This window comes from Micromonospora sp. H33 (genome assembly GCF_052068455.1).
Lineage (GTDB): Bacteria > Actinomycetota > Actinomycetes > Mycobacteriales > Micromonosporaceae > Micromonospora.
The window spans coordinates 112073-168411 of the sequence record NZ_JBQHDE010000013.1; the positions used below are offsets into that span (position 1 = coordinate 112073).

Here is a 56339-nt window from a genome sequence, read left to right on the forward strand (position 1 = left end):
ACCACGTTCGCCCTGGTGCCCCGCCGGGAACGCGTCATCGCCGCGAAGCTGGCCGCGGTTGTCGTGGCGGCACTCGCGTCGATCGTGACCAGCCTGGCCACCGCCGCGCTCGGTACGGCCATCGCGGGGGCGACCGGTGGCGCCGGCACCTGGCGGATCGAGGCTTCCCTGATCCTGCACGCCGTCGTCCTCCAGGTCGCCGGCGTGCTGATGGGTGCCGGCTTCGGCCTGCTGCTGCTCAACACGCCGCTGGCGATCGTGACCTACCTGCTGCTGCCGACGCTCTGGTCGGTGCTCGGCGGGCTGATCCGGCCGCTGCGCGAACCGGCGGGCTGGCTGGACACGGCCCGCACGATGGAACCGCTGTTCACCCCCGACGTCACCGCCGGGCAGTGGGGCCGGTTGGCGGTGTCGCTGCTGGTGTGGATGGTCGTACCCCTGGCGGCCGGCCTGGTGCGGACCCTGCGGCGCGAGGCGGCGTGACCGTGGACGGTCTCGACGGTCCCACCGTCGTCGCCGGCGGCCGGGCGGAGCTGGTGCTGTTCTGGGCTGGCTTCCCGCTGGTCGGGGCGGCGGCGGGCGGGGCGCTCGCCGCCACCTCCGACTGGCTCGCGGGGCAGTCCTGGGTACCGGTCCAGGGACTGTTCGAGCTGGCCGCCCGGCTGCCCGACGCGTACGCGACGGCCGGCGGCGTGGTGCTCGGGACGCTCGCCGGGCTGGTGATGGCGGGCATCGCCACCGCGGAGCGGCTCGCCGTCGCCGTCGACCGGGAACGGGTCCGGCTGCACCGGCCCGGTGGGCCCGCGCGGGAGGTGGCCCGGCGGGACACCCGTGCCGTGTTCGTCGACGGGAAGGCGCTGGTGCTGCTCGGCCCGGACGAGGGGGAGCTGGCGCGGGAACGGTCCGACCTGCCGGCCGGGCGGCTCGAGGAGGCGTTCCGGTTCCACGGCTGGCCGTGGACGGACGCGGATCCGCACCGGGACGCGTACCGGCGGTGGGTGCCGGGGCTGCCCGGCCTGCCGGCGGAGGCGGACGCGCTGCTGCGGGCCCGGCAGCGGGCGCTCGACGCCAGCCGGGACGGCGAGGCCCGCGAGCTGCGGGGCGACCTGGCCCGCTCCGGGGTGGTCGTCCGCGACGACGGACGCCGGCAGTACTGGCGGCTCACCCGGTCGGCGCCGGAGCAAGGACGCGACTTCTCCTGAGCCCGACCGTCACGGCCGGTAGCGTTGCGGTTACACCGGGCACAGGGGGCGCGGATGACCGAGGAGCAGCCGTACCGGGTGGTGGCCCGGCACTCCGCCTTCGAACTGCGCCGCTACCCGGCACACCTCGCGGCGGAGATGCTCGTCGAGGGGGAGTTCGACGGGGTCGCCCGGGAGGCGCTCCCGCCGCTGGCCGCGTACCTGTCCGGGGCCGACCGGTCCCGGCCCCGGCCGGGCATTGCGAGGGTGCGGGAGGCGGCGCCGAAGGCCATCCCGAGGACCGCACCGGTCGTGCAGGAGGAGAGCGACCGGCCGGGCTGCTGGCTGGTGCGGTTGGTGATGCCGGCCGACGTCACGCCCGCCACCCTGCCCGAGCCGGCCGATCCGCGGGTGCGGACCCGGGAGATCCCCGAACAGCTCGCCGCCGCCGTCCGGTTCTCCGGGCGGGGGACGGCCACGGAGTTCGACCGCCGGGCCACCGCACTGGGCCGGGCGGTCACCGCCGCCGGCCTTCAACCGGCCGGCGCCATCCGGTACGCCCGATACGACCCACCGTGGCGGCCGTGGTTCCTGCGCCGCAACGAGGTGGTGCTACCGGTCGCCGAATGAGGACCGGCGCCCGGCCGATTCGCGCGGCCCACGCCGGGGTAACGACGCCACACGCCACGGGTTGGGAGAAGGGGGACGACGATGACCTCCACAGGACGCGTCACCGGTAGCGGAATGTTCCGTCGCAAGCCGGTCGAGGAGATCGCCGACACCAGCGAGGAGCAGCTGTCGCGGTCGCTTGGACTCTGGCAGCTCACCGCGATCGGTGTGGGCGGCATCATCGGCGCGGGCATCTTCGCCCTGGCCGGTGCGGTGGCGAACGAGACGGCCGGGCCAGCCGTGCTGATCTCGTTTCTGGTCGCCGGCCTGGCCAGCGCGGCGGCCGCCCTCTCGTACGCCGAGTTCGCCGGCATGATCCCGAAGGCCGGCTCGGCCTACACCTATGGGTACGTGGTGCTCGGCGAGGCGGTGGGCTGGTTCATCGGCTGGGACCTGCTGCTGGAGTACACGGCGATCGTCGCCGTGGTGGCGATCGGTATCTCCGGTTACTTCGCGTTCCTCGTCGGCGAACTGGGTGTGGAACTGCCCGCCTGGATGCTCGGCGCGCCGGGCACCGGCGAGGGGCACGTGGTCGACCTGTTCGCCATGATCCTCTGCCTGCTCATCGCGTTCCTGCTCAACCAGGGCATCAAGACCGCCGCCCGGTTCGAGACGTTCGTCGTCGGGTTGAAGGTCGCGGTGGTGCTGCTGGTCATCGTCGTCGGCTTCTTCTACGTCAAGGCCGACAACTACTCGCCGTTCTTCCCGTTCGGGGTCGGCGGGGCGATCACCGGCGCGGCGACGGTGTTCTTCGCCGTCTTCGGGTACGACGCGATGAGCACCGCCGCCGAGGAGTCCCGGGACGCCCGCCGGCACATGCCCAAGGCGATCATCTACTCCCTGGCCATCTCGATGGTCCTGTACGTGCTGGCGACCCTGGTGCTGACCGGCATGCAGAACTACACCCAGATCGACTCGGAGAGCGGCTTCTCCTCCGCGTTCGCCTCGGTCGGCCTCGACGGCGTGGCCAGCATCATCGCGGTCGGCGCGATCATCGGAATCCTGACCGTGATGTTCACCTTCATGCTCGGCGTCACCCGGGTGTGGTATTCGATGAGCCGGGACGGCCTGCTGCCGGCCTGGTTCGCCAAGCTGCACCCGGTCCGCCGGGTGCCGAGCCGGGTCACCTGGATCGTCGGCATCGGGTCGGCGCTGCTCGCCGGCGTCCTGCCGATCCGGGAGGCCGCCGAGCTGACCAACATCGGGATCCTGCTCGCCTTCGTGGTGGTCTGCATCGCGGTGATCGTGCTGCGCTACCGCCGCCCGGACGCCGCGCGGACCTTCCGGCTCCCGGGCATGCCGGTGGTGCCGGCGCTGGGCGCGATCTTCTCGGTCTGGCTGATCACCTTCCTGGCTCCGGAGACGTGGCTGCGGTTCGCGGTGTGGTTCGTGCTCGGCGCCCTGATCTACGCCTTCTACGGCTACCGCCGCTCGAAGCTCGGCGGCCGAGACGAGTCGTCCGGATCCACCGGCCCCCGTGGACCGGCCCGGTAGGGCGGTGGCCCGCCGAGTGCGGGAGTCCACGCGAGCGGCGCCGGAGTTAGGCTGCGTCGCGAGCGGAGGGAGGCGGGTGGATGACGCGTTGGGTCGCCCTGCTGCGCGGGATCAACGTCGGCGGTGTCCGCCTCGCGATGGCGGATCTGCGCCGTCTCGTCGCCGACCTCGGTCACCAGGACGTGAAGACCCACCTCCAGAGCGGCAACGTGGTCTTCGGCAGCACCGTCCGCGACGCCGACGTCCTCGCCCGGGGCATCGAGCGGGCGCTCGCCGACGAGCTGGGGCTCACCGTGCCGGTGCTGGTCCGCAGCGGCCGGGAGATGGCGGCGGTGGCCGGCGGCAACCCGTACGCCGACCGGGAGGACGACCCGACGCGGCTGCTGGTGGCCTTCCTCGCCACCGCGCCGGAGACGTCGGCGGTGGCCGGGCTCACCGTGCCGGGCGGCGAGACCGTGGCGTTCACGGTCACCGGCCGGGAGGTGTTCCTGCACTACCCGGACGGCGGCTACGGCCGGTCGAAGTTCACCAACGCGTACCTGGAGAAGAAGCTGGGCGTCGTGGCGACCACGCGGAACTGGCGGTCGGTGCGCGCGCTCGCGGAGCTGACGGCGTAACGGTTCGGCCATGGGCGACGGCCGGCGGCGAACCATGCCGCCCAGGTCACCCGCGACGGTCCTCTTCGACGAGGTCGGGTGAGCCAGGATCACTGGTTGGAGGGCGCACGACGGCGGGTACGCCCTTCCGGTGACCGCGTCACGGGTGTGGAAGCGCTTCCCGGCCCGTGGCGCTCCGCCGACGGGTTAAGGAGCCGCAGTGGCCAGCACAGTTCCGAACATCAGCCTGAACGACGGCAACAGCATCCCGCAGCTCGGCTTCGGGGTGTTCCAGATCGACCCGAAGGACACCGTGCAGGCGGTGCGCGCCGCCCTGGACGTCGGCTACCGGCACATCGACACCGCCGAGATGTACGGCAACGAGGCCGAGGTGGGTCAGGCGGTCCGCGAGTCGGGGCTGGACCGCCGGGAGGTCTTCATCACGAGCAAGCTCAACAACGGCTTCCACCGGCCGGACGACGCGCGGCGGGCGTTCGACTCCACGCTCGAGGCCCTGAAGATGGACTACATCGACCTCTTCCTCATCCACTGGCCGCTGCCCACCCTCTACGACGGCGACTTCGTGTCGGCCTGGAAGACGCTGGAGGAGTTCCGGCGCGACGGCCGGGCCCGCTCGATCGGGGTGTCGAACTTCCAGGTGGCGCACCTGGAACGGCTCGCCGCCGAGACCGGCACGGTGCCGGCGGTGAACCAGATCGAGGTGCACCCGTACTTCGGCAACGAGGAGGTACGCGCGTACGACCGGGGGCGGGACATCCTGACCGAGGCGTGGTCGCCGATCGCGCAGGGGAAGGTGCTCGACGACCCGACCGTCATCGACATCGCCGAGCAGGTGGGCCGGACGCCCGCGCAGGTCGTGCTGCGCTGGCACGTGCAGCGCGGTGACATCGTCTTCCCGAAGTCGGTCACGCCGTCGCGGATCGAGGAGAACTTCCGGATCTTCGACTTCGAGCTGGACGACGCGACGATGGAGCGGATCACCGCGCTCGACAAGGGCGAGGCGGGCCGGCAGGGCCCCGACCCGGACACGTTCGACTACGTCCCCCGCTAACGTAACGCGACGGATGATCACGGCGCTGTCTGGCGGGGCTCGGAAGCAGGGCCCCGTCCGCGTACGAAAGGAACACCTCCGTCGCGATGTTGCGCCGCCGTACCCCTCTGGTCCTGTTGTCGTTGCTGGTCACTCTCGGCCTGGTGGCCTGCGGCACCCCCGAGCCGGCCGCACTCCGGTTGGACGCGCCGTCGATGAAGGCCGCCGTGAAGGCGGCGCCGGGGCCGCGACCGGCGCCGAAGTCCGCCGCCGAGGTACGCCAGCGGGTGCGCCTCGGCATGATGGATCTGTCCGGGTTCCGTCCCGAGACAGCCGAGCACACCGAAGAGAACACCGACGCCTGGTACCTGCGGTCGCTCTGCCGCGACGAGCTGCCGTCCGACCGGCACGCCGTCGGCCAACGGGATCGCCGATGGGTGAAATCCCCGGTCTGGATCCGGCATTACGTGGTCGGCTTTCAGAAGGTGCCCGGCCGTAAGCTGATCGACGAGCTGCGGTCGGTGCTGAAGACGTGCCGCACATACCGGACGCACGACGGGCGAACGTCGACGATCGTGGCCTGGCGGCCGCCGGGGGTGGCGGCCCATCGCGACGTGGTGACGTTCTGCGAACGCCAGAAGACCGACACCGGCATCGTCAACCAGTGCACGATCATGATGGCGCGGGGCCACTACGTGATGGAGGTCGACGCCTCGGACGGCGACGGCGACCTGAAGAAGTCCCAGGCGTTGACGGCGAAGCTTTACCCGCTGACCGCCATGGCGCTGCTCATGGTGAGCTGAGCGTCATCCCGGCACTCGAACTCCAGCGGCCCAGAGCTGCCGGCGGACGGGCCGACCGGCCAGTTGTGGGACTTCCTCGCCGATGGCGACGGCAGCTACGGCCGCGCTGCCCTGGTGGCCCGCCGGCTCCGGCTCATCCTGCTGTGGCAGCATTGTGAGGCACACTCACTATGAGCGGGGGTAACGGTGGCGCAGCGGTGGACGGGCGCGCTCGACCGGATCCTCGAACTGGTCGTGATGCTCAGCGACGACATGACGCGGGCCCTGGCCCGGGACGGGCTCACCTCGTCCCGGGCCACCCTGCTCTGGGAGCTACACCGCAGCGGGCCGGTGACCCAGCGGGACCTGGCCGACGCCCTCCGGGTGAGCGCGCGGACGGTGACCGGCCTGGTCGACGGTCTGGTGGCCGGCGGTTTCGTCACCCGGGAGCCGCACCCGACCGACCGGCGGGCCTTCCTGGTCACCTTCACCGAACACGGCACCCGCACGGTCGAGGCGCTGGAGGAGGGGCAGCGGCAGTTCGCCGAGCTGCTCTTCGGCGACCTCCGGGCCGACCGCCTCGACTGCTTCGTCGCCGGGCTCGACCACGTCCTGGGCCGGCTGCGCGAGCAGGGCCTCTCCCCCGACATCCACGAGGAGGACCACCCGTGACCGCCACGCTGCGGCTGCTCCGCTTCGTCATCCGCTACGAGATCGGCCTGTGGCGCAGCCTCTACCGGTGGGTGTTCCGCCGGCCCGAGAAGCTGCGCCCGGGCGACCAGACGTTCGGGTACGTGGGCGCGGTGACGACCCTGATGTGGATCTTCATCATCCTCTCGGCGGTCGAGATCCCGATCTTCGAGCTGATGCTGCCCTGGGAGACCGTCCGGAAGGTCGTCCTGGGCCTCGGCGTCTACGGCCTGCTCTGGATGTTCGGCCTGCTGGCCAGCAACAAGGTGCACCCGCACGTGGTCGGCGACGACGGCCTGCGGCTGCGCCAGAGCGTCACGCTGGATTTCACGATCCCGTGGGCCTCGATCGAGACCGTCCGGGTCAACCGGCGCTCGATGCCGCCGGAGGGGCAGACCCAGGTGGAACGTGACGGCGACCGGGTCACGGTCAGCCTCGGCATGGCCAGCCAGACCAGCGTCGACGTGCTGCTCCGCGAGCCGATCGACGTGCCGGTGCGCAAGGCCCGCGGCCTCGCCGTCACCGAGCTCCGCTTTCACGCCGACGACCCGGAGGCGCTGGTCGAGGCGGCCCGCGCCCGCCTCGACGCCCACCTCCCCACTAGCTCTCTCTGAGGTCAGCCCGCCAGTCGTTGACGCGGATGGTGTGGCCCGGCGGGTACTCGAAGTCCGTCGCCCCCTGCAGCACGAACCCGGCCCGGCGGCACACCGCGTTGGAGGCCGGGTTGTCGACCGACGGGTAGGCGTGCGCGTGCCGGTGGGTCCGCCGGGCGCGGGCCACGTCGAGCACCGCACGCACCGCGGCCGAGGCCAGCCCTCTCCCCTGGTACGCGGACAGCACCGCCCACCCCATCTCGTAGACCCGCTCGCCGCGCCACTCGCGTTCCCAGTACCCGACGCTGCCCACCTTCTCCCCGTCGGGCAGCACGATCGTGTACATGCAGCCGCCGCCGGTGGCGCCCAACGCCGCGTACCGCGCGTTGCGGGCCACCACCTGCTCGTCTGTCTCCGGCCCTCCGGTGTGCCGCCGGATCTCCGGGGCGTTCAGCTGCCGCAGCAGGTCGAGGTCGTCCGATTGCCAGGGCATGATGCTCATGTCGCTCACGCGTCCAGTGGACCACCCGCCACCGACGGTCCGGTCCGCCAGATCGGATCTGGCGGACCGTCTCGCGCCTTCCCGGTGAGAGGAGGTGGAGTCATGACGCCGCTGCGACTCACCGTGATCATCGGCAGCACCCGCGAGGGGCGGGCCGGCGACGAGGTCGCTCGCTGGTTCGTCGCGCAGGCACGGCGACGGGCGCAGCTCGCGGTGTCCGTCCTCGACCTCGCCGACCACGACTTCCCGGCCGCCTGGCCCGCCGAGGCGACGCCGGCCATGCGGTCCTTCGCCGCCGAGGTGGGCCGCGCGGAGGCGTTCGCCGTGGTCACCCCCGAGTACAACCACAGCTTTCCGGCGTCGTTGAAACAGGCGATCGACTACGCGTACGACGAGTGGCAGGCGAAGCCCGTCGGTTTCGTGTCGTACGGGTGCGGTTCCCTGGGTCTGCACGCGGTCGACCAGCTCCGCACGGTCTTCACCGCGCTGCACGCCATGACCGTCCGGGACGTCGTCGGCGTCGACCTGCTCTGCGGCGGGCCCACCCCGCTCGCCGAGGACCGGCTGTGCCGGGACGCCGCTGTCCTGCTCGACCAGCTCGCCTGGTGGGGCCTGGCGCTGCGCGACGCCCGCGCGGCCCGCCCGTACGTCTCCTGAGTTCCCCGAAGAGAGGTAGAGATCATGAGTACGCGCACCACCGGCCCGGCCGTGGAGGCCGAAGGCCTCCGCAAGGCGTTCGGGTCGACCCGGGCGCTCGACGGCCTCGACCTGCAGGTCCCGGCGGGCACCGTCTACGGCCTGCTCGGCCCGAACGGCGCGGGCAAGACCACCGCCGTCCGAGTGCTGGCGACGCTGCTACGCCCCGACGGCGGGCGGGCCCGCGTCTTCGGCCACGACGTGGTCGACGAGGCCGACGCCGTCCGCTCCCGGGTCAGCCTGACCGGCCAGTACGCGTCCGTCGACGAGGACCTGACCGGCATGGAGAACCTGGTGCTCCTCGGCCGCCTGCTCGGGCTGCGCAAGCCGGCCGCCCGGGAGCGGGCGGAGAGCCTGCTGGCCGCGTTCGGGCTGACCGAGGCCGCGGGTCGGCAGGTGAAGAAGTACTCCGGCGGTATGCGCCGGCGCCTCGACATCGCGGCCAGCATCCTCAACACCCCCGACCTGCTCTTCCTCGACGAGCCGACGACCGGTCTGGACCCGCGCAGCCGCAACCAGGTGTGGGAGATCATCCGGGCGGTCGTGGCGCACGGCACGACAGTGCTGCTGACCACGCAGTACCTGGACGAGGCCGACCAACTCGCCGGCCGCATCGCGGTGGTCGACCACGGCCGGGTGATCGCGGAGGGCACCCCGGGCGAGCTGAAGTCGTCCGTCGGCTCCGGCACCGTCCACCTGCGCCTGCGTGACGCCGGTCAGCGGCCCGAGGCCGAGAAGGTGCTGCACGCCGCGCTCGGTGTTCCGGTGCAACTGGAACCGGACCCGGTCGCGCTGACCGCCCGCGTCGGCGGCGAGGGCTCCGGCCTGGCGGCGAGCGAGCAGGCCGCCCGCGCCCTGGCCGACCTGGCCCGCGCCGGCATCCTCGTCGACGACTTCTCCCTCGGCCAGCCGAGCCTGGACGAGGTCTTCCTGGCCCTGACCGACCACCCCGCGACCGCGAGCGACGAGCACGACGAGCAGTTGGAGGCAGCCCGATGAGCGACACCGCGACCACCACGAACGGGCGTGCCCCGTCCGTCTACGTCCCGTCGGCCGAGGCGCTGGCGACGGTCCTCGCGCCCGGAGCGCGGCCGCCGAGGCCGGGTGCGCTGTCGGCGTCGCTGACGTTCGGCTGGCGGGCGCTGCTGAAGATCAAGCACGTCCCCGAGCAGCTGTTCGACGTGACCGCGTTCCCGATCATCATGGTGCTGATGTTCACGTACCTGTTCGGCGGCGCCCTCGCCGACAGTCCGCGTGACTACCTGCAGTTCTTCCTGCCCGGCATCATGGTGACCAGCGTCGTCATGATCACGATGTACACCGGTCTCGGCCTCAACAACGACATCGAGAAGGGCGTCTTCGACCGCATCCGTACGCTGCCGGTGTGGCGGCCGGCCGCCCTGGTCGGGATGATCTTCGGCGACGTGCTGCGCTACGTCATCGCCGCCGTGGTCATCCTCGGTGTCGGCCTCGTCCTGGGTTTCCGCCCCGACGGCGGCCTGCTCGGCGTGGTCGCGGGGATCGGCCTGCTGGTGGTCTTCTCGTTCGCGTTCTCCTGGGTCTGGACCTTCTTCGGCCTGGTGCTGCGCAGCGAGAAGTCGGTGATGGGGGTCAGCATGATGGTGCTGTTCCCGCTGACCTTCCTCAGCAACGTCTTCGTCGAACCGTCGACCATGCCCGGCTGGCTCCAGGCGTTCGTCAAGGTCAACCCGATCACGCACCTGGTGGCCGCGGTTCGCGGCGTGATGGCCGGCTCGCCGGACGCGACGAACACGATGTGGCTGCTGCTGTGGAGCGTCGGTTTCGTGGTCGTCTTCGGCACCCTGACCATGTACCGCTACAACCGCCGCTGACAGCCCGCGCTGCGGGCCCCGCCACCGTCGTGGCGGCGCCCGCGGCACGCTTCCCGAGATCTTGGAAGGAAACGGCCCCTGGAGGGGCCCCTGGAGGGGCCGAAATCGTCCAAGATCTCCGCTGGACGGCTCTAGAGGCGCCAGGGTGGGGGGTCGGGCGGGAGGTAGCGGCAGGAACCGCCGGTGGAGACCGTGTCGCGGAGGTGAGCGGCGAGTCCTGGATGCCGGTCGTCGAGGCGACGGAGCGTGTCGCGGATGCGGGCGGTGACCGCCTTGCGGGCGCGTTCGGCCTGGTCACCGAGGCGCCGCGTACGCCCCGCCAGGCCGGCCGCCGCCCGCAACTCGTCGAGGAGGGCGGCCCGCTCGGCGTCGAGAGCGGACACCCTGCGGTCGTCACCGCGGGCCGCGGCCCGGTCGATCTCGTCGTCGAGCCGCTCCAGGTGGCGCCGGTAGCGGGCCTTCGCCTCGTCGTCGAGGACCGGATCGGCGCCGAGCCGGTGCGCGGCGACCAGGTCGGGGCCGGCGGCCGGGTCGAGCAGTTCGACCGCGGGGACGTCGACACCGGGGCGGCTCAGCAGCAGGTGCAGGTCCTGGAGCCCCTTGGCGTCCGGCAGGTGCGCCACCACGCCGCCGTACACCAGCCGCCACACGTCGCCGTCCCGGCGGAACTCGTAGACCTCGGACGGCGGGCGGCGGTCCTCCGGCACGGGAGGTGTGGCGCCGGAGGGCGACCACGGCAGACCGGCCATCCAGTCCGGCCCGGTCATGGCCGCCATGGAGCCACATTCCGGCGCGGCCGCCGACGAGCCCGGTTCGGGCGGCGCGCCAGGGGCGCCCGTTGAGCTGAGCGCGGCGGAGGAGCCGGAGCCCGTGGCCACGGCCGGCCCGGTGATCGACGGGCCGGACCCGACGGTGGGCGCCGGTGGCGCGCCGAGGCGGTGGAGCACCTGGGCCATGCCGAGCGCGGCGGCCTCGCGTACCGTCTCGGCGCGCAGTTCGGCGGCGGCGGTCGCGTCGCCGGGGCCGTCACGGCCGGTCAGGGCGCCCACCAGTCCGGCTCGGGCGAGCAGCGACCACGGTCGGGCGCCCATACGGTCGGCGGACCCGCGGGCGGCGGTGAAGCCGGCGACGGCGTCGTCCCACCGCTGCTGCGCCAGGTCGACGTGCGCGAGCCAGTGGTCGACGGGGCCACCGACGTCGCAGCCGAACAGGGCCGCGATCCACTGCCCCCGGTACGGCGCCAGCGCCTCCCGCGCCTCGGCGCAGCGCCGCGCGTCCCCGGTGCGGGCCGCGACCTGCGCGCGCAGGCGCAGCCAGAGCGGTGACACCGGCCGGGGGTACGGGGCACCGGCAGCCTCGATCTCGGTGACGAGGCGGACGGCGGTCGCCATGTCGCCGCGCTCGACGGCGGTGATGCCACGGACCAGCTCCAGGTACGTGTGGTCGGTCGGGTCCAGCCCGTGGAGCAGCGTGTCGATCTCCTCGAACCGGCCCTCAAGCAGCAGCAGCGACCAGCGCAGATGGTGCACCAGGAAGGCGTGGTCGGACTGCTCCCACTCGCCGAACCCGACCAGCTCGCCGAAGAGCGCGTCGGCCCGGGCGAAGTCGCCCCGGAACGCGGCGATGATGCCGCCGTCGATGGCACCGGCCATCCGGTGCCGGTCGATGTCGGACTCACGGCCCGCCGAGACGAACGCGGTATGTTCCTGCGCGTAGCGGGGGTCCCCGAGCTCCAGCAGCGCCACCCAGCGCAGGCTGGTCGCCCACATCTCGGTCTCGCGGTCGCCGGTGCGGCGGGCGACGTCGCGGATCTCGGCCGTGATCGTGGCGCGGTCGGCGGCGCTGCCCAGCCCCCACGTGGTGTCGTGCCGGGCCCAGAGGCTGAAGGTGAGCGCCTCGTCGTCGCGGCCCCGGCGGGCGAGCGTCTCGGTGGCGGTGATCAGATCGGTCACCACCGTGGCCGCCGGCAGGGCCTCGTCGGGCTCGCCGATGAGCCGCCGGTACGCCTCGCGCAGCAGCCCGTCCGTCTCGACCGCGTGCCCGGCGGGGGTCCAGCCGTGCCGGTGGACGGTGAGCGCGGCGCGGGCGAGCAGAGCGGGGTCGTCGATCCCGAGGGCCAGCTCCGCCGCCTCGGCGAGGAGCCGCCGCGCCTCCTCCCGACCGCCGGAGTGGGACAGCAGCTGCCCCAGCTCGGTCAGGATCCGGACTCGTTGGGACCGGTCCTCGACGACCTCCAGGGCCCGGCGGAAGTGGACGGTCGACTCCTCCAGGGCCAGCCGCCCGCCGGCGTCCCGCGCGGCGCTGACGAGCAGCTCGGCGGCCCGGGAGGGGTCGAGCTCCCCGGCGCCGAGCCAGGCATGGCGGGCGAGGTCGGCGGGGATGAGCCGCTCGGTGAGCGCCGGCTCGCGGTCGACGGCGCGGACCACGGCCGCGTGCCGGGTCCGGCGCTCGGCGTCGTCCAGCCCGTCGTAGAGCGTCTCCCGCACCAGGTCGTGGGCGAACGCGAACCGTCCGCCGCCGCGGGCGACCACGAGCCGGGCCGTCACCGCGCGGTCGAGGAGGCGGTCGACCTGGGCCGCCGGGGTGCCCGCACAGGAGGCGAGCACGGACCGGTGGAACTGCCGTCCCAGTACGGCGGCGACGGTGAGCGCCTCGACCACCGCGTCGGGAAGTTGGGCGAGCCGGCGGCGCACGGCCTCGCGGACGCCCGGAGCGATCAGGTCGACCGCTCCGTCGACCCGCCACAGCCGGGCGGTCTGCTCGACGAAGAACGGGTTGCCGCCGGTGCGCCGGTGCACCTCGTCGAGCAGGGCGGCGTCCGGTTCCCGGCCGGCCGTCCGCGTCATCAGCGCGCCGACCTCGTCCCGGCTGAGGCCGGTGAGCGTGACCGTGGTCGCCTTCGTGACCAGCGGCATCAGCAGCGGGCGCAGCGGGTGGTCGGCGGCCTCGACCTCGGCGTCGCGGTACGTGCCGATGAGCAGCAGCCGCTCGAACCACGTGTGCTGGGCGGCGAACGCCAGCAGCCGCATGGAGGCCGGGTCGGCCCAGTGCAGGTCGTCGAGGACGACCACGACCGGCCGGCGCTGCGACACGGTGACCAGTGCGGTCGTGACCGCGTCGTAGAGAGCGAAGGCCTCCTCGTCACCACCGGCCGCGCCGGGCATGGACGGCCCGGTCCCGCTCGCGTCACCTCCGCCCGGCATCCCGGTCGCGCCGGCTCCGCCCGGCGTCTCGCCGAGCAGGGCGGCGAGGCCGGGTTCGGCGGCGGATCGGGCCACCGCCCAGTCGTCGGGCGAGCGGCGGAGCCCGCGGACGACCTGGAGCCAGGGCCAGTAGCCGGGGGCGCTGTCGGAATCCCAGCAGGCGGCGCCGAGCACCAGGGCGCCGCGCTGGCGGGCCTCCTCGGCCAGCGCGGTGACCAGCGTGGTCTTGCCGATGCCCGGCTCTCCGGTCACCAGGACGAGACCGCCGTGGCTGGCGAGGGCCCGGTCGAGTTCGGCGCGCAGCAGGCCCGCGGGGTGTTCCCGCCCGATGATGGCCTCGACGCGCCGCGGCTCCATAACCGTTACCTCTCAGCGTGCTTTGGTGAGCACGTGACGGGTAGTCCCGTCTGGCGGTGGGCCCGTCCCGGTCTGACCCGCGGTCGTGCCGAGAGGGAAGGTCAGCTCCATCTCGATGTGAACGGTATCCGCTCGGTCGAGATCGCCGTCAGCCGCGTACCCGCTTGCGGACCTCCGTCCAGAGCCGGTTGCCAAGCCTGGTCCGCTTGATCCAGCGCAGCCGGGTCGCGATCCGTAACGGCTCGCGTGGTCGCGGTGCGGCAGTCAGGCGGGCGTGGGTAGCGCCGGTGCTAGGCCTGGTGGTGCCCGGTTCGAGCTGCTCGGAGGCGACCGCCAGCCAGGTGAACTGCTGGAGAACCTTGGCGTTCGGCCGACCACCTGCCATTGCCGCTCGCAGCGAATGCTCCACCGCCGGCCGGCGAATGAGTTCGGTGAGTGGGCCGTGCGCGGTGTCGAGCAGGTTAGCGATCGCCATGACCCCATTGCCCTCCCACACCCGGGTGGCGGTGGACGGGCCGGTGGCGACGCTGACGAACGGGACTTCCGCCCACTCCGGCACGAGCCGCCCGAGCAGCCGGTTGTGCAGCAGCCGGTCGCGTTTCTGCGCGGGCGTCAACCCGAAGGTCGCGGCGACGAAGCCTGGTGCCAGGAACGGCGTGACCGTACCGATCGAGTAGGCGGAGGTGCACCACCGGCGCATCCGTTCCACGAGGTAGAGGTAGTCGGCCAGGTGCAGGTCGCTCAGGCCGATACCGCGGGCGTGGTCGAACAGCGCCGCGATCCGGGCCTGCTCGGCGCTGACCACCGCCTTGGCCGCCGCCGCCCTCGGCAGCGCCGAAAACAGCTTGGTCATGCTCGCTTGCTCCGGCGACGGGTCAACGTCGCTGTCCGCCGGCGGATACCAGTAGCCGGTGGCGAGCTCGCCGGCGGCACCGGTGAAGCCCGGCGTCCTGACCTGCTCGGGAAGCATCGGCCGGGCTGCCGGGCGGACCAGAAAGGTGGAGGGGAACTGATGATCGTGCAGCCGCTGGAGTCGCCGGGCGCGTTCTTCCAGGCCGGTGTCGAGAACGCTGGCTGGCGCGCCGGCCAACTGGAGCCGGTGTTCGGGTCGCAGCCCGCGCTTGTCTCGCAGGATCTGCACGAGCTGCCGGGCCACCTCGCCTTCCGCCCGGGTGTCCTCGTTGGTGACGAACCGGGGTATCAGACCGGCGGCGATCAGCGATGCGGCGATGAGCCGCGAGTCCTTCCCGCCGGACAAACCGAGAATGATCTCGTCCCCATAGAGCCGGTGCAGGCTGGAGGCGGTCGTGGTAAGGGCGTCGGCCGCCCGGTCCAGCTGCTCATCGACCGGGCGTCCCTGGCCGGCGAATCCACTCATCACCACGTCGTCGACGGCGTACCGGATTTCGCTGCCGATGGTCCAGCCGCCGCTGTCGCTCCGGCGGCCCGTCACCCGCTCCCCGGGGCGGAGCAGCCGTGTGCCGGCGATCGGGGAACTGTCGCCGCCGAAGTGCCCGCAGAGCGCGTACGATTTCCAGCCGTCAAGGTCCGGCCGCACCTCGCCATGCAGGAACGTGGCCAGCAGGCTGGGGCGGGTGCAGAACGCGGTCACCCCGCCGGCCTCGCCGGTGAACACCCGGCACATCCCGAGCCAGTCCTGCTGCAGGACGAAGTGGTCGGTGTCCTGGAGTGCCAGCAGTCCGAACGGTGGAAGCACGTCGCGGTGCACGTCCTCGCCGGCGAGGAGTCGCCCGGCCAGCGCCGCCGGGCCGCCGGTCCCGTCGAGCCCCACCGGTAGCCCCAGCGAAACCGCGGTGACCGGGTGCACGGTGTCTACCGTCGGCCAGCGATAGGCCCCCGGATCGGCGGGGTGCAGGACGACCACGCCCCAGTCGTCAGAGCCGAACTCGTGTCGGCGGTACGACGCCGGCGCCACCTCGGCCAGTGCACTCTCGAAACGGGCCCGGTGGGCTCGGCGTGTCTCCTCCGGCACGGGGGCCGCAGCGAACCAGGCCAGCATGACGTGCATTCGGCTTCCCCTGAACTCCACGATTGGTGCTTTTCTGTGAGCGGAACGCTAACACCGGATTACCGGCGACGCCGTCCCTGGCTGTCCAACCTGGGTTCATGTGGCAGCCGTGCGCATAGGGTGTGTCTCATTTAGATGGCCGTTGGCCTGGAGTCATGATCTGCTTCCGTGGACGAGGCCATGATCCGTACCTGGCGCCGGATGACCTGTGGGACATCGCAGCCCCGTTGATCCCGCCCGCGCCGGTTCGTCGGCAGGGGTGGCGGTCAGAAGACGTGGTTCGACAGCCTCGACGCGGCCGGCCAGCTCTACCCGCTGGGCGAGGAGTACGACGGCCACGCCAGTCTGGCGATGGACGCCGACGGCAACATCCACATGCCCTTCAACAGCCAGATCAAGCGGATCGGCCCCGGCGCTACCGGCCTGGGCCGGCTGCTGGAGGGCGAGGAGGCGCCGGCCCAGGGCTGACTCGGCCTTCATTGCGCCTGCGTTCGGGTCAGCCACTCTGCGGCGAGGTCGGCGACCTGAGCGGCGCCCCGGTCGCTGAGGTGGATGTGGTCGACGAGCAACTCCCGGCCACCGGCCCGGGCCACCTCGTCCCAGTTACGGCCTAGCACGTAGTGCTGTGTGGCGGCGGAGAGCGCGAGCGGGAAGCTGAAGTCGTACGGCTGCCGGTCGCCGCGCTGCGCCAGCAGGCCGGTCATCCGCTCGTGAACCGGCACGTAGTCCACCCCGGCGCGGATGGCCACCTCCCGGATTGCCGCGTTGTACCCGGACAGGTTGCGGTTGATCTCGCTGTCCAGCTCCTCGCCGAGCGGTGGCAGGGACATCAGCGCGACCCGGGCGGTGGCACCTGCGGTGATCCGCTCGACGATCGCGGCCATGTTGTCCTGGTACCGGTCGACCGGCACGCCGTCGCGGACGTCGTTGGTGCCGACGAGGATCGTGACCGCGGCCGGGCGGCAGGCCATGACGTCGGTGTCGATCCGGCCCAGCAGGTCGGCGCTGGTGTTGCCGTTGACCCCGGCGTTGACGAACTCGTACCCCTGCAACTCCGGCCGGGCGCGCAGCGCACCAACCCAGTCGCCGCCGAGCGTGCCCTGGGTGATGCTGGCACCGGCGGCGACCACGACCGGCCGGTCGCCGCGCTCGTCGCCGCAGGCCTGCGAGGGTGGGTTGGCCGGTGGGCGCAGGAATGCCCGGTATCCGGCGGTGCCGAGGGTGGCGAGCACGCCGGCCAACACCAGGCACACCGAGACGATGATCCGCTTCTTCATGGCGACCTCCTGCCGGTCAATAGCCGACGGCGAGCGCCACCCGGACCGTACCGTCGTCGGCGAGGCAGCGCAGGATCTGGTCGGCGAGGTCGGCGCGGGACAGCTGGTTCCCGCCGGGCACGTTGCGCTCGACCGCGGTCCGGAACTCGCCGGTACGCGGCCCGTTGGTGAGCCTCGGCGGGCGGACGATCGTCCAGTTGAGATCGCTGAGGCTCACCAGCTCCTCCATGAGGCGAACGTCGACCCGGCCGTGGCGGCGGGCCTGCTGCTCGGCGCCTGCCTCAACCGCGCGTTCCTCGGTCACTTCGTCCAGGAGGAACGGCCCAGCGTCGACGAGTTCGCCACGTCGCTGGTCCGCACGCTGCTCACAGGCCTCGCGCCCCCGTCCTGACCGCAGAACCCGAGGAGTTGGCGCAACTCGGACCTCGTCCTTCCCTAACCTTCCCTACCCGCTACACTTAGGGAAGGATGAAGGAAGACTTGTACTCGGTCGAGCAGGTGGCGGAACGGCTCGGCCTGCACGTACGGACGGTGCGCGGCTACATCCGCTCCGGGCGGCTGCGGGCAGTGCGGATCGGCAAGCAGTACCGGATCGCCGCCCGGGACCTGGCGGCGCTGACCGGTGTGGCGGCCGCCGCGCCCGCTCCGGCCGGCCCGGTCGAAGTGTCGAGCATCGTCCGCATCGACGGCGTCGACCGGGCCGCGGCTGACCGGCTCGGCACGCTGCTGCAGGCCGGGGCGGCCACCCGTCACGATCCCGGTCCCCCGCTGCGCCTCCAGACCATGTTCGACGACGAACGGAACCGCATGACCCTCGTGATCCTCGGCGACCCGACCGCCACGGCCGACCTGCTGCGCCTGGTCGACTCCGTGCTCGACGGGGTGCTCGGCCGTGACTGACGACATCCAGGAGCGGGCCGGCGTACCGGTGCTGGTGCTCGACCCCGCCGGGCCGGTGATCGCCACCGAGCAGGACGCGCTCGACCTCATCGGGTCGGCGTTCCTCGGCGCGCAGGTGGTGGCCGTACCGGCGAGCCGGCTCGACGCGCGCTTCTTCTCGCTGGGCACCCGGTTCGCCGGCGAGATCATGCAGAAGTTCGTGAACTACCGGCTGCGGCTCGCGATCGTCGGCGACATCTCGGCGTACCTGGCGGAATCGTCGGCGTTGCGGGCCCTCGTCCACGAGTCGAACCAGGGCGGGCACGTCTGGTTCGTGCCCGACCTCGACACGCTCGACGAGCGGCTGCGCGAGGCGGCCTGACACCCGCACACTGACGTGCCGGCCCGGCCCTAACCTACGGCGTGCCCGAGCCCGGCTCCCAGCGGTCGTGGAACAGCGCCATCTCCACCTCCTCCGGCTCGATCCCCCGGCGGTGCGCCTGGCCGGCGGCCCAGCTCAGGTAGGAGAGCCACTCCTCGGTCAGCCACGCCGACGGGCGGCTCACCCCCGACCCGGCCGGCAGCCGTCGCGCCACGACGCTGTCGAGGATGAGCGGTTGCAGGCCGCCCGCACCCCGCCGGTAGCCGGCGAAGTAGAGCAGCTTGGTGAAGAACGCCGGCCCCAGCCGGGGCAGCCGCGACTCCTTCGGATCCCGCAGTCGCCGGTAGGCGGTGCGCAGCACGTCCTCGTCGAGGATCGGTGCCCGCAGACCGTCGAGGGCGTGTCGCGTGCCGTCCGGGTCACCCTCCAGCGAGCGCGCGGTGCGCCAGGGGCCGTACCCGATCGGGCCGTATCCCCACATCAGCACCGCGCTCAGCAGCTGGCGCGGTGTCGCCTCGCCGGCCCGCCACGCGTCGGCGACAGCGAACACGTCCCGCCGCCACACGACGCCCGTCTCGGGAAAGCGGCCCGGCCAGGCGTCCGGCGGCAGCGCGGCGCGCCACCGATCGATGTGGACGGTGACGGCGGCCAGCTCGCCGGGCAGCGCATGGGTGCTCAGATCGGTCACCGCGTCCTCCTCGTCACCGGCGGCCGCGAGCCCCCTGCCCGCACATCCCGATCCGGCTGTCCTGGACGCTATCGACGCGTCGGGGCGCTCCACCGCCCGAGAACGGGATATCGCGGTATCCCCGTCCCGATCGGCTCATCGACGGGATGCGTAGTGGCCGCCGTACCGGGTACGCGCGGCCCATGGGTAGCCACAAGCCGAACAAGCATGATCCCGGCGGCGAGTCGGCCCGCGGACGGCGCCATCCCGGCAGCGGGGCACGCGGACACCAGGGCTCTCCGGTCGAGCATTCGCCGAAGGCCCGGCATCTGCGTACGGCGACCGGAAGCTCCGGCAGCGAGCGCGATCAGGGCCGCGCCAAGGTCGAGGGCCGCGAGCGCGTCCAACGGCAAGGTACGGGCTGAGCCGGTTGCCGCAGCGTCTGGGGAGGTGCCGAGATGGCGAAGTTCCTGCTGAGGTCGACCTACACGGTCGACGGCATGAAGGGCCTGAGCAAGGACGGCGGCACCAAGCGTGCCGATGTCGTACGAAAGATGGTCGAGAACGCCGGCGGGACGATGGAGTCGATGTACTTCGGGTTCGGCGCGGACGACACGTACGTGGTGTGTGACCTGCCGGACCACAAGACCGCCGCCGGACTGGCGATCGACATCCGGGCGGCGGGCGGCCTGGACACCCGGGTCACGCCGGTGCTGACGCCGCAGGAGGTCGACCAGGCGACCCGGGAGAAGGTCGAGTACACACCCCCGGGCGTCTGATCGCGCCGGTCACTGGCTCGGTCGTGCGCCGGTGACCACGTGGGAGCAGGCGGCGCAGGCCGAGCGGCCCTGCTCGGCGTACCACCGGCAGTGCGCCGGATCGCGCAGCGTGGCAGGTCCGCCTCGGCCGGCCTCCGCCGTCTCCTGCCAGCCAGTCGTCGAGCCGGCCGGCGAAGTCCGCTTGGACGCGGACCGGCCCTGCGGCGAGCCGCGCGGCGCTACCTGGCCGAGTGCTCCCCCGGTCCGCAGCTCCGCCTCCGGCGGGAACGGTGGTCGACATCCGGCTGAGCCGTCACGGAGGGGCCAGCTCACGCCCGCACCCGCCCCTCCGCCGGCCGAGAATGCGGGAACGCGGCACTGACCTGCGGGAACCGGCGTTAGCGTGAGACGCGGCAGGGGTGTTCGCGGCCCCCGTCCCCGTACCCGACCATGTCGATCATTGGGGTGTCCCATGCGCGGGCCGAAACGTGGTCCGGTCTGGGTGGGTGAGCTGTGGCTACGCCAGCGCCGACGCAGGTGGCGCACCCGACGGGAACGCCGGACCGAACGGCACCTCCGCCGGCGGACGGACCAGCGACCCGACCACCGGATGATCTGGCGGCACCACCGCGGGCTGCGGTGGGCGATCCTCGGCGCCGCCGCGGTGCTCGTGGCGTGGAACGTCCTCGCCCTGGTCCTGATGATCCTCGACACCGAGCCCATCGGCATATCGAGGTGGTGCGCGGGAGACCCGCCGCGGGGGTACTACTGCGGGCAGGTGAAGGGCTTCGTCGAGGGCCCGCTGGCCCTGGCGCTGGGCCTGGCGGTCTTCCTGTTCTGGCGGTACCTGCGGGTCCGCCGCTGGTACGGCGGTCAGGCGGTGCGCAATCGCCGGATGGTGATCCCCACGGCGGAGCGGGACATCGCCCGGATCGACGTGGTCGGCCGGGACGAACTCTGCGAGCTGATGATCCAGCGGCTCCGCGACGAGCACCACCGGCGACCGCTGCTGCTGGTGGGCGGGATCGGCACCGGCAAGACGACCACGCTGGTCCGCCTGGCGGAGATGCTGATGGCCACCAACGTCGTACCGGTGGGGATCGACCTGCGGTCGGTGACCGATCCGGGGAAGCTGAACTTCCACGAACTCGCCCGCGACCAGTTCCAGCGCGCCATCGACACCCAACTGCACGCCGGGGGCGAGGCGGACAAGGTGTGGCGGCGGCTCTGGCTGGAGAACCGGATCGTGGTGCTCGCCGACGGGCTGGAGGAGGTGCTGGCCGACGGTGCGCAGCCCGCCGACCGGGACAGCGTGCTCCGCGAGGCGGTCCGGCGCGCCGTCCGCGAACGCCTCCCTCTGGTGGTCGCGTCGCGCCCGGACGATCCGCTACGCGGGTTGGACGCGCTGCTGCTGCAACTGGAGCCGCTCGGCGAGGGCGCCGCCCTGGAGTACGTGGAGGCGCGCGGCCGCCGAGCCGACGCGCGGCACCGGTGGGAGCGGATCACCCAGCTGGTCAAGGAGGCCGACGTCGCCGACTCGCCGTTCTACCTGCGGATCATCGGCCAGCTCTTCGAGGTGGACCGCCTCGATCGCGTCGAGTGGACCGGCCAGGGCCGGTCCGGGCTGCGGTGGAGCCTGCTGGAGGAGTGGTATGCGGCGATAATCGCCGGTGACCTGTACGAGGACTACGGCATGCCGCAGACCGAACGGTCCGACGCGATGGAGGTGCTCTCCGCGCTGGCCTGTATCGGGTTGCGCAACAATCGGCTGTACGTGCGTACCACAGAACTCACCGGTGGCGACGGCGCGGCCGACGCGGGCCGGCAGTGGGTCCTGGCCGAGTTGCGGTCCCGGTTGTGCAAGCTCAGCGCGGACAACCCGCAGGACATCGGGCTCGCCGAGACCACCGGCGACGCGCTGAACGTCGTGGTGAAGCGGCAGGACGGGGTGCGCTTCCAGCACGGGGTGATCCAGGCGTACCTGGGCTCGCGCTATCTCACCGCGGCCATGCGCGACCGCGACTACCTCGACCGGGCGCTCACCCCGAGCCACGGTCCCGGCCGAGAGCTGCTGGCGGCGCTCACCCTGTACACCCGCAGCGGGGGCACGTTCGAACGGCGGGACGGCCGGGGGTCACTGCCGTCGCCGCAGGGAAGCCTGCTGCGTCTCGGTGGCGTCGTCCGGGAGACGGTGCACCTCGCCCCCGATGACGCCACGGTCACCCGGAAGCGCTCGGTCACCCTCGTACACCGGCTTCTCGACGCGGCGGTCGGGACGCGGAACCGCACTCGGGCGCTGGAGCTGTTTGCGGCCGCGCTGGAGATGGACGCCGCCACCGGGCACACCGCGCACCAGAAGCTGGCCACTGCCGTCCGCGACGCCTGGCCCCAATACCAGGGGGACGGCTCGGTCACCGACCGCCCGCTGGAGGACGCGAAGATCGCCCTCGTACGCCGGTTCGGTGACGCCGCCCGGCAGCTCGCCGAGCGGCCCCCGGAGTCCACCGGGCTGCTGCGGCAGCCGCCGACCCCGCAGTACGGGCAGCTGTTCCTGACGATGGCTGCGGAGCGGTCGTACCTGCCGAGGCTGGCCGCCGCGCGCGAGATCGCCATCGGCGGCGACGCGGCCGTCAGAGAGCTGCACGGCCTGCTCGACCAGCCGCCGGAGGGGGCCGACACGCAGGGGCGGGAACGCCTTGAGGAACTGCGGACCTGGATCGCGCCGGCGCTGTTCCTCCTCGCCGAGGGCCGGCACGACCCCGGCGGACAGGACTGGCGGGAGGTTGCCCGGCAGACCCTGCGGCGTTGGGTACACCGCCTCGCCACCAACGCCTCCCACGGCGCGCGGGTCTACGAGCTGACGCTGGCGCAGGGGTTCCGGCTGGCCGCCAACTGCCGCACGTACCCGCCGCACCGCAGCACCCTCATCGAGGAGGCCGAGAAGGCGCTGCGGCACTCGCGGTTCTGGTACTCGCATCTGGTGCTCATCCAGGCGCTGACCCTGCTCACCCTGCCCCGCGACCCCGGCGAGACGCTGCGCGAGCACGGGGCCGGCTCTGACCCGCGGGGCCGGGTCAGCTTCTGGATCTCCATCGCCGGCGGCGGCGACCGGGCGCCGCAGCCCGGCAGCGGTACGGCCCATCCGCTCGTCCTCCAGGTCGCGGACCTGTGCGTCCAGGCGCTCATCGACCGCCACCCCGAGCGGTACTGCTGGCTGGACGAGCGGGAGATCGTCGGGCGGGTGGGAGCGGTCAGCCCGCAGCCGGGCATCCGCCGGCTCCAGGACGTCTGGCTGCCGCCGTCGCACGGCTGGGCCGTGCTGGAGCCGCGGGCCCAGCGGCTCCTCGCCGACGTGATGCTGCTGATGAACCTGGCCGACCGGGGCCGGGACAACGACGAGCGGGCGCGCCGGCTCAGCCGGGCCAGCCGGGCCGATCTGCCGCCGTGCCTCACCATCGACCGCACCGCCATGCGGGTCACCCTGAGCCGCCGCCAGGCGCACGACGTCCAGCCCGGCTCCACGTGCATCGACGACTGCCCGTTCCGGCTCTGCCCGCTGCCGCCGAAGGGCGACGAGCTGCCGTACCAGATGGACGAGGTGTTCTGCGCGCACCAGATCGACCTGGTCGGGCACTGGTTCCACGCGCCGGGGCGGGCGGACTGGCAGGCGGTCAACCGGGACGATCTGCGGACGTTCTGGCGGGAGATGTCGGAGCGGATGGCCCCGGCCTGGCGGAAGTGAGCGGTGACGGGCCGGGTCGGCGTCCCGTCGGGGCCGCCGGACGTATCCGGCGGCCCCGACGGTCGGCTCAGTGAACGACGACGGGCGTCTTCGGCTGCTGCCCCGGCTCCCCGGGCTGGTCGTCGAGCAGGTGCGACGGCTCGCGCCGGCGGGGCAGGAGCGCGGCCGGGATGAACGTCAGCAGCACCAGCCCGAACGCCACCCAGAACGTCGTGCCGAAGGAGCTGGCGGCGTAGTCGATCCCGCGCTCGATGAACGACGGGTCGACCGGCATCTGCTGGAGCAGTTCCGGCCGCTGCTGGGCGGCGATGGCCAGCCCGGCCTCGGTGACCGGGTTGCCGTTCGGGTCGGTCGCGCCGGGGATCAGCCGGGAGCCGTTCAGCTCGTTGGTGAGGATCACCGACATCACCGCGGCACCGACGGAGCCACCGATCTGCTGGAGGATGTTCACCAGCGTGGAGCCGCGGGCCACCTCCTGGCCGGTGAGCGTCTTCAGCGCCGAGGTCATGATCGGCATCATCGTGCCGCCCATGCCCAGGCCCATGACGAACAGCGAGCCGCAGAGCAGCACGTACGACGTGTTCGGGTCGACCTGGGTGAAGGTGAAGAACCCGGCGACGATCAGCAGCAGCGCGAACGGCACCGTACGGCCGACCGGCACCTTGTCGGCCAGCACGCCGGCGATCGGCATGGTGATCATCGCGCCGAGGCCCTGCGGCGCCATCAGCAGGCCGGCAGCGAGGGTCGACTCGCCGCGCACCTGCAGGAAGTAGCTCGGGAAGAGCAGGCCGGCACCCATGAACGCGATGATGAAGACGAACAGGGTCACCGCCGCGATGGTCAGTCGGCGGTTGCGGAGCAGTCGCAGGTCGAGCAGCGGGTGCTGGGGCTTGAAGGAGTAGAGGACGAACGACACCACCAGCGCGGCGCCGACCAGCATGGGTCCCCACACCTCGGGGTCGGCGAACGTGCCGGCCTCGGGCAGCGTGGAGACGCCGTACAGGAACAGGGCGAGACCCGGCGAGAGCATCAGCATGCCGAGGAAGTCGAACGACTCGGACGGCTCGGGGCTGTCCTTCGGCAGGGCCATCTGCGCGTAGACGAGCGCGATGACACCGATCGGCAGGTTGATCAGGAAGATCCAGTGCCAGCTTGCCACGTCGATCAGCCAGCCGCCGAGGATCGGGCCGCCGATCGGGCCGAGCAGCATCGGGATGCCGAGGACGGCCATCAGCCGGCCGATCCGGTTCGGCCCGGCCGCCCGGGTCATGATCGTCATGCCGATCGGCATGAGCATGCCGCCGCCGAGGCCCTGCAGCACCCGGTAGCCGATCAACTCACCGATGCTGTCGGCGGTGGCGCACAGGCCGGACCCGATCGTGAACAGCGCCAGGGCGATCATGTAGAGGCGTTTGGTGCCGAACCGGTCGGCGGCCCACCCGCTCAGCGGGATCACCGTGGCCAGCGCGAGCGTGTAGCCGGTCATCGTCCAGGCGACGCGGGCGTACGACGCGTCGAACTCGTTCTGGAACGTCGGCAGCGCGACGCTGACCACCGTCACGTCGAGGATCGACATGATCGCACCGAGCACGACGACGCCCGCCACCTTGAGCACCGCGGCGTCGAGCTTGTCCGATGTCGGGACAGGCTGTGGTGCCGCGACGGATTGCTGTGTCACGAAGTCTCCTGAAGTCGGATCGACCGAACGGATGAGCGGTGGGTGGCGGCGCGGCGCCCGCCGATGAGCAGGCACGACGTGCGCAGGGGTGAAGCCCGCAGGAAGATTAGCCCTCGCCACCGACACTCCGCCCCCGGATTAGCGGCCAGCAGACCTGTGAGGACGACCACGGCCGGCCCGGTGGTGAGCATGGCGATGACGGCCCGGGCGGCGAAGACGTGACGGTTACGACACGGAGCCGACCGCGATTCAGCCGAACGGATGAGCCACCGCGCCGACCCGCCCGGTCGCGTCGGCCGACCGGACTCAGCGCTGGCGGGGTCGGGCGTGCAGGGCGGCTCGCAGCGCCGGGCCGAAGGTGCGCCGTACCTCGGCCGGGGACAGGGCGGCGATCGGACGGATCGGGTTCAGGTACCGGGTGAAGATCAGGCCGCCGATGACGCCGACCGCGGCGGTGGCACGCTCGGTCGCGTCCGGGCCGCCGAGAAATTCAGCAATGCGGACGAGTAGCTCACTTTCCAGGTAGCCGCGGAACGCGCGCATCGTGTCGTCGTCCTCTAACGCCATGCGGTTCTCGGTGGGCGCGGTGGCGTCCCACAGCGCCGTGACGGCGGTGAGAAGCCGGTCGGCCAGGCCGGCCTGGTCGCCCTGCAGGGCTTGATCGAGGGCGCCGGGCTGCACGCACAGCAGGTTCAGCGACTGGCCGAACAGGCCCTGCTTGGAGCCGAAGTGGTAGCTGATCAGCGCCGAGTCGACGCCGGCTGCGGCGGCGATCGCCCGGACCGTGGTGCCCTTGTAGCCGTGCTCCAGGAACAGTTCGCGGGCGGCGGCGGCGATGCGGGCCCTGGTGTCGGGGTTACCGCGGGGACGCCCCCGGGTTTTATTCAGCACCGTTGAATATTGCGCTTCTCGCGCGGCACCGTCAACGCCACCAACCCGCACGAGGAGCGAGCACACATGCGTACTGTCGTCTTCGGTGCCACCGGCCCGACCGGCCGCCAGCTGACCGAGCAGGCCCTGGCCGCCGGCCACGAGGTCACCGCCGTCACCCGCCGGCCGGGCAGCATCCAGCCCCGCCCCGGTCTCACCGTGGTCACCGCCGACGTCGCCGACCCCGACGCCGTCGCACGCGCCATCGCCGGCAGTGACGCCGTCCTGTCCAGCCTGGGAGTCCCGCTCTCCCCGAAACCGATCACGGTGTACTCGCAGGGCGTCGCGAACATCGTGGTGGCGATGCGGCGCCACGGGGTGAAGCGGCTGGTCACGGTCAGCTCCAGCGTCATGGACCCGACATGGCGACCGACCGGTGAGTTCTTCTTCAACACCGTCATGGACCCGCTGGTCAACCGGCGACTCGGCCGCACCGCCCACGAGGACATGCGCCGCATGGAGGCCCTCGTACGCGACAGCGACCTGGACTGGACGATCGCCCGGCCCTCCGGGCTGTTCGACAACCCGACCGTCACCCGGTACCGCGTCGAGGAGAACGTCGCCGACGGACTCTTCACCGCGCGCGTCGACCTGGCGGCGGCCATGGTGGCGCAGCTGACCGACGACCGGTTCGTCCGGCGGGCGATGGCGGTAATCACCACCGACGTCAGGCCGAGCATCCTGGGCCTGATCTGGCGGGAGGCCGTCGCCAAGAGGAAGCGGACATGACGGGCCCGCGCCAGGCGGTTCGGCCGCTCTCGGCACGAGCTGCGGCGTTCCTCACCGCGCCCCACCAGGGCACCCTCACGACGGTGCGGCCGGACGGCTCGCCGCACGTCACCGCCATCCGGTTCACCTGGGACCCGGCCACCGGCCTGGCCCGGGTCCTGACCGTCGCCTCCAGCCACAAGGCCCGCCACGTCACGCACGCCCCCGCCGCCCGCGTCGCCCTGTGCCAGGCCGAGGGGTTCCGCTGGATCACCCTCGAAGGGGTGGCCCCGGCCAGAAGGCACTTCGCGGTGCCCATGCCACGGCGGGAGGTTTGATGGCGCTCGTCATCCCCGACGTACTGGAGGAGAGCTGCTCGACCCGGCAGGCGCTGGAGCGGCTCGGGGTGAAGTGGCGGGTCCTGCTGATCTACGCGCTGCTGGCCGGGCCGCAGCGGCACGCGCAGCTGCGCCGCCGCCTGCCGGGGATCAGCCAGAAGATGCTGACCGAGACGCTGCGCGGGATGGAGGCTGACGGGCTCGTGAGCCGCCGGGTGGTGAGGGAGACCGCGCCGCAGCACGTCGAGTACGAGCTGACAGATCTCGGCCACACGCTGGAGAAGACCCTCGCGGCGATCTGCGACTGGGCGATGAGCCACAGTAGATCGTGATCATTTAGGTCGACTTCGGTGGCGCGGCCGGTGTCCCATCGCCCGGGTACTCTGCCGGCATGACCAGCGCGCATGAGGTGGTCGCGGCTTACTGGGCCGCAGCGGAGGCCCGGGACTGGGATGCGTTCGGCGCTCTGCTCGCCGACGATGTGGTCTACCGCGGCCCCCAGACCAGGGAGCAGGTTCGCGGCCGGGACGCCTACATCCGGTTCAACGTGGAAGGCTTCCCCTACGACTGGCACATCACCGTCCAGCGGATCATCGGCGAGCACCTGCACGCCGCAAGCTGGATCGAGTTCACCGGGCCAGAAGGCCCGCAGCCCGGCCTGTGCTTCTTCGATATCGGAGACGATGGCCGGATCACCCGGATCACCGACTTCTGGCCTGAGTCGTACGAGCTTCCGGCCAGCCGCGCCCATCTGGTCGAACGCTACTGATTCGGCGGCGTCCACAACAACCTCCGTCGCCTCGGCAAGCGGCCGGCGCCCGTCGCGCACGTCGGCACGGCAATCACACTTCTTCGGCGGGTGCGGCAGACGCGCAATGCCCTCCGATTTGGGTTGACTCGACGGGGGTTGCCGGGGCGTACTGGACGTACGTTCCCGCACCGCCGGCTGGCGCGGTCGGCCGCAAAGCAGCGGGCAGGCACTCCCAAAGTTGGGGTGCCTGCTCTTGTTCGCGCCCACGCTGACGGGGACGTTGAGTGAGGGGAGGCCCCACATGAAGGACCGCCTGTCGGCGAGTTGAGCGCACCCACCCTGGCGTCGACCGACGCTGTCGGTGGTGAGTTGACCCTCGTGGCTCGGCTTAGCCGTCTGCCCTGTGCCCGCCTGTTGCCTGCAGCCTGCTGTGTGGCTTGTGGCCACACCTGCTGCCCTGTTGCCTGCCCCTGCGTGGGGCCGGGCATGTTCGTTGACTCGACCACAGCGATGTACCGGCCCCGTGCACACACAAGGGGTCCGCCCGGCCGAGCGTCACCCGGCAGGGTCGCGCCTGCGGCGAGAACTGATCCGAGCGGGCAGGCGCGACCTGGACGGCACCCCACATCGCCGCACCTCGAATCCCTACCAACGAGCTGGAGCACGAACATGACCTCAACCCACATCAATTCACCCACGCCGGCAGATACCTTCCCGGTCCGCCTGCGCATGACGACCCCAGTCGGGGCTTCACCCGAGCGACGTGTCGACAGGTGGTGGGCCGTTGGCGACACCTGAGCACCGAGCCCCCGACCTGCCCGCCGAGGTGCGGTCGAGGCGGGAGCGGCTGGAGAGCCGGATACAGGTGCTGATCATGCTGTTGATCGGCGGCGCGGCCGGCGCCGCCTCGTTCCGCCACGTCCATGACGTCGCGGCCGCGCACGGCCAGCCGGGCTGGCTGGCCTGGGCCGACGCGGTCGTGCTGGAGCTGACCTCGATCGCCGCCGGTCTGGAACTGCGCCGCAACCGGCGCCTCGGCAAGAGCGTCACCTTCCCGGCGACCGTACTGACAGTGGCGGTGTTCCTGTCCCTGGCAGCCCAGGTCGTGGAGGCGGAGGCGTCGGTGATCGGCTGGATCGCCGCCGCGCTGCCGGCGCTGGGCTTCCTGGCGATGGTGAAGATCGCCCTCGGCCGTGCCGACCCCGCCCCACCCGACCGCACCGCCCGGCCCATGCGGGCTGAGCCAGGCCCGGCGCTGATCGTTGACGCTGTGGTCCCGGACACCCGCGAGGCGGTCCCAGCAGCGCCGCTGCCGGTCCCCTCGGACACCGCCACGGTCCGGGACTCCACCACCACGGTCCCCGCACCGGCGGACCAGGACCCGGCGGTCCCGGACCGACGCGACAGCGGTCCGCCTGTCCGGGACCGAGGCCCGGAGATCACCGCGCTGGTCCCGGCCGCCCGGACCGCCGCCCGCGCCCTCGCCGCCCACGGGACACCGCTGTCCCGCAAGGAACTCGCCCGGCTGCTACGCGCGGACGGGTATCAACTGTCCAACGCCACCGCCTCGGCGCTCGTGCGGGTCCTACGCGCCGAGGCCACCGCGCCCACGCCGGATCCGTCACAGCGGGAAGCCGCGTGACAGAACCACGACCGGCGACTTTTGTCAGGCCGAGCCGTCCCGGTGAGACCAGCGCGCGCGTCGGTCAGGACGCCCACCGTCTGACGGAACCTGACCCGACCTGGCAGAGCAAGGCCGCCAGCCACGGCGGAGCGGTCAGCGTTTGCGTCGCGCCTGCACTCCGTATCCCGATCCACGAAGGAGCAAGGAGCATGCTGATCCAACTCAGCGACCCCCACGTGTCCCACCACGGTTGTCACCGACTCGCGTCACGCGTTATCTCACACCACGGGCACGGCGGGCCCGGTGTGGCTGGCCGTGCCGGTGTCGGTGTCGATCCCCGGTGCACCGTCCGTCTTGATACTGACCCCCGAACCGATCCCCCGATCCCGCCCACAGCCCAGGTCAGGCCCACTCTCACCGACCCTGATCGGCTCCAGACACACCCTCATCTGTGGGGTGTCCCCCCAGGGGTCGCCCATGCGTAGACCGCTTGCGGCTCCCGATCCGCTGCTGCGCCTGCAGGCCAGCATCACCGCCCGCGACGACCGCCTCCTCGGCTGGCTCTACGACCACGGCGTCCTCACCACCGACCAGATCGCCATCGCCCTGTTCCCATCCCTGGACTTCGCCCAACGCCGGCTGCGCCGCCTCACTGTCCTGCGCGCGACAGACCGGTTCCGACCCAACCGGGCCTACGGCGGCTCGTACCCGTACCACTACGTGCTGAACCAGCTCGGCTACGAGCACGTTCACGCCCAACGCGGGCTCGGAGCACCCCGAAGGGACCAGGCCCGCCGCCGCAAGCAAGCCCTGACGGCGCGGCCGGACCTGCCGCACCTGCTCGGCGGCAACCAGGTCTTCATCGACCTCGCCGCCCACGCCCGCACCCACCCGGACACGCGCCTGGACCGGTGGCAGCCCGCCTCGGCGTTCCACGACCCCGGGGTGTTCTACCGCAGCGGCGGCGACCCGCAGATGATGGTCCGCGGAGCGACAGGCTTGCCCCGCCCGGACGGCGCCGGCGTGTGGACCGAGCAGGACCGCTCGGTGCCGTTCTTCCTCGAGTACGACACCGGCCGCGAACGCCTCGACGTCCTCACCGCGAAGATTGGCAAGTACGAGCGGCTGTACGCCATGAGCACCTGGGCATGGCCGGTCCTGTTCCACCTACCGTCCGCGCGGCGGGAAGCGAACCTGCACCACCGCCTCGCCGACACCAGGCCACGGGCGATCATCGCCACCACCACCGCCGACCTCCGCGCCACCACCGGCACCAGCCCCGCCGAGCAGGTGTGGCAGCTATCCGGCCTCGGCGCCGGCCGCCACCGCCTCATCGACCTGCCCTACACCGACACCCATCACGACGCCGAGTTCCCAACCCTCCCCGGGCCGGGCCCGGACAGTCGAGCGGCCTGATGAGCCGGCGGGCGGGCGGCGCGTTCCGGCGGCGAGTGTGGCGCACACGCCGCCGGAACGCGCCCGCACCCGCTCAACCCCTCGGCGAGGGGCGCCCAGGGGTTGAGCGGGTGCGGGCGGTAGACCGCCGGTGCGGCGGCCGGCAAGCCTTGTCAGCTCTCCCGGACCTGTCAGCGGCGGTCTCCCGCGACAGACCCGACGACCGCCCGCTCACTCAAACCAGCCACCCCGCCGTGATGACAGATCCCGTGAGCGGCGCACCCGTCGCGGCCCACCCGCCGGCCGCGTCCCCAACCTCTCTGGGCAGAACATCTAGAGCCTGTCGGAGTCCCGGCGCGAGCCGCGGCGAGGCCCAGGCGGCGAGGCTTTCCTCCTGTCTGGGACGGCGCCGGCCGACGTTGGGCGGTCGTGACGTGCCGCGGCAACGTCAACTGCACCCTGTTTCACCCCGATCCTCGCCGGGTAACCGCATCGCCCGGCCAGTCCGCTGTTCCGGCACGGCGGACTCTGGTCACGCCGGTGCGTGGGACGACGGCTGACGCCGACCGCGGTGGCGACGCCGGACAAGCCGAGCGCGGATGGTCGGGCGCATCGGTCGGTTCGGCGGCCCCAAACGGCGGTTGTCACCGTGATGTCGGGTATCAGCGCCACGTTCGGGGGAGGAATGCGCGCACTGCTGGTCGTCGTGGCCTGGGTTGTTGCCGCCTTGCTCGTGGCCTGGCTCGCCAGGCCCTTCTTCCGGTGGGCGGCCAAGGGCCGCTACGGGTGGATCGTCGGACCGGTGTATGAAGCCTGCCGCCTGCCCGCGGTGGCTGTCCTGGTGATCGGGGCCTTGTTCGCCTCGGTACCCCGCATGACGGACGGGTGGGTGTCGGCCTTCCGGCACGGACTCCTGTTGGCGTTCGCGGCGGCCTGCGCGTGGCTGGTGATCAGATTTCTGCAGGTCACCGAGAGCCTCGCGTTGGGGCGTCTCGCTCACGAACCGACGGTGAACCGGCGGCAACGGCGGATACGTACTCAGGTCCGGTTGATCCGGGGCATGACCGCCGTGATCGTGACGCTAGCGGCGATCGCGGTCGCGTTGATGAGCTACGAGCAGGTGCGAGTGGTCGGAGTGTCCCTGGTGACCTCGGCCGGTGTGATCGGCGTGCTCATCGGTGTGGCCGCCCGCACGTCCCTGGCGAACGCCTTCTCGGGCCTGCAGATCGCCTTCACCGACGCGATACACGTCGACGACGTGCTGGTGGTCGACGGCGCGTGGGGTCGCGTCGAGGAGGTGAAGCTGACCAGCGTCGTGCTACGGATGTGGGACGAGCGCCGGCTGATCCTGCCGACCACCTACTTCACCGACCGCCCCTTCCAGAACTGGACACGGCACGAAGCCCGGGTCGTGGGCGAGCTCCGGGTGCACCTTGACTACACCGCCGACGTGGAGCAGCTCCGGCGCGAGGCGCGACGGTTGGTCGAGGAGTCGCCGCTGTGGGACCGCGCGCTCTGGACCCTCCAGGTGGTCGATGTGACGCCGCAGACGCTGGAGGTTCAGGTGCGCGTCTCGGCCGCTGACGGGCCGAGCGCCTGGGACCTGCGCTGTGACCTGCGCGAGGGCCTGGTCAAGTACGTCCGCGACCAGCACCCGCAGTGGCTGCCGCGTACCCGCGGCGAGTACCACCCCTAGCCCGGACCCCTGACCTTCCCGCGCCCGCCTCGCCGAGCCGCGCCCGGATCGCCGCCACCTGGTCGCGGTGCGCGACGGCGATCCGGTCCGCGGTCACCAGCGCTCGGCCGGGCGCCTGCTCGGAGACGGTCAGTTCCCGCTGCGGTACGGCCCATCAACGTAGATGAGCGCGTCCCCCACGGCCCGCTCGGCCGACCCGCTCGGCCGGTTGACCAGAGCGCCCTCGACGGCCATCGCGGTGGAGCCGCCGCCGTCGAGGTTGACCGCGTCGTGCATGCCGAGCGCCTGGGCGACGGCGGCGGTCTCGTCCATGGTGGTGCCGACGCTGGTGGTCTGGCGGCCGTCGATGGTCGCGAGCACGATCTTCCCGTCCCGCGTGGTTCCGGCGATGGTACGGGGGTTGCGGGCGAAGAAGCTGCCGGAGCCGGCCGGTACGACGATCTGGCCGTCCGCGGTCAACGGGTACCGGCCGTTCACCCCGAACAGCCCGGGCCGCACGGGAAGTTCCTCGCCCGTCCCGTCGGTCAGGGTCGAGGTGCTGCTCACGCAGCCCTGCTCGGTCAGGTCCAGCAGCGCCACCGTGTCCCGCCCGGTCGCCTGCAGCGAGGTCTGGCCGACGGCGAGGGTGGTGCCGCGGGTGGTCGAGGTGCGCACCACGCAGCCGAGCCGGTCGAGCACGACCTCCACGCCGGCGCCGGCCGGGGTGGCCGAGGCGAACTCGGGCGTGAACTCGACGACGTCGCCGGGGAGGGTGCACTGCGTCTGGTCGGCGAGGGCGGCGCAGCCGGCGGGGACGACCGGCGGGTGGTTGATGAACTCCAGCGGCAGGGTGGCCTCGGTCTGCCGGTTCCGTACGCTGCCCGACCAGGTCAGCTTCCCGGTCAGGGCCCGGTTGCTGTTGGCGTCGACGACGAAGGTGACCTCGGCCGGGTCGGTGGTGGGCTCGCTGAGCAGCTTCCCGCCGAACAGCCCCAGGCCGACCGGGTCACCGGGGTAGAGCTGGCTGGCGGTGAAGGTGAAGAAGGAGGCGTTAACGCCGGCCAGGGCGCCGGAGTCGCGTACCAGGTCCGTGGTCTTCTCGACCTGGCTGAGGTCCGGGCCGTAGGTCGCCTTCAGGTGCCCGCCGGCCTTGCTCGGGTCGATGGTGAGCACGTTGACCACCCACGGGCCGCGGGTGGTGGTGTTGATCTGGTCGGCGGGCGCCGGCTCGCTGCCCCGCACGATCCGGGTCAGGGTGACGCCGTCGGCCAGGGCATGACTGGTGCGTACCTCCGTCAGGTCTGCGTCGCCGAGCGGGAGGGTGCCGCCGGCGGCCTCGGCGCGGGCTCCCGGAACGGCACCGAGCGCCACCGCGGCCAACGCGGCAGCCGCGATCGCCCCGGTACGGCGGAAGCGGGACAGGGTAGGAGTAGAAACAGTCATGCCCGTAACCCTCACGGCGCCACAGAACCACGTACCCGACTCCACCTGACACCGAGTCGAATTGTGGTGAAAGGGCTTACCCGGGCGGAGGCGGTTGTGAGCGGCACCGACAGTTGGCGCGGCCCTTCGCGGACACCAGATCGCGGCCGCAGCGCCACTGCCCGGTCACCTCGGTCGTGCAGGCTTCGCGTCGGTCCATCTGCAGAGGGGAAACCGATGCGACGCGCTCACATCGCCGTCCTTGCCGGATCAGTTGTTGCGGCGGTTGCCATGGTCGCCACGTCTGCCCAGGCAACGGAGCAGCACCGAGACGACGCGGTCACGGTCGCCTTCGCAAAGACCACCCGTTCGACCGCCTGGCAGCAGGTGCAGAAGATCCCGCTGCGCTTTCCGACGCACCACCCGCAGGGCTTCGCGCTCGTCGGCGACAAGATCTTCATGTCGGCTGTCGAGATCATCGAGCGGCCGGTGCCCTATCCGCAGCCCGTGGATGGATACGACCGCACGCCGGGCAAGGGTGTCGGGCACGTGCTCGTCCTTGACCGGCAGGGCAACCTCCTCAAGGACGTGCAGCTCGGCCAAGGCACGGTGTACCACCCGGGCGGCATCGACTTCGACGGCGAGTCCGTGTGGGTACCGGTCGCGGAGTATCGGCCGAACAGCAAGGCGATCGTCTACCGACTTGACCCGAAGACCTACCAGGTCACCGAGGCGTTCCGAGTCGCCGATCACGTCGGCGGGGTGGTCCGGGACCGGGTGAGCGGCAAGGTGCATGGCGTGAGCTGGGGCTCGCGCACCCAGTACTCCTGGACGCCGAACGGCCACCAGTTGAGCAAGGAGGCAAACCCGGGCCACCTCGTCGACTACCAGGACTGCGACTACAGCGGCTGGCGTAAGCAGATCTGCTCCGGGATCACCGGGCTGCCGCGTGCGGATGGCGGAAGCTACGAGCTGGGCGGACTGGCCCTGCTGGACCTGCGCGACAACCAGATCCTGCACGAGATCCCGTTCCCGAAGTTCTCCACCGCCGGGCACGTCGTGACGCGCAACCCGGTCGCGCTCGAGGTGGCGGGCGACAAGCTTCGGCTGTTCGCCGCACCCGACGACGACAACGAGGGCGCCGGCACTGAGCTGCTGGTATACGAGGCCCCGATCGGCTGACCCTGTTCACGGGCGCCAGCGGCGCCGCACGCACGAGGGCTCTTTCCCGCGACCCTGCGGGAAAGAGCCCTCCGCACGTCTGTCCGGCGCGTCACCAGGCGGTGAGAAAGTTGGCGTGGCAAGCAGGACTGACGGGTTGGTCGGTCAACCGGCCGCCGGCTCCGCCTCAACCTCCCCGGTGTTGGCCGCCGGCGCCGGCCGCATTCGCCGTCGCAGGAGCCGCACGCGCCGGGCGCGGGCCATCTCCGATAGCCGGTTCGTCCAGGAGGCAAGCAGGAGCACCAGCATCCCCGCCCCGACCGCCCAAGCGAGCCGATCGGTCAGGGTGCGCACAGCGGGCAGGGTGATCGCCAGGGCGAGCGTGGAGACGCCCGGGAAGATCAGACCCATGGCCGCCGCCTGGGCCAGGTGCCCGTCGTGCTTCCGTTTCCAGTAGAACGTCTCCCAGCCGAAGAGGGTTCCGTTTCCGGTGTGCTGCGCGATGGCCGGGCGCAGCACCTGCTCGATGTACTCACCCGCTATGCGGATGTCCCGGTACTGCGAGACCACGTTCAGGCCCAGCGCGGCGCTGATGAGCGGCAGGAGAAGGAGCAGGCGGAGGTCGGCCTTCTCGGCGAGGATGAAGCCGGCCACCGCCGCGACGACGGTGAGATGCAGACCGATGACGTTCTGGTTGTGGGTCGCCTTGCGTTCGATGGTGCTCCGGATCGCCGCGGCGTCGGCCAGTGCCGCAGCCAGCGCTCGATCCTGCATCTCCTCACTCACGGCATCTCCTTCGCGCGGGTCCCCTCTCGGTCTATCAGTCGCAGTCAACGCGATCTATGCAAGCGCTGCGGTGGGCGGGGCCGCTGGTGAAACCGCTCGCGGCGATCTGCGACTGGGCGGCCAGCCACTCGACTGCAGCGGAGGCTTCCCGACGGGACGAGGTGACCCGGCCCGTCGGAGGGCGGAAGTCCTGTCGGTCAAGCACCGCGCGCCGGAGCGCAAGACCACTCCCCGACCGGCGGCAGACTGACCCATCGGCGGGCGCGGACTACCGACGGAAACGGGCCGACTACGGCATGCTGTATAGATGCAACCCGAAGTCGCCGTAGCAGTCCTGTCCGCCGGCGTCGCCCTCGCCTGCGCGCTCGTGTCGGCGATCGCCAGCCATCGGACGACCGTCGCCAGCTACGAGCTGCAGCAGCAGGCCGACCGACAGGCGAAACGGGACCTTGCCGAGGAACTGTTCCGGCGTTACCGAGAGCCGCTGCTCTGGTCGGCCCAGTCGCTGCAGTCCCGTCTCTACAACGGGATCAGCCTGGGTTTCCTCAGTCGCTACCTCTGTTCCGGGGACGCCGAGGAGCAGCGGTACGCACGGGACAACACCGTCTTCGTGCTCGCCGAGTACCTGGGTTGGCTCGAAATCATCCGACGCGACCAGCGCTTCTGGGACAGAAAGAAATTAGAAACCGTCGAGCCACTGTTCGACGCTATCGGCCGGAGCGCGCACATCCTCGCTAGTGACTCGGTCACCGGACCGTTTCGGCTCTTTCGAGGGCAGCAACGGGCCCTCGGGGAGCTCATGCTCGTCCGAGACGAGTCGCCGCAGGGCGGCGGCCTGGAAGTCATGGGGTACGCCGCATTCTGCGGCAAGCTGGACAACGATCCTCAGTTCGCGAAGTGGTTCGACCGGTTGCGGGCCGAGGTGGACACCGTCGAGTCGGCCGGCCACGACGGCAACACGCGCCTGATCAAGCTTCAGGACAATCTGCTCGACCTGATCAAGCTGCTCTCTCCAGAGGGCAGCCCGCTGGCGGTGACCGAGCAGAAGAGGCTTCCTGCCATGCGAGGGCCTCTCCCTGAGTTGTGACGGTCGACGTTTCAGCACGCCAGCGGGTGCGGGCCGGTGGCCATGGGCCACCGGCCCGCACCCGGTTGATCAGTGATGCCGCTCCCCCACCTGGTACGTGACCAGGTTCGGGTCGGCCTTGAGCTGCTGCTCGGTGAACTTGATCGTGTCCCAGCCCTTGCCCGAGTACAGCCGGGTCTGGTCGGCGTACCAGGGTGAGTTCGGGTTGGCCGACTGCGAGTAGGTCAGGATCTGCCGGCCCGACGGTCCGTTCCGACCCAGCTCGACGGCCATCAGGAACGAGGTGCCGTGCCGCACCTTCGGGTAGCCGACGCCGGGCTGCAACACGCCGATGATCATGTTGAAGACGCCGGCCTCCGCGCGCCCGCCGTGGATCGGGATGCGTTCGGTGCCGCGCGGCTCGGTCTGGATGTCGCGGAGGCGGGCGTCGAGCGGGATGCCGGCCAGTTTGCGGACGGCGTCCGCGAGGGCGGTGCGTACCCTCGGGTCGTCGACGGCGAGCCGGCTCGGCGTGTTGAGCGGGGCGGCCGGGTCGAACGGGTCGGCGAAGCGCAGGCCGCCGGCCAGGGCGAACTCGGTGAACAGGTGCGCGCCCCGGCTGCCCAGGTCGACCCGCAGGTCCCAGCCGCGCAGGGCGGCGCAGGCGGCGGTCAGGTCGACGGTGGTGCCGTCGGAGGCGGTGGCCGTCGGCTGCGCCTCGCAGGCCCGGACCAGGTCGTCGCGGACCAGTTCGCCGCCGTACGCCCGGTTGCCGAGCGTCACGTCCCACAGCTTGCCGGTGGTGAAGCCCTTCCCCAGGAGCCCGTCGGTGCCGGCGAGCCGCTGCCGCACCTGGTGCACGCCGAGCCGGGTCCGCAGGCTGCGCTCGGTCCGCTCGTCGCCGATGATGCGCGGGTAGCCCTCGAGCGGGCGGGCCGGGTTGGCAAGCCAGTAGCTGTCGTTGGAGTTGGTCACGTAGTCGCTGCCGACCAGCGTCGGCAGGTTCGCCGGGCCGAGGATGCCCGGCACCGCGGCGTCCGGGTCCCGGCCCAGCTCGCAGGCCGAGCGGGAGCCGTCGAGGACGGCCTGGCCGCTGGTGGCGTACAGAGGCTGGAAGGGGGCCGGGATGCAGGCGGCCGCGAGGGAGCCGGTGACCCGGGGCACGACGGAGTGGTCGGCGTAGAGGGCGCGGCCGTCGCGGTCGGCGGCGATGACGTTGACCCAGGGCAAGAACTGCCGCCGGTCCAGCACGGCCCGCAGCTCGCCCACCGACCTGGCGCGGCCCATGGCGAGCCAGCCGTCGAGCGCGCGGTTGTTGGTGGCGTTGACGTCGGTGATCGCGTACGCGGCCTGCGCGGTCCAGTCGAAGCGGCCCGGCACCACGACGACCGGGCCGAAGTGGGTGTCGTAGAGGGTACGGCTGACCGGCCCGCCCGGGGTCTGTGCGGTGACCGTGCGGGCGGTCATCTTCCGGGGCTGGCCGTCGTAGAGGTAACTCGTCGGGTCGCCGGGCACCAGGGTCAGCCGGTGCCAGACGAAGCGGCGGGCGGTGGAGACGGTGTGGCTCCAGGCGACCCGGCCGTTGTGGCCGATCTCGACGAGCGGGTCGCCGACCAGGGCAGCGCCCTCGACGTCGTACCGGCCGGGCACCTTGAGGTGCATGCGGTAGAAGCGCTCGGCGCCGTCCCACGGGAAGTGCGGGTTCGCGAGGAGCATGCCGGCGCCGCTGGCGGTGGCGTCTCGCCCCAGACCGTACGCGTTGCTGCCCACCCCGGCCGGCGCGCCGTCGCGGGCGGCGACGACCGCCTCCGCCTGCGGGGCGCTCGCCGGCGCGCTGGTCCCGTCGGCGCGGGGCGGCGCGCTGCTTCCGTTGGTGGCGGACGGGGCGCTGCTCCCGTTGGTGACGGGCGGCGCGGCGGCGACGATGCCGTCGGCGAGCGCGCCGGAGCTGGCCCGGACCATCCGCGCCCAGTTCGCCCGCCACACGTCCAGCTCGGTGATAGGGCGTACCCACGGCTTCCCGGCGCAGGCCGGGTCGGTGATCGTCTTTGCGCCCCGCAGGTAGGCGTTGTAGCCGGCGACGAAGCCGCGGATCTGGTCGCGTACCTCATTGGAGGGTGAGCGGAGGCCGTCGCGGGGGCCGACGAGCAGCCGCTCGGCGGCCCGGTCGTCGATGGCCTTCTGGTGGAAGAGGTCGCTGCTGACGTTGCGGGCGTCCGCGGCGAACCAGCGGGACCGCTGAGCGTTGACGGTGACCATCTGCTCGGCGATCAGGCAGACGTTGTCCTCGGCCTGCGCGTAGCCGACGCCGAAGCCGAGGCTGGCGAAGTCGCGGGCGGTGATGTGCGGTACGCCGTACGAGGCGCGCTGGATCAGGGCGGAGTAGCCGCGGCCGTGGGCGACGGCGGTGCCGCCGGTGACGGTGGGGCCGGCGGCGACCAGTCCGAGGGCGGTGACTGCGGCGGCGAGTCGGCGGGGCCTCATCGGGCGGCTCTCTGGTGGTGGCTCATGGGACGTCCTCCCCGAGTTGACTGTCCATGCCCGACCGACGCTAGTGGTGAAAGTTGCTCAGGTCATCCGTCGATTGCCACCAGATCGTCGGGTTCACCCGCAGGAGCAACCTGGTAGCGCACGGCCCGTCGTGGTAGCGGAAGTGACGATCAGCCGGCTCGGTTGTCAGCGGAAACGCTGGTCGGTCGACGGCTGGGCTGTCAGTCGAGGTTCCACATCCTCCGGCAGCTCAGCGCCACACAGCGCGCAGATGTAGTCGTCGTCGCGGACGACGTTGCGCTCGCCGCAGTCAAGGCAGCGCCGGAAGATGACGGCCACGGTAAAGCCTTCCGGGCGGTCAATACCTGCCCGGTCGAGGGCGCCCGCCACCGCCACCCATGAGGTGGGATCGGGGCAGTAGCCGGTGGACTGGTTCGTCACCTCGGTCACGACCCAGCCGTCTCGCTCACCAGCAAAGGCGATCTCTCCCGCGCCGAGGACCTCCCCACCGCTGGCGCAGGCGACGTGCTCACTGCGTCTCGGCGCGAGCCGCAACGTGCCGCCGGTGTCGATGACGTAGGTGAACGCCTCGTCACGGTCGCGTGGATCTGCGGCCGCCAGGTAGGTGTCGAGATCGACCGGTGATCGGATGGGCCAGCCCTCGGGAGCGTCGGCGACTGACGCCCACACGTCGGCCGGACCGACGTACCGGTATCGACGCCCTGCCCCGTCCACAGCACCGACCCTACGCCCGTGCGGCCGTCACCAGGGACATCCGCACTGGTCTGGCAGCCCAGACCTAGTCCCGGCCGATCCGTCACCAGGGCATGGCGCTGTTCAGTCAACTCCGCGTGGTGAGGTCGTTCGCGATCCGGGTCGCGGCGGCCGTTGCAGGATCACGTCGATGTGAACTGGTCCCGCGGTGGAGCCGACGGCGCCGCCGGACGGGTGCGCTCATCGCTGCAGCGTCGCGGTTGCGTAGCCGTCCGGGTAGAACTGGTAGTAGTCGCGGTACCGGACCGTGAAGGTGGTGGTGCCGCGAGGCAGCGAGTAGGTGAGGGTGTATCTGCCGCTGGCATCCATCTTGCCGCGCCAGAACTCCCGCTCGGCCCCGCCGTTGGTCGACGCGGTGATCCACCAGTAATTGTCGTCACCGATCGGCGAGCTCCAGGTCACGGTGAGCTGCGCGGTCTGCTTGTCCTTGCCGGCCCCGACCTGGGCGGTGACGGCCAGGTCGGTGACCGGCGGCCTCGGCGGGTGCGCCGGCCCGAAGGAGTGCAGCAGCTGAGTTTCCTGGTAGGGGTCGGTCGAGGTGACCGCCCAGGCCCGGGTGCCGTCCCGGTTGACCAGCAACGTGCCCTCCCAGAGGCTGTCGCCGCTGCGGAAGTCGACGGCGTACGTCGGGACCGTGCTGCCCTTGCCGTAGAGGTAGACATCGGCGTCACCGGAGGAGGTGGAGGCGCGGCCGATGGCGACGGTGGAGCCGTCCCCGGACCAGGCGGCGTCCTGCGGATAGACGCCGCTGGGATAGACGGTGGCGTCGGCGAGATCCGGCAGCCGGTACGAGCGGTGCTCGTACGGGTGGCCGACCGTCTCCACCACCTCGGTGCCGTCGGGGCTCACGGCGTAGTCGATGAGGTTGCTGCCGGTGTAGTCCCGCCGGGCAACGATCGTCGGGCTGTCACCGGAGACGTCGATGACGTACGTGGTGACGGGCGAATACCCGGTGTCGCCGGCGACGAGGAGACCGGGCGCGCCGGGGCTGGCGTCGATGATCGGGTGGTAGTTGGGGCCCTCGGTGAAGACCACCGGCGGGATTCCGGGCGCGGACCAGACCAGCAGACCGCCGGAGCCGATGCCCGCGTCGATGAACCCGCCGACGACCTTCTCGCCGGTCGGTTCGACCGTGTACAGGTGGGCGCCGACGGGCGCGGGGTAGCTGGCGATGATGGTGAGCGTGGCGGCGTCCAACGCGATGATCCGGTTGAAGCCCTGGGCCGCGTACAGGATGCGTCCGTCGTCGCTGAGGACGAGGTCGGAGATGTCCGCGACGGCGGTGACCCGGTTGAGCAGCCGGCCGTCGAGGTCGGTCACCACCAGCGGCAGGCCGCCACCGACCCCCTGGGCGATGTAGAGGCGGCCGCGTGCCTCGTCGAGCTCGATCGCCCGCAGGTCGTCCACCGGCAGCTGGGTGCCGACGCTCTTCAGCGGGGCCGTCGCGGCGGCAGCCGGCGCTGCTCTCAGTAGCTCCCCGGCACTGAGCCCGATCGCCGCGGTTATCCCGGACGCCAGCAGTTGACGACGCCGCATGACACCTCCCCCGTGTCGGCCAGCCGCGGTACCGGCGGCCAGGCGAGATCCTAGTACCGGGCTCGCCTCTGGCGCTGTACCTCACCGCCCGGCCCGCACCGCTGACAAGCCGATCGCGTGTTGGCCCGACAGCGGCCCGGCCCTCGGCCGAGTCGCATCGCGTTCGTCCGCGTGGCGGCAGCACTGGCGCGGGGTCGGTCAGGAGAAGTGCGTCTTCGGTCGGCTGAGCCGCTCGCCGTCGACGATCAGATCGACCTTCTCGTTGTAGAAGGCGATCAGGCCGGCGATCGGCAGGAGCGCCGGGGTGGGGAAGGCGTACGACCAGGCCAGGTCCGCGTGGACGGCGCCGTCGACACGGACGGACCAGTAGTCGCTGGTCCGTCCCTTGTACGGGCAGGCGGTCGTCGTCGCGGACGGCACAAGGTGGTGGAAGTTCACGTCGGTGCGGTTGAGGTAGTAGCGCGTCGGAAGACCGGTCTCGAAGACGAGCACGGGCGACGTCGACTCGGCCAGGACGACCCCGCCCAGTTCCACGCGTACGTCGCGGGTGGACCGCAGCGCGTCCACGCGGGCGTACGGGTTGCGGGGGTGAACGAAGACCTCCTCGTCCTCCTCGAACCAGCTGTCCATGGCGTCCCAGTCGAACCGGATCATGTCTGCCAGCCCCGGCAGCGCGTCGTCGCCGTACCACCGCCCGCACGAACGACGGATCGTCTCGCCTACTTGCAGCCCGTGCAGCCGCGCAGTGCCGCGCCGCGACTCCTCCGTGCGCTGCTCATCAACCAGCAGGCTGCGATTCACGTCGGCGATCGGGATGTAGTACTGGGGGTAGAACGGCCATTCCCACACGTACCGCGCACGCGTGGTGTCCAGCACCTGCTCCCGGGCGAGGAAGGCGCGGATCCGGCGGGGCACCGGCTCCATACGGTCGGCCAGGGCGATGGCCTTCGGATAATCCGGCACCGTGTCCTCCTTCCACCCAGATCGGGTACCGGTTCAACGATCAGCGCGGCCCGGCGGAATGCGACGCTACGAACCGACTGCGTCCTCGTCGGTGGTTGCGCAGGGTCCGTCGTGGTCATTGCGGCGCCGGCAGCGGCCGGCGCCGTCGAGCCTGGCGTCACACCAGATCCGGGTACGCAGGAACTGCCGGTCCTCCTCGCTCAGGGTGGTCTCGCCGAAGTCGATGGCGGTGACGTGGCTGAGCGACTCGCGGAGTGCGGTGGCGAGGATGATCGCGCCGTCGAGGCTGGTCAGCGTGGTTGGTAGGTGGATGACCCAGCGGGGTGCGGTCATCGCGGCCACCTGCTGTTCGGTGAGCCGGGCGTGATGTGGCGGCAGTTGGTGTGGCGGGACTGCCACTGGCGAAGGGCCTGGTGGATGCGTTCGGATTCGGTGTTCGCGGTGGCCAGCGCCCTTTGCAGGCGGTCGAGTTCGTCGGCGATCCGGTTGAGGTAGTCGTTGACCTGGTTCGGGTCGAGGCCGCGCCAGCGGGTGTCGAAGGCGGCGGCCCGGACGTGGTACGGGTGCAGGCGTTCCCCGGTCACGTAGATCATCGCTGCGGCGCCTCCTGTTCGGCGATCAGCGCCTGGACCTGCCGGTCGGTGAGGCCGCGCTGGTCGAGGACGCGTTGGCCCCAGCGGTGCAGGCGGCACGGGTGCGGGGCGCGGTCGTTGCGGCAGCGCAGGCCGTCGGGCCACTGCTCGGCGGCGTGCACGGTCAGCGCCTTGATGGCGAAGCCGACATCCTCGGCGGTGATGTACGGCGGCAGCGGCAGCTCGCCGAGCACCTCGTCGATCGAGTCCATGTCACTCCCTGGCTTGGTGTGGCACCGAGGCGGGCGGGGACGGCGCTCGTCGTTCGGGTCGACGCCGCCGGAGCCCAGCACCCGCCCCGGGCCTCCATCGCAGGGTTGTGGATCAGTGCGGCAGGCCGTATGACGTGCGCGGGGTAGTCGATATGCACGGCTCGTATGCGGGCGCTCTACCGGCTGTTGATGCGCTCCCGGTAGGCCCGCCACTGACGCGCGGCGTCGAGCAGTGGCCCGTGGTGGGGACCGGGCGCGGCCTGCTGCTTGCGTTCCCAGAGGCGCACCAGGCCGTCGGCGAAGGCGTTCACCGCCTCATCGCGTGCCTGCGCCCACGCCGGGACCTGCCGAGCCCACGCCTCGGCGGCGGCCGGCTCGTGGCCGGCGCGGATGAGGCGTATCAGCATGAAGGCAGTGTCGATCCACGCCGCTCCGCGCGCCGGGCTGGACCAGTCGACGAGCCGCAGCCGGTCGTCTAGCAGGAAGTTCCGCGGCGTCATGTCGGTGTGCAGGAGCGTGTCGCCGTCGACCAGTTCGGGGGCGATGAGGTCCCGCCAGCGGTCGGTGAATCGCTGCACCGGGATGGGCGGAGCTGGGGTCAGCTGACGGCTCAGTGTGCTCAGCAGCTGCGCCACCGGGAGCAGGTCGGGCGATCCGGGGCCCAGATCGGGGTTGCGGCCGGCGGCGTACTCGAACCCGAGGAGCAACCAGCCCTCCTCCTCGATCGCCCACCGGAGGCGAGGCACCACGTCGGGCAGGTGTGGATTGACGCGGGCCTCGTTGCGGAAGAGCCAGGCGCTCGGGCCGTCGCTCTCGCCGCCCTTGCAGAAGATGCGGCCGGTGTCGGTGTCGAGGACGGCCGCGAGGTCGCAGGACGCGCCTGTCGGGATCGAATACGCGGCGTGGACGGTGTTGGTGTGGTGTTCGACTTGGCGGCGTACCTCGTCGGGAAGCTCAGGCCAGTGGCGGCGGCGCGGCATGCGATGGCCTCCCGACGGCGAGCGGTCCCGGGCAGTGTATGCCCGGAACCGCTGGTGAGCCGCCTATCGGGTCGGGCTGTCGGTGCAGCCGGCGTGGCATTGGCTGCACTTCGAGCTGCAGTCGGCCGCATTGCCACCCCACAGCTCCTGGTCGAGGGCGAAGCCGGCGGCGGTGATGGCGGCGACCGTACGGGAGATCGGAGCGCCGATCGGTTCGGGCCCGGAGAGGTGCGGATCGTCCGGGGCGGGTTCGGGCTGGTGATGGATGAACCGGCCGGCGATGCGCTGGCAGAAGTCGGCGTACTCGCGGGTGTGCAGGATGAACGTGTGCCAGCCGATGTCGACCAGGTCGCTCGGGCCGAGCGGCTCGGTGGCGGTGGCGCAGGCGCCGAGGAACGCGAGCGCCTGGTCCATGATCCTGGCCGGTAGGTCCGGGGCCAGTTCGGGGTGGTCACGGGCGATGCGGGCGGTCAGCCGGGCGAACATCTCGTCGGAGACGAGCGCACGGCCGCTGCTGACCCGGTCGATGGTGAGCATCCTGCTCCTTCCGTCAGCGGAGAGTGCCTCGGATGCAGGCTCTGGCGGGCCGATGCCGACTGGCATGACGTCGCGAGGATCGTCGATATACGTGGGGCGTATACCGCGAGCCCCCCAAGCGGTTTGAATGGTTAGGCTCGACTGAGCGCAATGGACACAGCCACCCGCGAACGGCGAGGTTGCCGGTGACACCTGCGAACTGCCCCCGCTGCGGGGGACGCCTGGCCCGCGACAACGACAGCGGACGCTGCGCGCCTTGCCAAGCCGCCGAACGCGACCGGCTGAGCGCGCCGCCGGAGGTGCCGGCGTCGTTCTGGGAGCACGAGCCGGTACGGCGCGCGCTGGCGGAACGGCATCTCGGACGGGTGATCCGGGCGTACCGGCACCACCCATACCACGGGCGGGCGGCGTTGCCGCAGGCCGTGGTAGCGGGCTGGCTGGGCATCACGCAGGCGCAGCTCAGCCGGGTGGAGAATGGGCAGCCGATGGTGCATCTCGATCGGCTCATCCACTGGGCGCAGCTCCTGCGCATTCCGCCGACAGCGCTCTGGTTCGCGCTCCCAGACAATCGTGCTGCGGCGATTGCCGGACCCGTCGAGCTGACACCGAAGGCTCTCGAAGAAGGTGGCACCACGAACCGCCGGCAGTTTCATGCCCTCGCCGCACTAGCTGGTCTTCAGGCGAGTGGCTGCATCGACCTGCTCACGTCGCTGGCCACCGTGCCCACGATCATTGGCATGGAGCAGGTGCAGTACGCCTCAACCCTCGTCGAGGAGTTCCGCAAAGCGGACGCGCAGGTCGGTGCCGATGCGCTGTGCGACATAGCGATCCACGCGCACGACCAGTTGTCGGCCTGGGCGGCCAAGGCGTCGTACAGCCGATCGGTCGGTGATGCGCTTCAGAGCGCTCTGGCTGATCTGGCGATACAAGCAGCCTGGCTCGCCATCGATGCGAACCGCCGGGCGGAAGCTCGTCCATACCTGCATGAGGCCATCGCACGTGCCCGGATCGCCGACGACTCACGAGTTGAGGTGCGGGCAATGGCCTGCATGTCGTTGCTCCTGCGGGAAGACCGGCCAGGCGAGGCGGTGCACTGCGCCGAGGCTGCACTGCGTGCGTCTGCCGGATGGGCGACGCCCAGGTTGAGCACGCTGCTGCATCTGCGTGCCGCTTACGCCCACGCCACGCTTCAGGACAGTCTCGGCTACGAACACGAGATGACCAGAGCGCGCCGGGCCTTCGACGGCGGCGAGCACGAGGACGACCTGCCGTTCATCTCCTTCGTGACATCTCAGGAGGTGACCGGCATTCAAGGACTCTCGTACCTCGCACTTGGCCGTGCCGACCGTGCCGCCAGCTGCTTCAGCTCCGTCACGGCAGCGCCGGCTGAAGCCCACCGCCGGAACCAGCTCTACTACACGGTCCAGTTCGCTCGGGCAGCGAACCGGCAGGGTGACTTTGAGGCTGCGGCGCAGGCTGGCCTGGAGGCGTTGCCGGAAGTGGGGCGGGTGCGGTCGGGACGAGTAATCGCGCTGCTGGCCGAAGTACGGTCGGATCTTGTGGGCGCAGGCACTTCCTTCCCCCGGGTCCGCGAGTTCGTGGACGCTTACGACGGGACGCTGGCGTGATGCACGAAGACCTGCGGCTGCGGCACTATACGGCTGAGGAAGCTCAGGGGTTGGTCGATCAACTCGTCGACATCTATCTGGACGCCCATGCGAACGACGGGCCGCTCTACAACGCCGAGCGGTATCGGAAGCAGCTCGCTGCGCACATGCCAAGGCCCGGCTGGGAGCTGGTGGCGGCGACGGTCGACGACGAGTTGGTGGGATACATCTACGGGTTCCCGTTGGCGCCGGACACTCGGTGGTGGGATGGCATCGAGGAGCCTGTTCCGGCCGGCTTCACCGAGGAGACTGGCCGGCGAACCTTCGCCGTCAGCGAGTTGCTGGTACGCCGGGCGTGGCAGCGACGAGGCATAGCCCGGGCCCTACATGACGAGCTGATGAGCAGCCGGACCGAGGAACGAGCCACGCTGCTCGTACGCCCCGACAACGCCATCGCGCGTCGCGCCTACGAATCGTGGGGATGGCAGTGCGTCGCACAGCTCAAGCCGGCGTGGGAGGGCGCCCCGACGTTCATGGTTCTCGTTAGCTAGCTCTCGGCCAAACGTCCGAATGCCGCGCCGTTCCTAACCCGCTACGCCGCCGAGGCGGCGCGGCTTCGGCACCTGCCGGTTGAATCGGGGCTTGAGGGCCAGGACCAGGGCCTCCTTCGTACCCTCCGGGTTGTCGGTCTCCTGCCAGCGGACCTCGCAGTGACCCAGCCAGCCGGCGATGTCCTGCGCTGTTGCCACCGAGCCCTGCCTGTCGAGGAGCTGGCCGACCTGCTCGTGCAGCACCGACGACTCGCGGTTGCCGGTCAGGTGCTGCCGGAGGCGGTTGCGCAGGTTACCGGTCCGGCCGACGTAGATGACCGTGCCGCGGTCGAGAACCACGTGCACGCCGGGCGCGCGAGGAGCGTCGGCAGCGGCCTCCATCGTGTACGGCTGGGGAGCTGTGAAGGCGGCCAGCATGTTGTCGATCAAGGGGTCGGGCATGCACGGAGGCTACTCCGCCATGGTTCCGCACGGGCCGTCGTGGTCGTCGCGGCGTCGGCAGCGGCCGGCGCCGTCGAGCCTGGCGTCACACCAGATTCGGGTACGCAGGAACTGGCGATCCTCCTCGCTGAGGGTGGTCTCGCCGAAGTCGATGGCGGTGACGTGATCGAGTGAGTCGCGTAAAGCGGCGGCGAGGATGACGGCGCCGTCCAGGCTGGTCAGCGTGGTGGGTAGGTGGATGACCCAGCAGGGTGCCGTCATCGCGACCACCTCTTGTTCGGTGAACCGGGTGCGGTGTGGCGGCAGCCAGTGTGCCGGGACTGCCACTGGCGCAGTGCCTGGCGGATGCGTTCGGCCTCGGTGTTGGCGGTGGCCAGCTCGCGTTGCAGGCGTTCGACTTCGTCGGCCACCCGGTTGAGGTAATCGTGCACCTGATTGGGGTCGAGGCCGCGCCAGCGGGTGTCGAAGGCAGCGGCTCGGACATGGTGCGGGTGCAGTCGGTCCCCGGTCACGTAGATCATAGCTGCGGTGCCTCCTGCTCGGCGATCAGCGCTTGGACCTGCCGATCGGTAAGGCCGCGCTGGTCGAGGACCCGCCGGCCCCAGCGGTACAGCCGGCACGGATGCGGCGCACGGTCGTTGCGGCAGCGCAGGCCGTCGGGCCACTGCTCGGCCGCGTGCACGGTCAGCGCCTTGACGGCGAAACCGACGTCCTCTGCGGTCACGAACGGCGGCAGCGGCAGCTCGCCGAGCACCTCGTCGATCGAATCCATGGCCCTCCCTGAGTTGGTGTGGCGCCGGGGCGGGCGGGGACGGCCGTCGTCATTCGGGTCGACGCGCCGGCGGATCGAACCGGAGGGCCCGAGTGCCCGGCCGGAGCCCGGCACCCGCCCCGGGCCTAAGCCCAGCCTCGGCGAGGAGCTGACCAGGAACTACAGCGTCGGAGGGGCCGGTGTGACGCAGAATTGAGGCGTCTGCGTACTCATTCAATCGACGGGCTGTTACTACAGTGGCGGCAGAACGGAGGGAGATCGACCGTGGCCTTGAAGCGACACCGGCTCTGTCAGCGACGCAAGGCGCTCGGTTACAGCCAGGAGCGCCTGGCCGACCTCCTCGGGGTGGAACGGTCGACCGTGGTGCGCTGGGAGAACGCCGAGACAGATCCGCATCCACGATTCCAGGGGATTGACAGAACAAGTTCGACACGACGTGTGTTGGTCCATGGCAGGCCGACCTGGCGGCGGTCGCTGGCGGCGATTGGCGCTTCGGTCGGGCCGGGTCACATGCCGCGCTGGCAGCGGCGTACGGCTACGACGTCACCGCCGACCGGACCGGCCGCTGGTCCGCGAAGCGCGCGAGCTGAAGATGATCGTCGCCGCGGTCCCACTCCTCGCCAGCTCGGCGGGCGTCGCGGCCGAATTCCGGACCCGCCTCCGGTCGGTCATGAACGACGCCCACCACGCTCGCTGGAAGCCATTCGCAGAGGTAGCACGGCCCACGGCAACGAGCGGAGAACGATGGGCTACCGCAGGCTCCTCAGATGATCGTTTTGCTAGGACTTCGTAGCGGACGTCAATCCGATTGGCTCGCGACACGGACGGCCTCGAGCGGACGACCTCATCGAGGCGCTGGAGTTGGCCAGCGTCGAAGCCCGCCCCGATCCGATGGGAGTACATCGCCACCGTCGAAGGTCGAGGCGCGAATTTGTTCCCACATAGCCTTCAACTGCCCAAGCTCAATATCCTTCTCATTGTAGGCGGAAATGAGCACATCAAGCGTTGAGTGGGCTGAAATGCCAAGCCCACTGGCAACATCTCGTCCCGCATTCTCGTCGATAAGAGCAACGGAAGACGTCTCTTGAGCATAGAGCAGGGTCTCAGACTCTCCGAGATCAGCATCCTTTGTCTTGGGCGCCTTCTTAGAAGCCGACCGAACAAGGGCGCGAATCTTCTCCACCTCCGCCCGCTCCGTGAAGCAGTGTGGGTCGCCGAGGAGACTTCTATTCGGTCCGGTCCATTTCGAAGCCGCGCCCGCCAATTCAACGTTGTCGCGGTTAGATTGGGCTCGCTGCGCGTGATGGACAATCTCGCTCATCACAGCCTCCGTCCATCTCATACGACGGAAGTAGCGATTACGAATAAGACGGACTCCGCCCGGAATGTGACCAAAGCACAATAAGGGGCCGGTGTCGAGGACCACAACGGTCTCAGCTTCGGTTCCAGCACTGTCCGTCATGCTTCCTCCCCAAATGCCGCACGTCGACGGTCCCCACGCGCCACCATCTTGAATAGAGGCGGGTCGTCATGTAGGTCTTCGAAACTAGCCCATGGCTCTTGAGCGAACACAGGCCAGAAGTCCGGTACAAGGCGGACACACTTCGCCGCGTCGGCGATCTCTACGGCCGAATAGTCGCTGTCGATCGTCACGACAGGTCGGTCCGTATGCAGCGTCTGGACCGGCGAGCCGTGATGAGCCGACATCTGCTCAGCCAAGGCCTCCGGCTCCGGGAGGTCCGGAGAAGCCTCAAGCAAAAGCGTGTCAACTAACGCATCTAGGCCGGCGCGCCACCACCGATCAGGCACCAGTCCAGCCAACTGCCCGGTGTACCGACAAGCTCGTAAAGCTTCGGAAAGTGCCGACTCTCCTGCGGCAATCCGACAAAACTCCTCAACCTCCAGCCGCAATAGGGCGGCCGCCCAATGCGCCGGCAACAAGAAGGAGGGAAAGGGAAGAACTCTATGGGCAAACCAGCGAAGCCACGCCGTGCCTGCAGTGTAGGCCGCTACGGTATTCTCTGGAGGATGGCAGACTTGAACATCAGCGAGAGCCGCCTCCATCCACTTGGAATCCGGGACATCAAGCCATCCGCATCCCTCGTTCCAGGCCAACGGCGCAGAAACCAACATTTGAAGGCCATTGACTGCATGTGCAATCTCATGCAGCCTCTCAGCCTCTGACACGTCACCCTTTGTGAGAATCCAGTCTAGCCCATTCTGCGATGCGATAATCGGCTTGCGAACCTCGGTCGGAAGATTGCCCGCCAGCTCGGCCAAAGCCCCAGTTCTCAGCACAATCGCTGCGTGGTGATCTAGTTGGCGCAAGTGGCCAGCGACCACTGCAGCTAACGCGAGGCCGTCTTGGGGCCAGTAGAGACACTCCTCAGGATGCGCAATCCTGCCCCAGTTGTAGTGATGGTCAATCGCAATGACATTAGACCATGTAAGATCTGCCCGCGTTACTAGATCGGGGGAACGGACTTCGACGTCCAGTCCCTGCAGCTGCAAAGCTGCCGCAACAGATCTCTCTCTTTGAACTTCATCGTCGATGATCAGGATACGAGGGGTGTCGGGTTGAGTCACTGACCAATCCTCCGGCCGGGAAGCAAAACCTCAATCGCCGTGTCAAATCCGTGCGAGGGATCGACGAAGTTGACACTTCCGTTATATTCTGAGACTAGACGCCGCACGATCGGCAATCCCATACCCATGCCTTGACCGAGTACGACGTCGACCTCTGTAGTCGTTGACTCAAACGGGCGGAACCAACGCTCAGACCTTGCAAGGTCAACCCTCACACCTGTGTTCTCAACACGCAGCAATAGCCCGCCATCAAGGCGAACCTTCGCGACTACCCAGATGCAACCCTTTTCGCCGACCGCCTTGATAGCATTAGTCAAAATGTTCGTGACAATAATGGCTATTTCGGCGGGGAAAATGGGAGGGGTCTTGCCGCCCGCATCCAAATCTAGCTTTATCTCAATGCCGCGCCCAGCGATAGTGCCGGTTAGGAATTGAAGGCTCGGCTGAATCGCCTGCGCGAAAGGAATTCGGCGACGTCGCCGTCGCGCATCAGGACCTACGACCTCCACTAGGTAACTACTCTGCCTCGAGAGTGACTGAACGAGCTCATTCGCAGCGGCCTCAAGTTCGCGAAGATAGATCTTGCGTTTCGTTGCGTCTGGCTCACGACGAGTTGCGTCTGCCAGCGAACGAATTGCTTGGGCCAGGCCTAGTACGCCATTGATATCATGGACAAACGCTGCCAATTGGAGACCCACGCCAGCGAGGATCTGAAGCGTAGCGCGTCCATCATCTCCCTTTTGGGCTTCCTCAATGTAGTCGATGACCCTCTCTACACGCTCTAGCCTCGGCGAGGCCTCTGCATTGTCGCCGAGCTGCTGGTGCAAGTCACGGAGCTCCTTGCGGGCAACGGATATCGGCAACGAAAGGTCATCGCTCTTGTCCGTCGGCTGTGGAGCTGACGGACCACGTACAGGCTGGGTCGTTACTGCCCTGCCTTCAGGTACTGCCTCCCTCTCCTGCACGACATCGACCAGCTTATGGGCAAGCGTCTCAAGCTTCTTGACATCTGATCCGCGGCGCTGCGCTGCCCGTACGCGCGTCAACAGGTCTACGCCATTGCGCACAAGTTCACGGAGGGTCTCGTAGGCCGGGTCATGCACGAACCCCTCTCGGTTGACGACTGGACGTAAAGCTGCCGCTCCTTCACCGGTCAGGAACACAGCACCAACGTATTGGTCGTTGCCCTGCACCAGGTACGCCTCTTTTTCGACAGGCGCGAGTAGGCGGCTGGAATCGGGGTCAAGGTCAATATCGAATTGGGTTTGGCGTCTCGCATAATCACGATCGAGATTAAGCCAGTCATCGCCGGCGTCGCCATAAGGAAGGACCCTGAATCCCTCTACATATACACGGACGCCGCGGGAGCGCTTCGCGAACTTGCGCAACGTCGAAGTCCTTGCACCGATGCCTGCAACTGAGCCATGCCTAGCATAGATCCGGGATGTAAAGAACGGGCCAGCTTCGGGATTCGGATGGTCTCTCCGAAGGCGGTACTCGTGCATCTCACTGGACGCTTCGGCGAGCGCACGTGACGGTTTGATGTTGAATAGGACACCATCAGGAGCGGCAGAAATCTCGATGAGCCAGTCCGCTTGCTCGAGCAACAGAGGCCACAGGTCTTCACCGGCGTCTAGCTCGCCTTCGAACTGGATCTCGAATCCAGGATCATTCCTCAGGCGTGACGACAATGACACCTCTTCGAAGAGGCCGGCCGAATCAAAGAGAGAATCAGGAGGGGCGTTGGTCAATTCGGGGGGAGGGGTACATGACGACACCTCGAGGACGAAGTCTTCCAACGCCCGCGGCGTCCATCTCCGACGGAGGTTTTCGAGCCTCAACCGCGTCCCCGAAGGCTGATCCGGATCCGCATAGAAACTCCGAACGTCCAGACCTTGGGTCGCGTCCTCTAACGTCTCGTAGTCGTCTTCAACCCGCTGCCAGTCAATAACAGCTCGAACTGACTTCTGCCGTTTCGCTACGCCCAAGGGAGTCCAAGGAACAGACAAGATCTCGAGGCGCTGAGCTAGCTTATGCGCACTCAGGCGGCCGACTCCCTTAGCTCCCGTATAGCGGCGTTCAAAGCGCGGGCTGCGTCGGCTGCCCCTCTCCTTATACCTGCCGGCTATCCTAAGGAACGCGCCTTGGAATACTTCCGGCGTCATGCCGATGCCGTCGTCCGACACAGTAATAGAGCCGTTTGCCGTTCGCAGGCCATCACCACGAACTACTACCCGTGTAGCGTCGGCGTCATACGCATTCTTGATCAGCTCCATCAGAGCCGTGCTGTCACGGCCGACGAGGAGCTCGCCCAGCTCTCGGAACAGGTGAGTGTCGACCGAGAACGTAAACGGTTCCCGAGTGCTGTTCTCGCTCAACTAGCACTCCCTTCGTCTCCGGTGAGAGTAGCTGCCACCACTAGCCGCGGTCTAGGGCCTGTAAGGGATCTGCCGGCACGTGAAGTCCTGCCAGGTCCCTAGGCTCGATCTTCAATGTGCCGCTGCCGTGTTGTCGCGCTCGGTTCGCCAGCGCGGTCTGGCCCTGGTCGCTCCGGAGCCATTCTGCGAGAGCCGATATGGCCGCCTCACTGACATTGGACTGCCGAAACCTGATGCCATAGAAGGTGTTGGTAGGAATTGCGCCGATGGTATTTCGGATGATGCGGAACCTACCCTTAGCCATCGGACCGAAGAGTAGGTGAGGCACCGGTATTCGCTCCAGGGAATACCAAGGATTGCGACTAGCGCAAAGGTGCGCCTCATGGATACGCTCGCACTTCCCCTGATCGATTAGACGGCCGACAGCAGGGTCGCTTACATCTTGCTCCATAATTTGAAGCATCCACCGCCGAGCTCCTGCAGCTCCCATCGCCTCATGGGCACTCTCGTTGAGGTCGTCGCTCACGAGGTCTCGGAGCCTGGTCGCGGCAGGCACATAGGCGTGGCGTGGTAGCCGGACAGCGCGCTCATCCGTGAGGAGAAAGAAGTGATTTGCGCCGGTTGCAACGCCACGTCTCACTTCAGCCATCTCTGCGAGAGGTAACATGACATGTTGCTTGAAATTGACATTGTTTGCCTCCTTCCTGCTGAAGAAGAAATCAGGTGGCGGTACACCAGTCCTGTCGACCACCTTGACGCTCTTGTTAGAGAAACCAGTATCGAGGCTGCCTTCAAGGCTGAAGATTTGCATCGGCGTCGCGCTCGGGCGCGAGGGACCAACCCAAATGACCATAGCCGCAACTACTGCGACGGGGAATAGGTTCAGCGTGTGCGGAAAGATGTGCAGTTCGACAGGTCGGGTCGTCGTCTTCCACAGGTATTTGCGCAAACCCGCGCCGTATTCTGCTTCTAGCCAGTTCGCCGGCAGCAATAGGCAGAGACTGTCGGCAGATCCAAGGTTCCGAAGGGCGGTCGCAAGAAAGTATGTTGAGAGCCCAGCCCGGCCTCCAGGTGCAAGCTCGCCAGCGGCTCGCTTCGCGGCCGCCTTTGTCTTAGCGCTTAGCGACTGATGCCGAGTATAAGGGGGGTTACCCCATACCAAACGAGGCCCAGGCTCTGCCTCCCACCCTTCTGACATCCAGGCTAGAAAATCTGCATGGTGGAGCGAAAGCCGCTTTTGCGTCTGCGGTTCTGCATCGAGAGCTGCAGCGAGTAGCCCGAGTGTTACCACATTTACATCGATGGCGTGGACGTGCGCATCCGGCCAGGCCTTCAGGGCAGTCCTGGTGAACGCGCCGACTCCCGCTCCAGGATCAGCGATCGTGGCCGGCACCTCCACAGACCGAGTTTGAACGATCCTGGTCATATAATCAGAAATTGCCGACGGTGTAAAGAAGGTTCCTAGTGAGCGTCGCCGAGGCGCAGCAACCAATCGCTCGTATAGTTGAGCAAGCGGATCTTCGCCATTTTCCAGCGCTATCCTCAAACGGCTAAGAAGACTGTCAGGAAGTTGAGGCGCTTCGCGGGTCCAGGCTGCGACGGCAGCCGGCAGAGGTGGTTCCGCCTCTGCTGCCGCTCTGCCTAGCAGAGAGCGAGCTATACCGCCTAGAGCAGCAAGCTGGGCACGTTCCACTTCGGTCGGGCCCGGCACAGCATCTACAGAAAGGGGGCTTAGGCTGTTTGCCCGACACCAAGAGGCCAACTGTCTAACTAGGCGCTCACTGTCTGACGGGTCAGGCTGGTGGCGGGGCGCAAGCTGACGAAATGAACCTTCGCGGGCCTCTACGGAGTCCTGCGCCTGCCTCGGCTCAACGTTCACAGTTGACCTGGGGTCGGATCATGAGCGGATTTGCTGTAGGTGGGGTCTTACTGTGCCTAGCCATGCGACAGATCTTGCCAGACCTGTCTCCCTCGTCGGATCTGCCGGCCACACAGACACGCAAGCCCGCAGCGAGCTTACCCATCATCGACTGGTTCGCCTCCCAGCGATCGGAAAGCCTGACCAGGACGTTGAGGTGTATCGAGTCGGTCGGCGGGTGGGCGTCGAGCAGCTCTGCCCGCGGCCAGGAGTCCGCGGTGACCGTGGCCCACTTAACGGCCGTACCAATGATGATGACCGAACCGCCGAGGTCGGCGGCTTTGGCGGCGACCTGGACCGTCTCGTGGCCCGTAACCCGCTCTGACGGCGGGTAGTCGGCGGCGGAGAGACGGCCGATTCGCAGCTCGGGCGCCTTCTGCGCCAAGAGGTCGATCAGGTCGTCGACCTGATCGTTGGTCTGCGCGACAATGATCAACGGCACACCGGGGGCAGCCAACTCCACGGCGGCACGCACCACCAGGGTTGACTTGCCGGCTCCGGGCGGCGAGTCGACGACGACGCCTCCATGGTGGCGGGAGCGCAAATCGGCCAGCACGGCGGTGATGACACGTTCCGCTTCGACCGCGGGCGGCACCTCCAGCCCAGCAAGCATCGACCCTCACCTTCCCACAAGGCGTGCCGCGGACATTACCGGCAGATGTCCTGCCAACGGCAGTCCGATTAGTCACCCGTTCAGCCGGCTTCGCCTGACCCCTCCGCACTTTCAATAACCTGCAGGGTCGATATTGCCGTATGGCAACCACTTGCAAGGCTGCGACGTCTTCGCAGGTAAGGGCTGCAGGTCCCAGAGAACCTGGCCCCACCCAGCCCACCGGCAGTGAACGACGGGCTGGACAACTCCCGCAACGATGTAGAGCACGACTGTCGTGGAACCGACAGCCCCACTTTGGGTCCGCGGCGGCGGGACAGCACAGCAGCGCCAAGGCCAGCTAGTGCCTTGACCACGAACGTTCATGGTGTCGAGCAGGCAGTAGCCTCGGCGCGGTGACGGAGGACGACTTCATGA

General features: G+C 69.9%; 55 protein-coding genes and 3 pseudogenes (1 of these 58 cut by a window edge). 30 read left to right on the plus strand and 28 right to left on the minus strand.

Annotation, left to right across the window (positions count from 1 at the left end; genetic code table 11):
- From ACTMS0_RS23895 to ACTMS0_RS23935, 9 genes are all read left to right on the plus strand, one after another.
- Window positions 1-483 carry the 3' portion of an ABC transporter permease gene (locus tag ACTMS0_RS23895; RefSeq protein ID WP_441157491.1) on the plus strand. It extends 360 nt beyond the left edge of the window, so only the last 483 of its 843 coding nucleotides appear in the window; its start codon lies beyond the left edge, outside the window; it ends in the stop codon at window positions 481-483.
- Window positions 480-1202 (plus strand): YqeB family protein, encoded by a 723-nt coding sequence (locus tag ACTMS0_RS23900; protein WP_441157492.1) that lies wholly within the window; start codon window positions 480-482, stop codon window positions 1200-1202. Before ACTMS0_RS23895 ends, ACTMS0_RS23900 begins: the two co-directional genes overlap by 4 nt.
- A gap of 54 nt (window positions 1203-1256) precedes the next feature.
- Complete coding sequence (locus tag ACTMS0_RS23905; protein WP_441157493.1) at window positions 1257-1811, plus strand: SOUL family heme-binding protein; 555 nt, start codon at window positions 1257-1259, stop codon at window positions 1809-1811.
- Between the two features lie 81 nt (window positions 1812-1892).
- Window positions 1893-3344 (plus strand): amino acid permease, encoded by a 1452-nt coding sequence (locus tag ACTMS0_RS23910; protein ID WP_441157494.1) that lies wholly within the window; start codon window positions 1893-1895, stop codon window positions 3342-3344.
- A gap of 80 nt (window positions 3345-3424) precedes the next feature.
- Window positions 3425-3961, plus strand: coding sequence for a DUF1697 domain-containing protein (locus ACTMS0_RS23915; protein WP_441157495.1), 537 nt, complete (start codon window positions 3425-3427; stop codon window positions 3959-3961).
- A gap of 199 nt (window positions 3962-4160) precedes the next feature.
- Window positions 4161-5012: an aldo/keto reductase gene (locus ACTMS0_RS23920; protein ID WP_441157496.1), complete on the plus strand. Its 852-nt coding sequence runs from the start codon at window positions 4161-4163 to the stop codon at window positions 5010-5012.
- Between the two features lie 86 nt (window positions 5013-5098).
- Window positions 5099-5794: a hypothetical protein gene (locus tag ACTMS0_RS23925; RefSeq protein WP_441157497.1), complete on the plus strand. Its 696-nt coding sequence runs from the start codon at window positions 5099-5101 to the stop codon at window positions 5792-5794.
- A 186-nt stretch (window positions 5795-5980) separates the two neighbouring features.
- Window positions 5981-6445 carry a MarR family winged helix-turn-helix transcriptional regulator gene (locus ACTMS0_RS23930; protein ID WP_441157498.1) on the plus strand — a complete coding sequence of 155 codons (465 nt, stop codon included), beginning with the start codon at window positions 5981-5983 and terminating at the stop codon, window positions 6443-6445.
- On the plus strand, window positions 6442-7077 hold the full coding sequence (locus ACTMS0_RS23935) for a PH domain-containing protein (RefSeq protein WP_441157499.1): 636 nt from the start codon (window positions 6442-6444) through the stop codon (window positions 7075-7077). Before ACTMS0_RS23930 ends, ACTMS0_RS23935 begins: the two co-directional genes overlap by 4 nt.
- Here ACTMS0_RS23935 and ACTMS0_RS23940 read toward each other — a convergent pair.
- Entirely contained in the window at window positions 7064-7558 is a 495-nt protein-coding gene (locus tag ACTMS0_RS23940) for a GNAT family N-acetyltransferase (RefSeq protein ID WP_441157546.1), read from the minus strand. The genes ACTMS0_RS23935 and ACTMS0_RS23940 overlap by 14 nt on opposite strands.
- Before the next feature lie 102 nt (window positions 7559-7660).
- Here ACTMS0_RS23940 and ACTMS0_RS23945 point away from each other — a divergent pair, with 102 nt between their 5' ends.
- Genes ACTMS0_RS23945 through ACTMS0_RS23955 form a run of 3 tightly spaced genes read left to right on the plus strand, consistent with a single transcriptional unit; the run spans window position 7661 to window position 10107 of the window.
- Complete coding sequence (locus ACTMS0_RS23945; protein WP_441157500.1) at window positions 7661-8215, plus strand: NADPH-dependent FMN reductase; 555 nt, start codon at window positions 7661-7663, stop codon at window positions 8213-8215.
- A 24-nt stretch (window positions 8216-8239) separates the two neighbouring features.
- Entirely contained in the window at window positions 8240-9253 is a 1014-nt protein-coding gene (locus ACTMS0_RS23950) for an ATP-binding cassette domain-containing protein (RefSeq protein ID WP_441157501.1), read from the plus strand.
- Complete coding sequence (locus tag ACTMS0_RS23955; protein WP_441157502.1) at window positions 9250-10107, plus strand: ABC transporter permease; 858 nt, start codon at window positions 9250-9252, stop codon at window positions 10105-10107. Before ACTMS0_RS23950 ends, ACTMS0_RS23955 begins: the two co-directional genes overlap by 4 nt.
- Window positions 10108-10238: 131 nt before the next feature.
- Here the strand turns inward: ACTMS0_RS23955 and ACTMS0_RS23960 are convergent, their stop codons facing one another.
- The 4 genes from ACTMS0_RS23960 to ACTMS0_RS23975 all read right to left on the minus strand — a co-directional run bounded on the left by ACTMS0_RS23960 (window position 10239) and on the right by ACTMS0_RS23975 (window position 17190).
- Window positions 10239-13667: an AAA family ATPase gene (locus ACTMS0_RS23960; protein ID WP_441157503.1), complete on the minus strand. Its 3429-nt coding sequence runs from the start codon at window positions 13665-13667 to the stop codon at window positions 10239-10241.
- A 148-nt stretch (window positions 13668-13815) separates the two neighbouring features.
- Entirely contained in the window at window positions 13816-15696 is a 1881-nt protein-coding gene (locus ACTMS0_RS23965; RefSeq protein WP_441157504.1) for a hypothetical protein, read from the minus strand.
- A gap of 476 nt (window positions 15697-16172) precedes the next feature.
- Entirely contained in the window at window positions 16173-16973 is an 801-nt protein-coding gene (locus ACTMS0_RS23970) for an SGNH/GDSL hydrolase family protein (RefSeq protein WP_441157505.1), read from the minus strand.
- A 16-nt stretch (window positions 16974-16989) separates the two neighbouring features.
- Complete coding sequence (locus ACTMS0_RS23975; protein WP_441157506.1) at window positions 16990-17190, minus strand: NAD(P)H-binding protein; 201 nt, start codon at window positions 17188-17190, stop codon at window positions 16990-16992.
- Window positions 17191-17223: 33 nt separating this feature from the next.
- On the opposite strand from ACTMS0_RS23975, the gene ACTMS0_RS23980 reads away from it, so the two are divergent.
- The 3 genes from ACTMS0_RS23980 (at window position 17224) to ACTMS0_RS23990 (ending at window position 18234) form a co-directional block, all read left to right on the plus strand.
- The gene (locus tag ACTMS0_RS23980; protein ID WP_441157507.1) at window positions 17224-17364 is read left to right on the plus strand and encodes a hypothetical protein; all 141 of its coding nucleotides are present in this window, start codon (window positions 17224-17226) and stop codon (window positions 17362-17364) included.
- Window positions 17365-17441: 77 nt separating this feature from the next.
- A complete protein-coding gene (locus tag ACTMS0_RS23985; protein ID WP_441157508.1) occupies window positions 17442-17873 on the plus strand; it encodes a helix-turn-helix domain-containing protein in 432 nt (143 codons plus the stop codon).
- Window positions 17866-18234, plus strand: coding sequence for a DUF4180 domain-containing protein (locus ACTMS0_RS23990; protein ID WP_441157509.1), 369 nt, complete (start codon window positions 17866-17868; stop codon window positions 18232-18234). Before ACTMS0_RS23985 ends, ACTMS0_RS23990 begins: the two co-directional genes overlap by 8 nt.
- 34 nt (window positions 18235-18268) lie before the next feature.
- Here the strand turns inward: ACTMS0_RS23990 and ACTMS0_RS23995 are convergent, their stop codons facing one another.
- Window positions 18269-18922 carry an 8-oxoguanine DNA glycosylase OGG fold protein gene (locus ACTMS0_RS23995; protein ID WP_441157510.1) on the minus strand — a complete coding sequence of 218 codons (654 nt, stop codon included), beginning with the start codon at window positions 18920-18922 and terminating at the stop codon, window positions 18269-18271.
- A 437-nt stretch (window positions 18923-19359) separates the two neighbouring features.
- On the opposite strand from ACTMS0_RS23995, the gene ACTMS0_RS24000 reads away from it, so the two are divergent.
- Both ACTMS0_RS24000 and ACTMS0_RS24005 read left to right on the plus strand, forming a co-directional pair.
- Window positions 19360-19680: a GYD domain-containing protein gene (locus ACTMS0_RS24000; protein ID WP_441157511.1), complete on the plus strand. Its 321-nt coding sequence runs from the start codon at window positions 19360-19362 to the stop codon at window positions 19678-19680.
- A 451-nt stretch (window positions 19681-20131) separates the two neighbouring features.
- Window positions 20132-23401, plus strand: coding sequence for an NACHT domain-containing protein (locus tag ACTMS0_RS24005; protein ID WP_441157512.1), 3270 nt, complete (start codon window positions 20132-20134; stop codon window positions 23399-23401).
- Between the two features lie 67 nt (window positions 23402-23468).
- Here the strand turns inward: ACTMS0_RS24005 and ACTMS0_RS24010 are convergent, their stop codons facing one another.
- Window positions 23469-25079, minus strand: a complete 1611-nt coding sequence (locus ACTMS0_RS24010; protein WP_441157513.1) for a DHA2 family efflux MFS transporter permease subunit — start codon at window positions 25077-25079, stop codon at window positions 23469-23471.
- A gap of 306 nt (window positions 25080-25385) precedes the next feature.
- Window positions 25386-25970 (minus strand): TetR family transcriptional regulator, encoded by a 585-nt coding sequence (locus ACTMS0_RS24015; RefSeq protein ID WP_441157514.1) that lies wholly within the window; start codon window positions 25968-25970, stop codon window positions 25386-25388.
- Window positions 25971-25979: 9 nt separating this feature from the next.
- Here ACTMS0_RS24015 and ACTMS0_RS24020 point away from each other — a divergent pair, with 9 nt between their 5' ends.
- The 7 genes from ACTMS0_RS24020 (at window position 25980) to ACTMS0_RS24050 (ending at window position 32521) form a co-directional block, all read left to right on the plus strand.
- Window positions 25980-26738 carry an NAD(P)-dependent oxidoreductase gene (locus ACTMS0_RS24020; RefSeq protein ID WP_441157515.1) on the plus strand — a complete coding sequence of 253 codons (759 nt, stop codon included), beginning with the start codon at window positions 25980-25982 and terminating at the stop codon, window positions 26736-26738.
- Window positions 26735-27055, plus strand: a complete 321-nt coding sequence (locus ACTMS0_RS24025) for a pyridoxamine 5'-phosphate oxidase family protein (RefSeq protein WP_441157516.1) — start codon at window positions 26735-26737, stop codon at window positions 27053-27055. Before ACTMS0_RS24020 ends, ACTMS0_RS24025 begins: the two co-directional genes overlap by 4 nt.
- On the plus strand, window positions 27055-27387 hold the full coding sequence (locus tag ACTMS0_RS24030; protein WP_441157517.1) for a winged helix-turn-helix transcriptional regulator: 333 nt from the start codon (window positions 27055-27057) through the stop codon (window positions 27385-27387). The genes ACTMS0_RS24025 and ACTMS0_RS24030 overlap by 1 nt, the downstream gene beginning before the upstream one ends.
- A 59-nt stretch (window positions 27388-27446) precedes the next feature.
- Entirely contained in the window at window positions 27447-27824 is a 378-nt protein-coding gene (locus tag ACTMS0_RS24035; RefSeq protein ID WP_441157518.1) for a nuclear transport factor 2 family protein, read from the plus strand.
- Between the two features lie 856 nt (window positions 27825-28680).
- Window positions 28681-29448, plus strand: a complete 768-nt coding sequence (locus tag ACTMS0_RS24040) for a DUF2637 domain-containing protein (protein WP_441157547.1) — start codon at window positions 28681-28683, stop codon at window positions 29446-29448.
- Between the two features lie 459 nt (window positions 29449-29907).
- Window positions 29908-30846, plus strand: a complete 939-nt coding sequence (locus ACTMS0_RS24045; protein ID WP_441157519.1) for a replication-relaxation family protein — start codon at window positions 29908-29910, stop codon at window positions 30844-30846.
- 550 nt (window positions 30847-31396) lie between these two features.
- Entirely contained in the window at window positions 31397-32521 is a 1125-nt protein-coding gene (locus ACTMS0_RS24050) for a mechanosensitive ion channel family protein (protein WP_441157520.1), read from the plus strand.
- Between the two features lie 129 nt (window positions 32522-32650).
- Here ACTMS0_RS24050 and ACTMS0_RS24055 read toward each other — a convergent pair whose 3' ends face one another.
- Window positions 32651-33895 carry a phosphodiester glycosidase family protein gene (locus ACTMS0_RS24055; protein WP_441157548.1) on the minus strand — a complete coding sequence of 415 codons (1245 nt, stop codon included), beginning with the start codon at window positions 33893-33895 and terminating at the stop codon, window positions 32651-32653.
- Between the two features lie 318 nt (window positions 33896-34213).
- Between ACTMS0_RS24055 and ACTMS0_RS24060 the strand changes: the two genes are divergently transcribed.
- On the plus strand, window positions 34214-35104 hold the full coding sequence (locus tag ACTMS0_RS24060; protein WP_441157521.1) for a DUF6454 family protein: 891 nt from the start codon (window positions 34214-34216) through the stop codon (window positions 35102-35104).
- A 144-nt stretch (window positions 35105-35248) separates the two neighbouring features.
- Here the strand turns inward: ACTMS0_RS24060 and ACTMS0_RS24065 are convergent, their stop codons facing one another.
- On the minus strand, window positions 35249-35869 hold the full coding sequence (locus ACTMS0_RS24065; protein WP_441157522.1) for a hypothetical protein: 621 nt from the start codon (window positions 35867-35869) through the stop codon (window positions 35249-35251).
- A gap of 307 nt (window positions 35870-36176) precedes the next feature.
- On the opposite strand from ACTMS0_RS24065, the gene ACTMS0_RS24070 reads away from it, so the two are divergent.
- Window positions 36177-36956 carry a hypothetical protein gene (locus tag ACTMS0_RS24070; RefSeq protein WP_441157523.1) on the plus strand — a complete coding sequence of 260 codons (780 nt, stop codon included), beginning with the start codon at window positions 36177-36179 and terminating at the stop codon, window positions 36954-36956.
- A 69-nt stretch (window positions 36957-37025) separates the two neighbouring features.
- Here the strand turns inward: ACTMS0_RS24070 and ACTMS0_RS24075 are convergent, their stop codons facing one another.
- The 9 genes and pseudogenes from ACTMS0_RS24075 to ACTMS0_RS24115 all read right to left on the minus strand — a co-directional run bounded on the left by ACTMS0_RS24075 (window position 37026) and on the right by ACTMS0_RS24115 (window position 45059).
- Window positions 37026-39419 (minus strand): acylase, encoded by a 2394-nt coding sequence (locus ACTMS0_RS24075; RefSeq protein WP_441157524.1) that lies wholly within the window; start codon window positions 39417-39419, stop codon window positions 37026-37028.
- 192 nt (window positions 39420-39611) lie between these two features.
- The gene (locus tag ACTMS0_RS24080) at window positions 39612-40160 is read right to left on the minus strand and encodes a hypothetical protein (RefSeq protein WP_441157525.1); all 549 of its coding nucleotides are present in this window, start codon (window positions 40158-40160) and stop codon (window positions 39612-39614) included.
- Window positions 40161-40379: 219 nt separating this feature from the next.
- Window positions 40380-41735 (minus strand): hypothetical protein, encoded by a 1356-nt coding sequence (locus tag ACTMS0_RS24085; RefSeq protein ID WP_441157526.1) that lies wholly within the window; start codon window positions 41733-41735, stop codon window positions 40380-40382.
- 198 nt (window positions 41736-41933) lie between these two features.
- Window positions 41934-42698: a DUF427 domain-containing protein gene (locus tag ACTMS0_RS24090; protein ID WP_441157527.1), complete on the minus strand. Its 765-nt coding sequence runs from the start codon at window positions 42696-42698 to the stop codon at window positions 41934-41936.
- Between the two features lie 69 nt (window positions 42699-42767).
- A pseudogene (locus ACTMS0_RS24095) lies at window positions 42768-43031 on the minus strand (hypothetical protein); the annotation flags it as partial.
- Window positions 43028-43291: a DivIVA domain-containing protein gene (locus ACTMS0_RS24100; protein WP_441157528.1), complete on the minus strand. Its 264-nt coding sequence runs from the start codon at window positions 43289-43291 to the stop codon at window positions 43028-43030. The pseudogene ACTMS0_RS24095 and the gene ACTMS0_RS24100, both read right to left, overlap by 4 nt.
- Window positions 43288-43542 (minus strand): hypothetical protein, encoded by a 255-nt coding sequence (locus tag ACTMS0_RS24105; RefSeq protein WP_441157529.1) that lies wholly within the window; start codon window positions 43540-43542, stop codon window positions 43288-43290. The genes ACTMS0_RS24100 and ACTMS0_RS24105 overlap by 4 nt, the downstream gene beginning before the upstream one ends.
- A gap of 176 nt (window positions 43543-43718) precedes the next feature.
- A complete protein-coding gene (locus ACTMS0_RS24110; RefSeq protein ID WP_441157530.1) occupies window positions 43719-44522 on the minus strand; it encodes a hypothetical protein in 804 nt (267 codons plus the stop codon).
- A 63-nt stretch (window positions 44523-44585) separates the two neighbouring features.
- Window positions 44586-45059: a glycine-rich domain-containing protein gene (locus ACTMS0_RS24115; protein WP_441157531.1), complete on the minus strand. Its 474-nt coding sequence runs from the start codon at window positions 45057-45059 to the stop codon at window positions 44586-44588.
- A gap of 185 nt (window positions 45060-45244) precedes the next feature.
- On the opposite strand from ACTMS0_RS24115, the gene ACTMS0_RS24120 reads away from it, so the two are divergent.
- A complete protein-coding gene (locus ACTMS0_RS24120) occupies window positions 45245-46687 on the plus strand; it encodes a helix-turn-helix domain-containing protein (RefSeq protein ID WP_441157532.1) in 1443 nt (480 codons plus the stop codon).
- Window positions 46687-47217, plus strand: a complete 531-nt coding sequence (locus ACTMS0_RS24125; protein ID WP_441157533.1) for an N-acetyltransferase family protein — start codon at window positions 46687-46689, stop codon at window positions 47215-47217. The genes ACTMS0_RS24120 and ACTMS0_RS24125 overlap by 1 nt, the downstream gene beginning before the upstream one ends.
- A 33-nt stretch (window positions 47218-47250) precedes the next feature.
- Here ACTMS0_RS24125 and ACTMS0_RS24130 read toward each other — a convergent pair whose 3' ends face one another.
- Genes ACTMS0_RS24130 through ACTMS0_RS24145 form a run of 4 tightly spaced genes read right to left on the minus strand, consistent with a single transcriptional unit; the run spans window position 47251 to window position 48430 of the window.
- A complete protein-coding gene (locus tag ACTMS0_RS24130) occupies window positions 47251-47658 on the minus strand; it encodes a GIY-YIG nuclease family protein (RefSeq protein WP_441157534.1) in 408 nt (135 codons plus the stop codon).
- A gap of 9 nt (window positions 47659-47667) precedes the next feature.
- On the minus strand, window positions 47668-47919 hold the full coding sequence (locus tag ACTMS0_RS24135) for a hypothetical protein (protein ID WP_441157535.1): 252 nt from the start codon (window positions 47917-47919) through the stop codon (window positions 47668-47670).
- The gene (locus ACTMS0_RS24140; protein WP_441157536.1) at window positions 47916-48179 is read right to left on the minus strand and encodes a DivIVA domain-containing protein; all 264 of its coding nucleotides are present in this window, start codon (window positions 48177-48179) and stop codon (window positions 47916-47918) included. Before ACTMS0_RS24140 ends, ACTMS0_RS24135 begins: the two co-directional genes overlap by 4 nt.
- Window positions 48176-48430, minus strand: coding sequence for a hypothetical protein (locus ACTMS0_RS24145; RefSeq protein ID WP_441157537.1), 255 nt, complete (start codon window positions 48428-48430; stop codon window positions 48176-48178). The genes ACTMS0_RS24140 and ACTMS0_RS24145 overlap by 4 nt, the downstream gene beginning before the upstream one ends.
- A gap of 264 nt (window positions 48431-48694) precedes the next feature.
- On the opposite strand from ACTMS0_RS24145, the pseudogene ACTMS0_RS24150 reads away from it, so the two are divergent.
- A pseudogene (locus ACTMS0_RS24150) lies at window positions 48695-48817 on the plus strand (helix-turn-helix transcriptional regulator); the annotation flags it as partial.
- 38 nt (window positions 48818-48855) lie between these two features.
- A pseudogene (locus ACTMS0_RS24155) lies at window positions 48856-49223 on the plus strand (hypothetical protein); the annotation flags it as partial.
- A gap of 51 nt (window positions 49224-49274) precedes the next feature.
- On the opposite strand, the gene ACTMS0_RS24160 reads toward ACTMS0_RS24155, so the two are convergent.
- The 5 genes from ACTMS0_RS24160 to ACTMS0_RS24180 form a co-directional block, all read right to left on the minus strand.
- Window positions 49275-49751, minus strand: a complete 477-nt coding sequence (locus ACTMS0_RS24160; protein WP_441157538.1) for a hypothetical protein — start codon at window positions 49749-49751, stop codon at window positions 49275-49277.
- Between the two features lie 137 nt (window positions 49752-49888).
- Window positions 49889-51016, minus strand: a complete 1128-nt coding sequence (locus ACTMS0_RS24165; protein ID WP_441157539.1) for a hypothetical protein — start codon at window positions 51014-51016, stop codon at window positions 49889-49891.
- Window positions 51013-53394 (minus strand): ATP-binding protein, encoded by a 2382-nt coding sequence (locus ACTMS0_RS24170; protein WP_441157540.1) that lies wholly within the window; start codon window positions 53392-53394, stop codon window positions 51013-51015. Before ACTMS0_RS24170 ends, ACTMS0_RS24165 begins: the two co-directional genes overlap by 4 nt.
- 40 nt (window positions 53395-53434) lie before the next feature.
- Window positions 53435-55273 (minus strand): Eco57I restriction-modification methylase domain-containing protein, encoded by a 1839-nt coding sequence (locus ACTMS0_RS24175; RefSeq protein WP_441157541.1) that lies wholly within the window; start codon window positions 55271-55273, stop codon window positions 53435-53437.
- Window positions 55263-55925 (minus strand): hypothetical protein, encoded by a 663-nt coding sequence (locus tag ACTMS0_RS24180; protein WP_441157542.1) that lies wholly within the window; start codon window positions 55923-55925, stop codon window positions 55263-55265. The genes ACTMS0_RS24175 and ACTMS0_RS24180 overlap by 11 nt, the downstream gene beginning before the upstream one ends.
- Window positions 55926-56339: the final 414 nt, after the last annotated feature.

Coding starts and splice junctions, on each gene's coding strand:
- ACTMS0_RS23905 (WP_441157493.1), top strand. CDS start 1,257: ATGACCGAGGAGCAGCCGTACCGGGTGGTGGCCCGGCACTCCGCCTTC.
- ACTMS0_RS23910 (WP_441157494.1), top strand. CDS start 1,893: ATGACCTCCACAGGACGCGTCACCGGTAGCGGAATGTTCCGTCGCAAG.
- ACTMS0_RS23915 (WP_441157495.1), top strand. CDS start 3,425: ATGACGCGTTGGGTCGCCCTGCTGCGCGGGATCAACGTCGGCGGTGTC.
- ACTMS0_RS23925 (WP_441157497.1), top strand. CDS start 5,099: ATGTTGCGCCGCCGTACCCCTCTGGTCCTGTTGTCGTTGCTGGTCACT.
- ACTMS0_RS23940 (WP_441157546.1), bottom strand. CDS start 7,558: ATGAGCATCATGCCCTGGCAATCGGACGACCTCGACCTGCTGCGGCAG.
- ACTMS0_RS23945 (WP_441157500.1), top strand. CDS start 7,661: ATGACGCCGCTGCGACTCACCGTGATCATCGGCAGCACCCGCGAGGGG.
- ACTMS0_RS23950 (WP_441157501.1), top strand. CDS start 8,240: ATGAGTACGCGCACCACCGGCCCGGCCGTGGAGGCCGAAGGCCTCCGC.
- ACTMS0_RS23955 (WP_441157502.1), top strand. CDS start 9,250: ATGAGCGACACCGCGACCACCACGAACGGGCGTGCCCCGTCCGTCTAC.
- ACTMS0_RS23960 (WP_441157503.1), bottom strand. CDS start 13,667: ATGGAGCCGCGGCGCGTCGAGGCCATCATCGGGCGGGAACACCCCGCG.
- ACTMS0_RS23965 (WP_441157504.1), bottom strand. CDS start 15,696: ATGCACGTCATGCTGGCCTGGTTCGCTGCGGCCCCCGTGCCGGAGGAG.
- ACTMS0_RS23970 (WP_441157505.1), bottom strand. CDS start 16,973: ATGAAGAAGCGGATCATCGTCTCGGTGTGCCTGGTGTTGGCCGGCGTG.
- ACTMS0_RS23985 (WP_441157508.1), top strand. CDS start 17,442: ATGAAGGAAGACTTGTACTCGGTCGAGCAGGTGGCGGAACGGCTCGGC.
- ACTMS0_RS24000 (WP_441157511.1), top strand. CDS start 19,360: ATGGCGAAGTTCCTGCTGAGGTCGACCTACACGGTCGACGGCATGAAG.
- ACTMS0_RS24005 (WP_441157512.1), top strand. CDS start 20,132: ATGCGCGGGCCGAAACGTGGTCCGGTCTGGGTGGGTGAGCTGTGGCTA.
- ACTMS0_RS24025 (WP_441157516.1), top strand. CDS start 26,735: ATGACGGGCCCGCGCCAGGCGGTTCGGCCGCTCTCGGCACGAGCTGCG.
- ACTMS0_RS24030 (WP_441157517.1), top strand. CDS start 27,055: ATGGCGCTCGTCATCCCCGACGTACTGGAGGAGAGCTGCTCGACCCGG.
- ACTMS0_RS24035 (WP_441157518.1), top strand. CDS start 27,447: ATGACCAGCGCGCATGAGGTGGTCGCGGCTTACTGGGCCGCAGCGGAG.
- ACTMS0_RS24040 (WP_441157547.1), top strand. CDS start 28,681: ATGCTGTTGATCGGCGGCGCGGCCGGCGCCGCCTCGTTCCGCCACGTC.
- ACTMS0_RS24045 (WP_441157519.1), top strand. CDS start 29,908: ATGCGTAGACCGCTTGCGGCTCCCGATCCGCTGCTGCGCCTGCAGGCC.
- ACTMS0_RS24060 (WP_441157521.1), top strand. CDS start 34,214: ATGGTCGCCACGTCTGCCCAGGCAACGGAGCAGCACCGAGACGACGCG.
- ACTMS0_RS24070 (WP_441157523.1), top strand. CDS start 36,177: ATGCAACCCGAAGTCGCCGTAGCAGTCCTGTCCGCCGGCGTCGCCCTC.
- ACTMS0_RS24075 (WP_441157524.1), bottom strand. CDS start 39,419: ATGAGGCCCCGCCGACTCGCCGCCGCAGTCACCGCCCTCGGACTGGTC.
- ACTMS0_RS24085 (WP_441157526.1), bottom strand. CDS start 41,735: ATGCGGCGTCGTCAACTGCTGGCGTCCGGGATAACCGCGGCGATCGGG.
- ACTMS0_RS24100 (WP_441157528.1), bottom strand. CDS start 43,291: ATGATCTACGTGACCGGGGAACGCCTGCACCCGTACCACGTCCGGGCC.
- ACTMS0_RS24105 (WP_441157529.1), bottom strand. CDS start 43,542: ATGGACTCGATCGACGAGGTGCTCGGCGAGCTGCCGCTGCCGCCGTAC.
- ACTMS0_RS24110 (WP_441157530.1), bottom strand. CDS start 44,522: ATGCCGCGCCGCCGCCACTGGCCTGAGCTTCCCGACGAGGTACGCCGC.
- ACTMS0_RS24115 (WP_441157531.1), bottom strand. CDS start 45,059: ATGCTCACCATCGACCGGGTCAGCAGCGGCCGTGCGCTCGTCTCCGAC.
- ACTMS0_RS24125 (WP_441157533.1), top strand. CDS start 46,687: ATGCACGAAGACCTGCGGCTGCGGCACTATACGGCTGAGGAAGCTCAG.
- ACTMS0_RS24130 (WP_441157534.1), bottom strand. CDS start 47,658: ATGCCCGACCCCTTGATCGACAACATGCTGGCCGCCTTCACAGCTCCC.
- ACTMS0_RS24135 (WP_441157535.1), bottom strand. CDS start 47,919: ATGACGGCACCCTGCTGGGTCATCCACCTACCCACCACGCTGACCAGC.
- ACTMS0_RS24140 (WP_441157536.1), bottom strand. CDS start 48,179: ATGATCTACGTGACCGGGGACCGACTGCACCCGCACCATGTCCGAGCC.
- ACTMS0_RS24145 (WP_441157537.1), bottom strand. CDS start 48,430: ATGGATTCGATCGACGAGGTGCTCGGCGAGCTGCCGCTGCCGCCGTTC.
- ACTMS0_RS24160 (WP_441157538.1), bottom strand. CDS start 49,751: ATGAGCGAGATTGTCCATCACGCGCAGCGAGCCCAATCTAACCGCGAC.
- ACTMS0_RS24180 (WP_441157542.1), bottom strand. CDS start 55,925: ATGCTTGCTGGGCTGGAGGTGCCGCCCGCGGTCGAAGCGGAACGTGTC.